Genomic DNA, 55,702 nt, shown 5'->3' on the forward strand with positions numbered 1-55,702 from the left:
CGCTTCGAGGACGCTGAGCGTAGCTATCAACGTTGTCTGGAACTCGATCCGTCGTACGCGGATGCCCACCACAATCTGGCAATGCTGCTCGAAAAACGCGGCGATCCACAGGGCCTCGTTCGTCATCTAAGCGCGTATCGTCGCCTCACGAGCTGACAGGCCCCGGTATTCAATGTGGAGTTGGAAGCGACTTCAGTCCATCAAGCCAGTCGTTTAACATTTTGGATGCCTGAATAGCCAATGTCGCCGCATATCCGGCCGTTCCTCGTCTGAGATCGGCGACGTTTTGTTCCGGCGTCATACCAATCTCGACTGCGTGCCCTATGAGCCAGCGGTCGAATCCATGCTCCTTTACCTCTGGGTGAAACTGCACGCCAAGCACGTTTGAGCCAATCGAAAAAGCCTGGTGAGGATAGACATGGCTCGATGCGAGCAGCCTCGCGCCTTCTGGCAGGTCAAATGTGTCTCCATGCCAGTGGAGCACGTGACATGCCGCTTCACGCAAATGCCTTAGTGGCGAGTTCATCCCTTCCTGCGTGATAGAAATGGTTCCCCATCCGAGTTCGCGTTTTCCGCCCGGATAAACCTTCGCGCCGGCCGACGCAGCGATCAACTGCGCGCCGAGGCAGATGCCAAGCGTCGGAAGATCTCGGGCAATCCGTTTCGCCAGCACGGCTTTCAGATTGCCTAGCCACGGATACCGGTCTTCCTCGTAAGCGCCGATCGGCCCTCCGAGTATGACGAGCAGATCCGGACCGTCGGGCGTGATTGCCGAGAGGTCGTCAAGACCTGCGTCGAGATACTGAATCTCAGCGCCCCGAGACCTAAGCACCTCCTCGAATGTTCCGAGGTCTTCGAAGTGGACGTGTCGCACTGCGACTACACGAAGCGGCGGGACTGGAGTGATTGACATACGGACGAAGATATCGATGAAAGCAGGGGGCGACGGCCCGCAGCCATCCAGCCGCTGCGGGCGCTCATGAGGCAAGCAAACTGGCGACGTTCCTTACTCGAAGAAGGAGTCTTCGAGCAGCATGTCCTCGAAGAACGCGCCGTAGTTCAACTTCGGATGCCGAATGTGTATCTCCAGCACCCAAAGCAGTCGCGACGGGCAAAAATCCACGTCAGCCATCGGGCCTTCGTACGTTGCTGCGTGGGGAAAGTCCGAAACCCGGTGGCCGGAGAGGTCGAGATTCAATTCCCACCCCATCGCCTGCGCTTGCGAGACGGCGAACTCATAGAGGACCTTCCCGGTGCTTGCGTCGCTGAGCCACTTTTGGCGAACGATATGAAAAAGCTTGCGCGCATCTTCGGCGCAGCGCGCCATGTCGGCATCGTTGCCGAAGACGAACGTGTCGCCGCCGTCTCCCTCCCATTTCTCGAATACGGGGCCGATGTCGACGAACATGATGTCGTTTTCCTTGAGCACGACGCCCGGCTCGGAAGCGGCGCCGAACGTTTTGGTCGTGTTCGAGCCGAAGCGGACATAGACATCGTGCCAGCCGCGCAGCATCTTGTTGGCGGCGAGAATCTCCTTCGCGATTTCCACCGCATCTTCCTCGACCATGCCGGGCTGACAACGCGCCGCGATCTCGTGGATGATCTTGCGCGTCTTGTCGCGCACCATGAGCATCGGCGCTTCGGAGAATTCGGCACCGACCTGTTCGAGTTGCACTTGTTCGAGCACTGCGTTCATACGGACGACTCCTTTTTTGTGGGGTTGATCGACGGCAGGCGCATGGCGAGGCCATCGAGTTCAGGGGTGATGCGTAGCTGGCAGCCGAGCCGGCTTGACGGACCGGCTTCCGGAAGGCAGGCGAGAAGATTGCGCTCGGTTCGGGAGCACGGGGCGGCGCGCTCGATCCATGCGGGTTCGAGTTCCACCAGACAGGTCCCGCACGACGCCTTGCCGCCGCAGACCGACATGACGGGCAGCCCGGCAGACTTCAGCGCACTCAGGACCGACTCGCCGACCCTGGCAACAACGAACTGGCCGTCGACGCTCAGCCGAACGGAATCCAGCGCGCACGGATCGTTCGCGACGGGCGTCACGTCCGACGCTGCTTCGAACGCATCCGAGGCAAACGTGGCGAACGGAACAGTGGATTCCGCCACGAAAATTGCGTAGGCATCCTCAATCATTCGCGGGTTGCCGCAGGCGAGCACATGCGTATGCACGGGCTCGCTCAGGGCGCGAGCCGCCACGTGCTGCACATAGCCCGCCTGGCTGCCGGACAGAACCGGCACGAACCGGAAGCCCGCGTGCGTCGCCTGCCAGGCATTGAGCACGTCGCTTGCGTAGAAGTCACCTTGCGCGCGTGCCCCCCAATAGAGCGTGACGCGACGACGCGGGTTCGTTGGCAGGAACGCTTCGAGCATGGCGAGGAACGGGGCCACGCCGGTTCCCGTGGCCAGCATCACGACAGGACCGTCGCCCTCCGGGAACGCGAAAGCCCCGAGCGGACCCGTGATGTCGAACTCGTCTCCAACACGCGTGCGGCTGACGACCCGGTCCGAGAACGCGCCACCGGGCCAGCGGCGCACGTGCAGCGCAATCCGGTTGTCCGCCGAGGGCGCGCACGCCATGGAGTAGCAGCGGCTCGGGCCGCTGGATCGGCCAATTCCCACGTACTGGCCGGGGCGGAAGCAAAAGCTGCCCTGTGGCTTGAGAACCAGTTCCCGAACGTCGTCCGAGAGCCAGCGGCTCGAATGCAAGGTTGCCCGCATGGTCATTGCTCGCCGAGTTGAAACTGCGCATGCATGCGCTCCAGATCCTCGCGGATCGAAATCGACACGTGCGGCTTGCGCTTGTGGAACGACCCCACCCAGAGCGCACCGGCGGCGAGATAGGCGAGGTAGGCGTACGGGAAGTACTTGATCGGCGCAGGCGGGATCGGGTAGACCGACCCGACGGCGGGAATGAGCAGAAGCAGCAGCGAGCAGGCGCACAGGAACCAGTCACGGCCGCGTAGCTCACCCAGGCGCTGGAGATAGAACGGTGCGCTGAGCGTGATGAGCACGTAAGGCACGAGGAACCCGAACGCGGCCATGGTGCCGGCCCAGTTGAAGATATCGAGCGCCGCCTGATGACACAGCACGAGCACGGTCGGGACAGCGAACGCGATGACCGCCATGATCGCGACGGCGACGTGCGGCGTCGCATTCTTGTGGTGAGTCCCGGCAATCGCGCCGTGGAAGATGCCGTGGCGGCCCATCGCAAAGATAACCCGCGAACCCGCGTTGATGCACGACAGGCACAAGGCGAAGAAGCTCACCATCGCGCCGACCGACAGCGGAATTTGCAGCAGCCCGACGTGAGCCATCTGGGCCATCACATTCAACGGTGCGTCGATCTGGTCTAGCGGCTGGTGATAGCCGCGCGTGCCGATGATCATCGCGTAGGTCACGAAGACGAAGAACGCGCCCGAGATGATCAGGCTCCAGATAACCGCACGCGGAATGTTGCGCAGCGGATTCTGCGCTTCGTCGCCGAACGCCGTGGCGCACTCGAAGCCGACCAGACTGAAGATCGCGACGACGACGCCCAGCCCGACATTGGACCAGGGAAGCTTCGAGACCGTGAACTGCGCGGTGTCGACGACGAAATGGTGTTCGGCGAGCACGATGACCGACAACACCAGAATGAGCAGCATCGAAACGCCCTCGAGCACCAGCATCAGCATGGCCGAAAGCTGCACGTTCCTGTAAGCGAGGTAGAACGCCACGCCGCCGCAAATCGCGAACAGCACGACCGAGGGCACACTGAGACCGACCATGTCGAGCAGCTTGCCCGCGAAGATCGAAAAGCCGGTGATGCCGGCCATCGAGATGCCGAGATAGGCCCAGATCAGCGACCAACCGCCAATGCCGCCTGACGTGAGTCCGAGGCCGCGGCAGATATAGCTGTACATGGAGCCGGACGAGGTCGAGCGCTTGGCGAACTGGTTCAGGTTCAGCGCGACGAACAGCAGCATGACGGTGCCGAGCACGTAGGAAAGCCAGCTCCACTCGCCGGTGTTGCCATACATGACGGGGATGATCAGCGCCGCCGTCATCGTGGGAGAGATCAAGGCGATGCCTTGAGCCAGAAGCTCGACAAAGCTTAGGCAGTTCGAGCGTAGTTGCGTGTGACTCATGTTCAGCCCCTTTCGATGCACAGCCTGTGTTGTGGGTAGAAAACGTCGCAATTGGCAAATAGGCATTTCGATGAGGGGATGGTATGGTCGCTACTGGGCCAGATAAAACCTCCAGTTTTTTTATTTCCATGGGTCCAGTTGGAGCGGACGATGCTGAGAACGTGGGATCTGAAAATCGTGATCCAGCGCGAGGGCGGGCCGGTGGCGCGCCAGATCGTGCAGGCCATCATTCAGGAGATACGGCGTGGGCGCCTCACGCCCGGCGCGCCGTTGCCGGGCTCCCGGGAACTGGCAAAGGCGCTGGATGTGAACCGCAAGACCGTGGTGCTCGCGTATGAAGAACTCACCGCGCAAGGCTGGCTGACCTCGGAAAAGACGCGCGGCACGTTCGTGTCCTCGGCGCTGCCGGAAAAAGGCATCGAGGCCGTGAAGCCGGCCGACTCGGGCATCGCACGCGATCTGGGTGTGAGGCTGGCGGGCAGCGGCCCGGACGTTCAATGCCTTTACGGCGAGGACGGCTATCTCACGTTCGACGACGGCGCGCCGGACACCCGCCTCGTGCCGGTGGCCGAACTGGCGGCGGCCTGGCGCAAGGCGCTGCTCGCGGCGTCACAGCGCAACCGGCTTGGCTATGGCGACCCTCGCGGCACGCTGCGCCTGCGGCGCGAAATTCTCGGCATGCTGAGCAGCGAGCGGGGGATCACGGCGAACGAAGACAACATCTGTATCGTGCGCGGCAGTCAGATGGGCATCTATGTCGCCGCGCGCGTGCTGATTCGTCCGGGAGATTGCGTCGTGGTCGAGGAGCTGACCTATCCGCCGGCGCGCGAAGCGTTCCGCGCCGCGGGCGCCGAGATCGTCACGGTGGGGTTGGACGAAGACGGCCTGAAGGTCGATGAGCTGGAAAAGCTCTGCTACCGCAAGCGCGTGCGCGCTGTCTACGTGACGCCGCATCACCAGTTTCCGACCACGGTCCTGCTGCCCGCTGCCCGGCGCATGCGGATGCTGGCGCTCGCCGAGCAGTTCGACTTCGCGATCATCGAAGACGACTACAGCCACGAATTCCACTTCACGCATCGGCCGATGCTGCCGCTCGCGAGCTTCGACCGCAGAGGAAAGGTTGTCTACGTCGGATCGATGTCGAAGCTGCTTACGCCGTCGCTGCGCATTGGCTACCTGATCGCGCCGCAGCCGTTCATCGACCGCGCGGCGGGGGAAGTCACCATCATCGACCGGCAAGGCGACCCCGCGACGGAGGCGGCGGTCTCGGATCTGCTGGCGAGCGGCGTCATCCACAGCCATACGAAAAAGGTGATGAAGATTTACGCCGAGCGACGCGACCTTCTCGCGCGCCTGCTCGCGACGCATCTCGACGAATGGCTCTCCTTCGAGCTTCCCATTGGAGGCCTTGCCCTCTGGACGGTCTGCAAGCAGGACATCGACATGGCCGCGCTGCAGGATGCTGCGGCTCGCGAGGGCGTGCGGTTTTTGGCCGCCGGTCAGTTTTCCGCAAAGCATCGCGCCTTGCCTGCTCTGCGGCTTGGTTTTGGCAGTTTGAACGCCGAAGAGCTGACGGATGGCGTGCAACGGTTGCAGCGGGCGTTTCTGGCGGCTTAGCGCTTTCGTGCGCGCCGCAACGAAACGCCTTGATGACGCGATTGGATAGCAGATTGGCACGGCTCGCGAGTGCCTGGCGCGATCCGCAGTCCTATGATGACGTCAATCGAAGCACCACCGACTGAGGCATTCATGACCCGGCAATCCAACACCGCGCTGATCACCGGCGCATCCAGCGGCATCGGCCAGGAACTGGCCAGGATTCACGCAAAGAACCAAGGCGACCTCGTGCTGGTAGCGCGCTCGCGCGACAAGCTCGACGCGTTCAAGCGCGAACTGGAGGTGCAGCACGGCATCGCCGCGACCGTGATCGCCGAGGATCTGTCGAAGCCGGGCGCCGCGCAACGTATCTTCGAGCAGACGCAGGCACTTGGCATCACGATCGACGTGCTGATCAACAACGCCGGCTTTGGCGGGCATGGGCTCTTTCACGAGCAAAACCTGATAGCCGCTCAGGCGATGATGCAGGTCAATATGGTCGCACTGACCGAACTTACGCACCTGTATCTCAAGGGCATGGTGCAGCGCAATCGCGGTCGCATCCTGAATGTGTCGTCGACTGCGTCGTTCATGCCCGGCCCGCTGCAGGCGGTGTATTACGCGACCAAAGCCTATGTGACTTCATTCACGCAGGCGATTGCCGAAGAGGTGGCGGTCTCTGGCATTACGGCGACCGCGCTGTGCCCCGGGGCGGTGGCCACCGGATTCGTCGCGGCAGGCAACCTGGAAGGCGTCGATATCTGGAAGCAGGCGAAGTCGGCGCAGTCGGTGGCGCAGTGCGGCTACGCTGCCATGCAGCGCGGCGAACTCGTCGCGTTCAATGAGGGCAAGCTCAAATTCCTGCTGAACTGGGTCGTGCCGCTGCTGCCGCGCAAGACCATGCTGAAGATGTCGCGCCAGGCCATGGAAAAGGCCTGATCACCGGGTTGCATCAGGCAATACACGATGAAACGAGCCAACCGATTCGTGATCGCCAGCAACTGGAGGGCGATGCTGAGCGACATGCAGATCGACCCTGCCGTCGTGCTGGCCCATGCGGGGCTGCCCGCCGATCTGTTCCAGCGTGGCGACATCGCGCTGTCTGCGCCTGACTACTTCCGGCTGTGGCGCGGCATGGAACTGGCCGCGGGCGAGCGGGAAGTGCCGCTGCTCTTTGCCGGGCACTTCAAGGCCGAAGCCTTCGATGCCCCTATCTTCGCGAGCCTGTGCAGCCCGAACTTCAACATCGCTGCCGCGCGGCTGCGCCACTACAAGCCGTTGATTGGTCCGATGCTGCTGGACGTGGATCAGGGCCCGGAATCGACGCGCCTGAGCTTGAGCGTTTATGGCGCACAGGGCCCGCTCCCGCGTTCGCTCTGCCTGGCCGAGCTGGTGTTCTTCTGCCAGTTGATCCGGGTCGGCACGCGCGAGCACATCGTGCCGCAGGGGGCATGGCTACCCGAACTGCCGCGAAACCTCGCGGCTTATGAAGCGTACTTCGGGTGCCCACTGCGTCAGGGTGATCGAACCGAGGTTCGTTTCTCAGCCGCCGATGCAGCGAGGCCGTTCCTGACCTCGAATGCCGCCATGTGGGACTTCTTCGAAAACAAGCTGAACCAGAAGCTGGCCGACATGGACGCTCGCGCCAGCACGACCGAGCGGGTTCGGGCGGTGCTCGTCGAGGCGCTGCCGAGCGGCGAGACGAGCGTCGAAGCGGTCGCCGACAGGCTGGCCATGAGCAAGCGCACGTTGCAGCGTAAGCTGAGTGCCGAAGCCGAAAATTTTCAACACATCCTGACGTCGACCCGGGCCGAACTGGCCGACCATTACCTGAAGCAGTCGGCGCTGTCGTTGGCCGAGATCTCTTTTCTGCTGGGGTTTCAGGAACCCAATTCGTTCATCCGCGCGTATCAAGGCTGGAAAGGGATGTCGCCGGGGTCTTATCGATTGCAGGTCCATTGATCTACAGTCTGCGCCAGCCTTTTCACGACTCGTCGGCAGGTTGATTGCCGAGCGTCCACAGTACCGTTGTTTCTCTCCATAGGTGCCGGACTGAAGAGGGTGGCGATCTGGTGCTGCATTAAAAAACCGCCGGGCAGCCTCAAGAACCCTTCAGGCTTGCCGATAAGACACGAGTACGGCGTTATTCGGCGACGCGTAACGTCTCAACTTACGGCGAGCAAGAGCACATGCAGATTCAACCCATTAGTGCGACGACGACCGCTTACGGCAGCGGCACGAACGGCAGCGCCGCGTCGAGTGCGAACACCGGCGCGCAGACGTCGACGAGCGGCGCAGGCAACGGCGCGTCCTCGGGCACGGCATCGTCGAACTCGAACGCCGACAGCACGACGGGCCCGTCGGCGAGCGCTTCGAGCGCGTCCAGCAGCGGCAATGCATCGACTTCCACGCAAAGCACGTCGGCCGGCACGCGGGCAGGCGGGGGCGGTGGCGGAGGCGGCGCTTCGTCCTCCAGCAGTTCTTCATCGAGCGAACTCGATGCACTGAATACGCTCATCGCGTCGCTTCAGGCGCAGCTCGCGCAGGTGTCGTCGCAAACGTCGGGCGCGGCTGCGCAAGGTTCGAACTCGGGCGAGATCAGCCAGCTCAAGGCGCAGATCCAGAGTGCGCAAAGCGCGCTGAGTTCGGCGTCGCAATCGGATGCGAGCCAGGTCAGCCGGATCGCGTCGCAACTGGAGAGCGTGCAGAGTTCGCTGGCCCAGTTGATGGTCGCCAGCGGCAAGACTACGGGGCTGGTTTCGAGCACGGCGTGAGCGGCACGGGCGGGGGAGATTAGCAGGACGGCGGGCGCGCTTGCTACTATCTTCGGCGCTAACCACGGAGCCCACAGTGACCCATCCAACTCTCCACCTCTACGCCGACGCTCAATACGCCAGTCCGTATGCGATGTCCGTGTTCGTCGCGCTGCACGAGAAGGCGCTTGCGTTCGAGCTTTCCACGGTCGATCTCGGCAAAAGCGAGCACCAGCAGCCCGATTTCGCGGCGAAGTCGCTCACGCGGCGCGTGCCGACCCTGATCCACGACGGCTTCGCGCTCTCGGAGTCCTCGGCGATTACGGAGTATCTGGACGAAACGTTTCCCGGCGTTGCGCTCTATCCGGTGGATCGACAACAGCGCGCCCGCGCGCGTCAGGTTCAGGCGTGGCTGCGCAGCGATCTCATGCCAATTCGCCAGGAGCGCTCGACCGAGGTCGTGTTCTACGGCCCGACTGCGACGCCACTTTCCGGCGCGGCGCAACTCGCGGCAGACAAGCTCATTGCGATGGCGGAAGCGCTGCTCGCGCAAGGCGACAAGCATCTCTTCGGTGAATGGTCGATTGCCGACGTGGACCTGGCGTTGATGCTGAACCGTCTGGTTCTGAACGGCGATCCGGTGCCGCAGCGGCTGGCGCAGTACGCCTTGAATCAGTGGCAGCGGCCTTCGGTTCAGCGCTGGCTCAGGCTCGAGAGGCCGCCGCTTTAAGGCGCGCGTCAGCCCGTCTCGAACGCCGTGTGATAGTGCACATTCGCGGCGGGCACTTCGCCGCACAACGCGATCGCCTGAAAGTATTCAGCGGGGACGCCCGGCAGCACGAGCGTGGCTTCAGGCACGAACCCGAAGCGTGCGTAGTACGCCGGGTCCCCAAGCACGACGCAGCCCGCCGCGCCTCGTGCCCGCAGCGCATCCAGGGCGAGTTTCATCAGCATCGCGCCAATGCCCTGCTTTTGACGCGCAGGTGCGACCGAAATCGGCCCGAGCCCGAACCAGCCGGTCGATCCATCCGAAAGCGCGACGGGCGAAACCGCCACGTGCCCGACGATCTCACCGCCGTCTTCGGCAACCAGTGAAATCGCAAGCGCCCTCGCTTCTCGCAACGCATCGACGATCCGCTGCTCGGTGTGGCTCGTATGCGGCGCATGCCGGAACGCAGTCTCGGTCAGCGCGTGAATGGCGGCGTGATCGGCAGGCGTTTCTTCGCGGATATGGAGTGGCATGGCGTTCACCGAAGATTCAGAAAATCGAGCGTCCGGTGCGCGTCGTCAACCACTCGAGCGCCAGCGAACCCACCAGCGAATTGCCCGTCGCGTCGAGCCCCGGCGACCACACGCACACCGCGAATTCGCCGGGCAGCACCGCGATAATCCCGCCGCCCACGCCGCTCTTCGCAGGCAAGCCCACGCGGTAGACGAAATCGCCCGCCGCGTCGTAGGTGCCGCAGGTCAGCATCAGCGCCGAAAGCCGCTTGGCCGAGCTCGCGTCGAGCACAGGTTCGCCGCTTGCGGGCGAGACGCCGCCGTTAGCCAGAAAGAGCGCCGAGCGCGCCAGTTCCACGCAGCTCATCGAGATCGCGCATTGGCGGCAATAGGCGTCGATCACGGCGTCGGCGGGCATTTCCAGGTTGCCGAAGCTCGCAATGAAATGCGCCATCGCGCGATTGCGCTCGGCGTGCGCGAGTTCCGACTGCGCGACGCGCAGGTCGTAGCCGATGCCGGGCTCGCCCGCGAGCCGCCGCATGAAATCGACGAGCGCGGTTTCCGCCTGCACGAAACGGCGGCACAGCACGTCGGTCACGACGAGCGCGCCCGCGTTGATGAACGGATTGCGCGGCTTGCCCCCCTCGAATTCCAGCTGCACGAGCGAGTTGAACGCCGTGCCCGAAGGCTCGCGGCCCACGCGCTGCCAGAGCGCGTCGCTGAGCAGCTGGAACGCGAGCGTGCACGCGAACAGCTTCGAAATGCTCTGGATGGAAAAGCGCACGTCGGCGTCGCCGGTGCGGTACACCTGGCCGTCCACGGTCACGATGGCCATGCCGAAGTGATCGGCGCGCACCGTCGCGAGTTCGGGAATGTAGTCGGCAACGCGCCCCGTGCCGATATACGGCTGCAGGTCGCGATGGATCGCGTCGAGGATGGGCGTGTAGTCGAACGTGTGATTCATGGGCGGCGCAGGGCAGTCGCGGCGGAGCGTCCGCCGCGGTCCCCGCGATTGTAGCGGCTCGCGTTGACCGCCACGGCATCGTTGTGCGCTACTCGCCGTCTGCTTTCATTTCGCGCAGATGCTTGTAGACCGTCGCCCGCCCCATGCCCAGCACCTTCGCCACGTAGTTGGCCGAACTCTTGCCCTTGAACGCGCCTTCGGCATACAGCGCCTCAACGAGTTCACGCCGGTGCTCGCGCGTGAGCGAATTGAGCGCGATCTGCCGCTCGCGCAGCCAGCCGTGCAAAAAGGTGTTGATGCGCTCCTGCCAGTCGTCCTTGAAGAGTTCGTCGGGCTGCGCGATCACGCCCGCGCCGCGCAGGAACAGGTCGAGTGTGGCCTGCACGTCCTGGAAAGCGGCGATGTTGAAGTTGATGCACATGATGCCCGCCGCGCGCCCTTCGTCGTCGAACAGCGCCGTGCTCACGCAGCGCATGCGCCGGCCGTCCCAGTTCACCTTCTCGTAGGGGCCGATCAGCTTGTTGCGCGTGGTTTCCTCGACGTCTTCGAGTGCCGAGTCGTCGCCGATCTCGCGCTTCGAAAGATTGTTCGAGAGGTAGGCCACGGTCTGGTCCGCGAGGTCGTGAATCACGACTTCCGCGAACGGGAAGAACAGCGTCGTGATGCTGTCCGCCACGTGCGCGTAGCGCGCGAGCAGCAGGTCGCGCGACGTTTGCGGGCTGGCGGTTTTTCTCACACGGATGGTGTCGCTTTCTCGTTTCGGCATCGGGCGGGGACCGGGTTGCGGCAGGAAGGACGTCGATGATACTGCCATCGCTCGACGCCGCGTATCAACGGACGTTGCGCAGATGCTCGTACAGCGCGTGCGCGACGGCCATGTCTTCGAGACCGAGGCCGATCGAGCGGAAAAACGCATGCCGTGCGTACGCGGGTCGCGGGCATGCGTCGTTGGCGAGTTCCGCGAGATCGCCCACGATCGATTCCGGCGACCAGCCGTGCTCGCGCGCGGCCAGCACCATTTCGCCCGCGCTTTGCGGCGTGGTGTGGCGATAGTCGCAGTAGACGTCGAGCGAGGGCAGTGCTGCCGGATCGATCTCGTGGGCCTGCGCGACGTTCGTGCTGATCGAGGTGATGAGCGCGGGCTTCGTGAGGGCGTCCAGCGCGAGAACCGGCTTGCCCGACGAGGTGCACAGCATCACCACGTCGGCGTCTTGCACGCACGCTTCGGTCGTCTGGGCCACGCTTGCGCGTGGGTCGAGCGCACGCAGTTCGGCCTGGCGCGCAGCGTCGCCCGCGAGCTTTGGCGAATACACGCGAATGCTCTCCCACGCGCGCAGCGGCGCAACATGGCGAATATGCGCGAGCGCGACGGCGCCCGAGCCGATCACGGCGAGGCGCTTTGCCTCGCGCGGCGCGAGCTGGTCGACGGCGAGCGCCGTGGTGCCCGCGGTGCGTTCCGTGGTGAGCAGCGCCGAGTCGCACCACATGAGCGGCTGGCCCGTCTTCATCGACATCAGCGCGGTCCAGGCGGTGATGACGGGCGGCTGGCCTTCGGCGCCCGCGATGTACGGCGAGAGCTTGGCGCCGAACACGCCGGCTTGCGCCAGCACGCCGAGATAGGTGATGAAGTCGCCAGCCTGCTTCGGAAACTGCGTCAGGGTTTGCGGCGGCTGCACGGCGTCGCCGCGGCCCAGCGAGGCGAACAGGCGGCCGAGTTCGCCGCGCACGTCGAGGCTGGGCAGGGCGGCGCGCACCTGGGCGGCATCGACGACGAGCGGCGCGGCGGTAGGTTGGGACGTCATGGTCATGCTGGGGCTCCGGAATCACGGTGTAGACATTTTTGTCCATTCTAGACTTTCTTTTTATTTTTCGTCTATATTCCTCCTGCGGCCGCGGCCCTCGTGAAAGGGCGCCACACGAAAGCGCACCGCGCTTGAACAGACACTTATTACGATTTGGGTGACGACGATGAACAGGAAGACGATTCGCTTCGCGGCTGCGGCCAGCCTTGCGTGCTTTGCGGGTTTGACGGCGGGCGCGGCGCACGCGCAGGACCCGAAAACGCTGCGCTTCGGCGTGGAGGCGTCCTATCCGCCGTTCGAGAGCAAGACGCCCTCGGGCGATCTGCAAGGCTTCGACATCGACATCGGCAATGCCGTGTGCCAGAAGCTGCAGGTGAAGTGCGTGTGGGTGGAGAACAGCTTCGACGGCCTGATCGCCGCGCTCGAGGCGCGCAAGTTCGACGTCATCAATTCGGCGATGAATATCACCGACAAGCGTCGTCAGCAGATTGCGTTCACGCCCGCCATTTACGTCATGCCGATCCAGATGGTCGCGAAACGCGGCTCGGGTCTGGAACCCACGCCCGCGAGCCTGAAGGGCAAGTCGGTGGGCGTGCTGCAGGGCTCGACGCAGGAAGACTACGTGCGCAAGCACTGGGGCACGCAAGGCGTGAACGTGGTCACGTATGAGAACCAGGACCAGATTTTCGCGGACCTCGCGGCCGGCCGTCTGGACGCTGCGGTCCAGGAAGTGCAGACCGCCACCGACGGCTTCCTCTCGAAGCCCCAGGGCAAGGGCTTCGACTTTGCGGGTGCGCCGCTCAAGGACCCGTCCACGCTCGGCGAAGGCACCGGCTTCGGCATGCGCAAGGACGACGCGGCGCTCAAGGCCAAGGTGGTCGCGGCCATCGACTCGCTGCGCCAGGACGGCACGCTCACGAAGCTGTCGATGAAGTACTTCGGCCGCGATATCGTCGCGAAGTGATCGTCATGACTTCGGTGTTCAGGGCAGATTCATGACCAGGAGCGCGATCGTTCTCGGCGCGGGCATCGCGGGCGTGAGCGTCGCGCTGCATTTGCAGGCGCGCGGCGTGCAGGTCACGCTCGTCGACCGCCGCGAGCCCGGCGAGGAAACGAGCCACGGCAACGCGGGGTTGATCGAGTCGTCGTCGGTGGTGCCCTACGGGTTCCCGCGCGACTGGCGCACGCTGCTGCGCCTCGTGCGCAACGATTCGACGGTGCTGCGCTATGACGTGCGCTCGCTGCCCGCCTACGCGCGCTGGCTCGCATCGTTCTGGCGCGAGTCGTCGCCTGCGCGGCTCGCGCAGGCCGCGCGGGACATGCTGCCGCTCATCGAGCGCAGCGTGGCCGAGCACGACGCGCTCGTCGCCCGTGCGGGCCTGCGCGACATCGTGCGGCCCGTCGGCTGGCTCGAAGCATGGCGCTCGCCCGCTGGCTTCGAGCGTGAAACGCATGCGGCGCAAGGCGTGGCCGACGCACACGGCCTGCATGTGCAGATGTTCGACGCGCAGCGCTTGCGCGCGCTTGAGCCTTCGCTTGCTGACGGCTATGCGGGCGCGATCCACTGGATCGATCCCGCGAGCGTGGCGGACCCGGGTGCGTTGACGAAGGGTTACGCACAACTGTTTCTGCGCGACGGCGGCACGTTTGCACGCGGCGATGCGCGCACGCTCGCAGCCGACGGCAAGGGCTGGCGCGTGCAGACCGCCGACGGCCCGGTGAGCGCCGAGCTTGCCGTCGTCGCGCTCGGTCCGTGGTCGGACCTCGTGACGCAGCCACTCGGTTACCGCGTGCCGCTCATGGTCAAGCGCGGTTACCACATGCACTACGCGAGCGAGGCGCGCGCGCCGCTCGTGCGTCCGGTGGTGGATATCGAAGGCGGCTATGTGGTCGCGCCGATGCGCCGCGGCCTGCGGCTCACGACGGGCGTGGAGCTTGCTACGCGCGAGCGTCCGCCGAACTACGCACAGCTCGACGCGGCGGAGCGCGAGGCGCGCCCCGTGTTCGGCCTGGGCGCGCGGCTCGACGAAACGCCGTGGATGGGTTTGCGCCCGTGCACGCCCGACATGCGTCCGGTGCTTGGGCCCGCGCCGCGCCATAACGGGTTGTGGTTCGCGTTTGGCCACAACCACCATGGCCTCACGCTCGGGCCGGTCACGGCGCGCCTCCTTGCCGAGCAGATCGTCGGCGAAACGCCGTTTACCGATCCCGCGCCGTATTTGCCCGCGCGCTTCGGCTAAACCCGGCGGGTCAGTGCGCCCCCGCCGCGCCGCCGCCTCCGCCGCCCCTCGTCGACTTCGTGATCCAGATAAGCGGAATGATCACGAGAAAGATGACCGCCGAGATATAGAAAATGTCGTTGAGCCCCATCATGGCGGCCTGCGAAGTGAGCTGGAAGTCGAACAGCGCGCGCGCGGACGGCTCGCTCAGATTCAGCACCTTCTGGGTCTGTTCGATTGCCTGGACGAAAATCGGGTTGTTGACCGAAGCCTGCTCGGTGAGCCGCGCGTGATGCAGGATCGTGCGGTTATTCCAGGCATTCGTCGCGATCGACGTGCCCACCGCGCCGCAGAACACACGCACGAAGTTCGAGAGGCCCGCCGCCGCCGGCACGCGGCTCGGCGGCTGTCCCGAGAGAATGATGGCCGTGAGCGGCACGAAGAAGAGCGCCATGGGGATGCCTTGCAGCAGCGTGGGCAGCACGAGATGGAAGGTGTCGATTTCGAGCACGTACCGCGAGCGCATATAGAACACCCCGGCGAACAGCACGAACGCGATCGTCGCGATGATGCGCGCGTCGGAGCGCGGCAGGAGCCGCCCCACCACGGGCGAGAGCAGCAGCGCGAAGATGCCCAGCGGCGCGGTGACGAGGCCCGCATCCACCGAGCGGTAATTCAGGTACTCCTGCATCCATTGCGGCAATAACACGAGATTGCCGAAGAACACGCCATAGGCCACGGAAATCGCGATCGTGCCGCCCAGAAAATTCCGTTGTCCGAACAAACGCAAATCGACGATCGGGTGGTCCTCGGTCAGCTCCCACACGAGAAAAAACGCGAAGCTGATGAGCGCGACGAGGCCGAGCGTGACGATCACGGGCGAGTTGAACCAGTCCAGGTCCTTGCCTTTGTCCAGCATGATCTGGAGCGAGGCGACCCACGCGATCAAGAGGCCGAGGCCCACCACGTCGATGGGCGGCTTGCGCGTGGCCGATTCGCGGTTGCGGTAGATCGACCACGTCACGAAGGCCGCGAAAATGCCCACCGGAATGTTGATATAGAAGATCCACGCCCAGTTGTAGCTATCGGTGATCCAGCCGCCTAGTGCCGGACCCGCGATCGGGCCGACGGTCGTCGTCATGGCCCAGAACGCGAGCGCGCTCGCCGATTTGTCCTTCGGCCAGGACCCGAGCAGGATGGCTTGCGAGAGCGGAATGAGCGGGCCGGCCACGGCGCCTTGCAGCACGCGCGCGACGAGCAGGAAGGGCAGGGTCGGCGCGATGCCGCACAGCCACGACGCCAGCACGAACGAGAGGATCGAGGTGATGAACAGGCGCACCTGGCCAAAGCGCTGCGTGAGCCAGCCGGTGAGCGGAATGGAAACGGCGTTGGCCGCCGCGAACACGGTGATGACCCACGTGCCTTCGTCCACGGAAACGCCCATGTCGCCGGAGATGGTCGGAATGGCGACGTTGGCGATCGACGTGTCGAGCACGTTCATGAAGGTCGCCAGCGACACCGCGATGGTGCCGAGGAGCAGCCTGCCTCCCTGGAGCGGCGGCGGTGGCGCGGGCGGCGGCGATGCAGCGGCGGGTGAGTTCAAGCGTGTTCTCCGCGTGTTCGGTTTGCGGCACAGGATACCTGCAATCGTCCTGGCTCATCGCCGGCCGCGGAGCATCCCCATGCGGTGCAGGGTGATCGCGCTTGCGAACGGCTTTCGCGCGCGATGGCGCGGCTCTTTATGTAATGCCAGGAAATGGAGTCTTTCATACACGCGGCGCGTGGCGAGCGTATCCTTGCGCCTGCCGCGCGCCGCGCAAAAAGCGTGCACTGGACACACAATACGTTTGTAAGCACAGGGGAGGACCGACCATGAGCTGGGAAGCATTTGAAGGGGGCTGGCGTCTCGCGCCGGCCGATGGCGCCGCGCGCGCGCTCGTCGTGCTGCTGCACGGCGTAGGGAGCAACGCACAGGACCTCACGCCGCTCGCCGACGTGTGGCGCGATGCGCTGCCGGGCGTCGCGTTCGTGTCGCTCGACGGCAGCGAACCGTTCGACGGCGGCTTTGGCGGACGCCAGTGGTTCAGCCTGCGCGACATCAGCGAGAGCAATCGCGAGGCGCGCGTCGTGGCGGCTTCGCAGGTGTTCGAGCGCCGGCTCGAGGCCGAACTCGCCCACTGGGGGCTCGGCCACGACGCGCTCGCGCTGGTGGGCTTCTCGCAAGGCTCGATCATGTCGCTCTACCACGTGGCCACGCAGGCGGCCGGCGCGGCGGCCGTGGTCGCCTATGCGGGCCGGCTCGTCACGCCCGTGGTCGCGAAAAGCCGCACGGTGCTCACGCTCGTGCACGGCGAGGACGACGAGGTGATTCCGGCGAGCGAACTGGAGCGCGCCGCCGTCGCCTTCAGCGACGCGGGCTTTGCCGTCACCGCTTTCGCGCTGCCGGGCGTGGGCCACACGATCACGCCGCAGGGCGTCATGCTCGGGCGCGACGCGCTGGTGCGCGCGCTCGCGCATGCCTGATTGCCCCGTCTACCGGATGGCTGGCGGGGTACGAGGTCGGACCCCGTTAAGCCGCGAAAATATGCCTTAATGCAGGGAAATCGGTATAAAAGGGCAGCCGTATAAGCCCGCAGTGTCGTATTTCGGCCATATTTTCCGGATAACCTATGCAGTTATTTCTGGACCGGCTAAAGTTCGCGCCGGTCGCGGCCGTTAATACGGGGAGTCGCCGCGACCTTATCGGCCGCGTAGGCCCGTTCCGCCCGGCGCGCGGCTAGTTCGCGCTGCCTGGATGAGGCTGCCATCGGGAATGCCATCCGTCGGCGCATCGTCTGCCGGGTCGCCAAAGAAACCGAACATCAGACCAATATGGCCCGAGCCAAGCCGCATTCTCTCTTTTCCAAAAGGCTGTTCCGCCAGGACGTGGCGCTCGATCTCGGTACGGCCAACACGCTGATCTATACCGCCGACAAAGGCATCGTGCTGAACCAGCCCTCCGTGGTCTGCTTCGAGCGGCGCGCGGGCGCGAGCGAGACGACGGTGGCCGCGGTGGGCCGCGAGGCGAAGGATCTGCTCGGTCGCGCGCCGGCCAATCTGGAAACGGTGCGGCCGCTTTCGCACGGCGTGATCGCCAATTTTTCCGCTGCCGAACACATGATGCGCCGCTTCGTGGCGATGGCGCAGCCGCGCCGTCTGCTCGGACGCCGTGCCGCATTCACGGTGTGCGTGCCGGCGGGGGCGACGCGCGTCGAGCGCCGCGCCATTCGCGAGGCGGCCTTCGCGGCGGGCGCCGCGAGTGTGAACCTGATTGGCGAGTCGCTCGCTTCGGCGCTCGGTGCGGGGCTGCCGGTGCATGCGGCAACGGGCTCGATGGTCGTGGACATCGGCGGCGGCACCACGGAAGTGGGCATCGTCGCGCTGGGCGGCGTGGCGTGCAGCGGGTCGGTGCGCGTGGGCGGCGACCAGTTCGACCGCGCGATCGTCGACCATGTGCGCACGCTCTATGGCGTCGTGCTGGGCGACCAGACCGCCGAACACCTGAAAAAGTCGATTGGCTGCGCGCTCTACGGCGAACCCGTCGAACGCATGCGCGCGACCGGGCGCAGCATGGAAGACGGCCTGCCGCGCACGGTCGAGATCACGAGCCACGACGTGGCGGACGCGCTGGCCGCGCCGTTGCGTCTCGTGATCAACGCGGTGCGGCAGGTGCTCGAGACGGCGCCCGCCGAACTCGTCACCGATATCGCCGATAGCGGCATCGTGCTCACGGGCGGCGGCTCGCTGCTCCAGCGGCTCGATCAGTGTCTCGCCGCCGAGCTCGGCGTGACCGTGCGCGTGGCCGACGAGCCGCTTACCTGCGCGGTGCGCGGCGCGGGCGCGGCGGCCTCGCTCATGAACGAGCACGTGTTCGAATTCGTCGAATAACGGCGCCAGCCGACTGGCGACGAAGCGGCGCTGCGGGAGCGCGCCGCCGCGCCAGGCGCACGCGGCGCGGGCGTGGGACAATACGCCACTTTGCCGGCGTGCGCCGCGATGGGCTGCCCGCGAGCCTTCGCGGTGCGCCGCTGTCCCGCTGTCCCGTTGCCTCCACATCGTCCAGCCGTGAATCCAGCCGTTTTTCCGGCCCCCGGTACGTTCATCGAACTGCCTGGCGGCCTGCCTATGCCCTATATCGAACGGGGCGAGGGCGAACTCCTTCTCTTCGTGCACGGCTCGCTGTGCGACTACCGTTACTGGCAGCCGCAGCTGGCCGGCCTCGCGCCGCACTATCGCTGTGTTTCGGTGAGTCTCACGCATTACTGGCCCGCCGGGGACGCCGCACGCGCTCAGCCCTTCAGCTGGCGGCAGCACGCGGATGACCTTGCCGCGTTCGTCGAGGCTATGGGTGCTGGCCCGGCACACGTGATCGGGCATTCGCGCGGCGGCCTCGTGTCGTTCCAGTTCGCGCGGCGTCATCCGCAGCACGTGCGCACGCTCACGCTCGCCGACCCGGGCGGCCCGGTGCAGCAGCCGGGCCAGACGCTCGCCACGCTGCCCGAGACCGTCAATGCGCTGCGCGCCCGCGCGGTGGCGCTGATCGAGTCGGGCCAGGTGGACTCGGGGCTGGAGCTGTTCGTCGATTCGGTGAGCCGGCCCGGCTTCTGGGCGAAGAGTACGCACGCGTTTCGCCGCATGGCCACCGACAACGCCCACACGCTTGGGCCGCAGTTTCAGGATCCGCTGCCCGCGTACACGCGCGAGCACGCCGCCGAAGTGCAATGCCCCGTGCTGCTGATCGATGGCGAGCTGAGTCCCGAAGTGTTTCACCGGGCCGTGGCCGCGCTCGAAGCGTGGCTGCCCGATGCGCGCCGTGCGACGGTGGCGGGCGCATCGCATGGAATGAATCTGGCGCGGCCCGCGGCGTTCAACGAAATGATCGATCGATTCGTGAGCGGGCACGGACGCTGAGGCACGCTAAGGCACACTGAGCCAGGCAGACGCGCGCTGATGCAAAAATGGCGGCCCCGCAATGGGGCCGCCATTTTTTAACTGCGGTAAATATCGCAGTCCGAACGACCTGTGCTTAGTCGCGGCCGTGCGCGTGTGCGTCCAGCTTGTGCTCGGCAGCCTCGCCCACGAGGCCCGCATAGTAGAGGTGCACGCCGATCGCGAGCGAATCGTTGCGGATTTCGTGGAAGGCCTTCCATGCCTTCGCGGGATCCTTGAACACGAGGTAGTGCGCTTCCTGCGAAACGAGGCGGGCGACCTGGTGCAGGCCGTGGCCGTTGAGCGCGTTCACGAGGTGATCGAGGCTGCGGTGCGTGCGCGCGTCGGTGCGCGGATACAGCATGTGCAGCACGGCAACGCGTTCGTTGGCGAGCGCCGCCGAGAGTGCGACCACGATGTCCTGATGATTGAGTGCCGTGACGACGGCGCCCTCTGCTTGTTCGTCTTCTGCGAACAGGGTATCGACCGAGATGTTCATCTGTTGCTTCCTTACGTTTTGCTTTAAGCGCGTGTGGCGGTGAAAAGCCCGCGAGTGGTACCGGGCTAGATTACAAAATGCAAGTAATGGAAAACCCTTGCATGTCAAGCAGTATCGCAAAGATAGGGTGCGACATGTTGCGCTGCAAGAGAAAAATATTGTTGCAGGAATCGGCGTTAAGGAAGCCGCAAGCTTGGCAGTGTTGCGGTCTTGAGGAGGGATTGTTGCTGGCTGCGCTATCAATCGATGCTGCGCCGCGCCGTAGAATGCGGCATGCGGTCGCAGCACTGCCGGCCCGGACGAATGGGTACCCGGCGGCTGCGTCCTGTTGCGCGAAGTTTTGCGAAGTTTTTGCGAAGTGACAGCAATTCAAGGACACACAATGATCGACTCGAAGACACACGCCACGCTCACGATCCCCGGCCAGGCTGAAGGCGTTCAGCTGCCGGTCTACAAGGGCACCATCGGCCCGGACGTGATCGACATCCGCAAGCTGTATGGCCAGACCGGCATGTTCACGTACGACCCGGGCTTCATGTCCACGGCGGCGTGCAACTCGGCGATCACCTATATCGACGGCGACAAGGGCGAGCTGCTGTACCGCGGCTACCCGATCGACAACCTCGCGCAAAACGCCGACTTCCTCGAAAGCTGCTACCTCCTGCTCAAGGGCGAGCTGCCCACGCAGCAGCAGAAAGACGAATTCGTCTCGATGGTCACGAACCACACGATGGTTCATGAGCAAATGCACTTCTTTTTCCGGGGGTTCCGCCGTGACGCACATCCGATGGCGATTCTGGTGGCGGCGGTCGGCGCACTGTCCGCGTTCTATCACGACTCGCTCGACATCAACGACCCGACGCATCGCGAGGTGTCTGCGATCCGCATGATCGCCAAGCTGCCGACGCTCGTGGCCATGGCGTACAAGTACACCATCGGCCAACCGTTCGTGTATCCGCAGAACGATCTGTCGTACAGCGCGAACTTCATGCGCATGATGTTCTCCGCGCCGAGCGAAGAGTACAAGGTCAACGACGTGCTCGTGCGCGCGCTCGACCGTATCCTGATCCTGCACGCCGACCACGAGCAGAACGCTTCGACCTCGACGGTGCGTCTGGCTGGCTCGTCGGGCGCGAACCCGTTCGCGTGTATCGCGGCCGGTATCGCCTGTCTGTGGGGACCGGCGCACGGTGGTGCGAACGAAGCCGCACTGAACATGCTCGAAGAAATCGGCTCGGTCGATAACATCCCGAAGTTCATCGAGCAGGTGAAGGACAAGAACTCGGGCGTGAAGCTGATGGGCTTCGGCCACCGCGTGTACAAGAACTACGACCCGCGTGCGAAGCTCATGCGCGAGACGTGCTACGAAGTGCTGAACGAACTGGGCCTGCACGACGATCCGCTCTTCAAGCTCGCCATGCAGCTCGAAAAGATCGCGCTCGAAGACGAATACTTCGTGTCGCGCAAGCTGTACCCGAACGTCGACTTCTACTCGGGCATCGTGCAGCGCGCGCTGGGCATTCCGACCGCGATGTTCACGTGCATCTTCGCGATGGCGCGCACGGTGGGCTGGATCGCGCAGTGGAACGAGATGATCGCCGACCCCGAGCAGAAGATCGGCCGTCCGCGTCAGCTGTTCATCGGCGAAACGCTGCGTGAGGCCAAGCCGATTTCGCAACGCTGATGCGCTGAGCGCGCCGCTTACGGCGTGCTCCATGCTGTGCCTCCTCGGGCGCCCGCACGTTACGTCGTGCCGGCGCCCGCAATTTTTTCCGCGCACGTTCCTTGCTCGCGTGGGGATTTGCCACCGATTTCGTGCGTATCCTTCGCATATTCTTCACGCATTGGCTGCCAACGCGTGCGCCGAAGCCACTACAATCATCCGCAAGCGAACCGTACCGTAACCATTTGCATGGGACCCAGGAGGCACGCAATGCAGGATCCTGAAACACTCGGGGGCGTCACGCGCTCAAGCGGCGTGGATCATCCCGCTCAAGAAACCGACGGCGCGTTCATCGCGCCCGAAACGCCCGAGGTCGCCAGCGCGGACCAGCATGTGCTGAAGTCGGGTGGCACCTTCATCGTCAACGATCCGCTTGGCGATATCACCGGCATCGACGACGGCCTCTTCGTCAACGACACGCGCGTGCTCTCGTCGCTGCGTCTCACTTTCGGCGGGCGCGTGCCCTCGCTGCTTTCGGGCAGCGTAAGCAGCGACAACGCCGTGTTCACGGCCCACCTCACCAATCGTCCGCTGCCGCCGCTTGGCGGCACCACCACGCCCGAAGGCGTGATTCACGTGCAGCGCGAGCGCGTGCTCTCCGGCACGATGATGACCGAGGCCATCGAACTCACGAACTACGGCACCGAAGACGCCGTGGTGCCGCTCTCCATCTCGTTCGCGAGCGACTTCCGCGACATGTTCGAAGTGCGTGGCCTGAAGCGGGAAAAACGCGGCACGCTCATGCCGCCGCGCGTGGAAGACGGCGAGGTGCGGCTCGAATACATCGGGCTCGACCACGTGGCGCGGCGCGTGCGTATCGAGTTCTCGCCTACGCCGAGCAAGCTCCTCGCCGACCGCGCGGACTTCACGGTCGATCTGCCCGCGCAGGCCTGCGTCTCGATCTATCTCACGGTGGCGATCGAAGTCGAGGCGCTGCCCGACGCCGCGCCCGGCACGCAGAGCGCGGGCATCTTCCAGCCGCCGCATTGCCTCGCGAACTCGCAGGAGCAGCGCGTGGGCCGCGCGGCCGTGCGCGCCGCGCTGGTCGACTCGCATATCGTGATGCGCGAACGCCGCCGCGCGGCGGCGCGCCTGCGCTCGAGCAATCCGCTCTTCAATGCGTGGATCAACCGCTCGATTGCCGATCTGGGGCTGCTCACCACCGACCTGCCGACCGGCCCGTATCCGTATGCGGGCATCCCGTGGTTCTCCACGCCGTTCGGCCGCGACGCGGTCATTACGTCGCTGCAAACGCTGTGGCTCACGCCCGCGCTCGCGCGCGGCGTGCTGCGTTTTCTCGCCGAGCATCAGGCGCGCGAGAACTCCGCGTTCCGCGACGCGGCGGTCGGCAAGATCATGCACGAAATGCGCAAGAGCGAAATGGCCGCCACGGGCGAAGTGCCGTTCGCGCTCTACTACGGCGGGGTCGACACCACGCCGCTCTTCGTCGTGCTGGCGGGCGCGTACGTCGAACGCACCGGCGACGTCTCGCTGATCGACGAGTTGTGGCCGGCGCTCGAGCGCGCAGCGGCCTGGGTCGCAGGTGTGTGCGACCGCAACAAACTCGGTTTGCTCGACTACCGGCGCGAATCGGAAGGCGGGCTCGCGAACCAGGGCTGGAAAGACAGCCACGACTCGGTGTTCCATGCGGACGGCCGTTTCCCCGATGGCCCGATCGCGCTCGTCGAAGTGCAGGCGTACGCGAGCGCGGCGTTCGAGACGATGTCGCGCTTCGCCACGCATCGCGGCCAGGTGGAAGACGCGGCGCGCTACGCCGCGCGCGCCGCGAAAATCCGCCGCTGCGTGGAAGAGAAGTTCTGGATGCCGGAGTCGGAGTTCTACGGCATTGCGCTCGACGGTCACGGCGAGCTGTGCCGCGTGCTCGCTTCGAATGCGGGGCATCTGCTTGCGTTTGGGCTGCCGCAGGAGGAGCGCGGCCGCGCGGTGGCGGAAGTGCTCGAATCGGCGCTGTTCCACACGGGCTGGGGCGTGCGTACGCTCGCGGCGGGGCAGGCGCGTTTCAACCCCATGGCGTACCACAACGGTTCGGTCTGGCCGCACGACAACGCGCTGTGCGCGCGCGGCCTTGCGCGCTATGGCCGCAAGGCGGCGGCAGTGCGTTTGCTGCAGGCGCTGTTCGAGGCCGCGGTGACGTTCGACATGCGTTTGCCTGAGCTTTTCTGCGGGTTCCCGCGCCGACGCGGCGAGCCGCCCACGGCGTATCCGGTGGCCTGCCTGCCGCAAGCGTGGGCCGCGGGTTCGCCGTTCATGATGCTCGAAGCGTGTCTTGGCGTGACGATCGACGCGGCGCGCAACGAGGTGCGTGTCGAGCAGCCCATGCTGCCCGAAGGCATCGACTGGCTCGAAGTGGGCGACCTGCGGGTGGGCAAGAATACGGTGACGCTCATGTTCCGCCGCGTGGACGGCAAGGTCGTGGCGTCGGCCGATCGTAGCGATGTGAAGGTCGTGGCGTTGCTGTGAGTGAGTTTGGCGCGGGTTTTCAAGGCCCGCGCCTTCCTCATTTTCTTACTTGCCGAATGGGCGATCGCAGCGCTCCAGCGTGAACTGCGGCGCGACGTAGCCCGTTTCGACACCCATCGTGTTGACGATGTGCGGGGCGTCGAATTTGCTTAGTTGTGCAATCTGTTCCGCTGTGCCGATGCCCAGTTGCCTCAACACTTCCACGACGGTGGCATGGAGCGCGGTCAGATCGCCGTCCTCGATCTTCACCGCGATACCCAATGCCGGGCCGCCCGTGTGCGCCGCAGTCGCCGCATTTGCGCGCACGCCAATCGCATAACTGCCCGCTGCACCCAGCTTGCCGACGAGCGCGCCTTCGAACGCGTTCATGAGCGCCGTGCAGAAGCGGCCTTCGCCCGCCACGAGTTCCGGATACGACGTCATCGCGCGATAGATGTGGGCGAGCGCTTGTGAGCGCGAGTCGGTCGCGATAGTGACGTGATCCTGCGCGTCTGCGAGCTTGACAAAGAGCCGCGCGAGCCGGTCGAGCGGGAAGGCCGGCGTAGGCAGATTGCAGCCGTCGATGCCCCACTCGACGCCCGTCTCGGGGAGATCGCAAACCTCGGCCACGACGCGTTTCACATGCTGCTGCAAGGGATGCGAAGGCAGATGGTAGTCGGCCAGCGCCGCGCCGATGGAGCGCGCGCCCGCAAGCATGCCTGCGTGCTTGCCCGAGCAGTTGCTGCACACCGCGCCCGGCGTGAAGTCGCGCTTGATCCACGCCTTGTACACGGCGTCGGACAACGGCGGATGGCCGCCGCAACGCAGGTCCGACTCCGAAGCGGACACCTTGGCGAGCATCGCGCGCGTACGCTCGATATGGCGGTCTTCGCTGCTGTGCGAGGCGCACATGAGCGCGAGATCGGCGTCGTCGAAGCCGAAGCGCGCAAGCGCCCCCGTCTCGGCCACGGCGAGCGCCTGCGCGGGCTTGGCCGCCGAGCGCACGAGCGTCATGCGATGCGGGTCGCCGAATGTGTAGAGCAGGCGGCCCTGGGCGTCGACCACGGCAATGTGGGCGACATGCGTGGTTTCGATGACCCCGCCGCGCAGGACTTTTACGGCGGGTTGGGGAGCGCTCGTCGTCATGGTTCGTCTGCCTTGTGCCTCGGATAGGATCGCGCTGCGCGACCGATGTGCGATTCTAATCCGGGCATCCGGCTGGCGGTCTAACGCTTGTCGCGCGCCACTCGACACGCTGCGAGATCCCACGCGCCGCTGCCGACCGTTTTGAACAGCACGGGCGTGCCGTCCTGCTTCGCGCCGTCCGCCACAGCGGAACCGATCGTGCGCACGTCCGCCCAGTCGATGCCGGCCTGCAGCAGGTCGCCGGCTTCTTCGCGCGCGGCTGCCAGATCGTCCACGAACACGCGGCTTGCGCGCACCGTTTCCTGCGCGATTTCGGCGGCGTCGGGCGTGAAGGCGCCAACGCCGATCACGAGCCGGTCGTTGCGGGCCTCGGCGTCATACACGGGCGTCTTGCTCGTGGTCGCGGCGATCACCACATCGACTGCTTCGGGCACGGCGCCGTGCGCGGGCGTTGCGTGCACGCCGGATTGCGCGAGGTGTGCGCGGAATGCCTCTTCGGACGCCTCGGTGCGGCCCTTCACGTAGAGCGTTGCCGCCGGATACAGCTGACCGATTGCCTCGGCATGAAAACGCGCTTGCTGGCCGGTGCCGATCAGCAGAAACGCACGCGGCGCGCCCGGGTGAAAGACGCGCACGCCCAGCATCGAGAGCGCCGCGGTGCGCCGCCCGGTCACGGTCGGGCCGTCGAGAATGAACTCGGGCTGGCCCGTCGCGCCGTTGCACACCGTCACCGCGCCGAAGATGGTCGGCAGGCCGAGCGCCGTGTTGGCGGGGCACACGCTCACGAGCTTGTGGATGGCGATGTCGTCGGCGCTGGCGGGCATCGAGAGCATGACGCCGTTGCCCTTGAGCGGCACACCCGTGCGCACGGGTGCGTGAATGCGGCCCGCGTCATGGTCTTGCGCGGCGGTGGCGAGGGCGTCGAGCAGCGCGCCGAAGTCGAGCAGGCGCGCCGTGGCGGTTGCGTCGTAAATCGCGATGGGCTCCATCGAAGAGTCTCTCCTGACAAATGATGCGTGGGTGGGGCGGCGTGAATGGCAGCCGCGGCCTCAAAAGCGGTCGATGCGAAACGGCGCGAGATCGACGGCGGGCGCCTCGCGCGCCATCAATTGTGCGACGAGTTCGCCGGTGAGCGGCCCGAGCGTGAGGCCAAGATGCTGATGGCCGGTCGCGACGAAGGCATTGCGCGCGCCGGAGACCTCTCCGATCATCGGCAGATAATCGGGCAGCGTGGGGCGCTCGCCATACCAGCGGCTCGCGACCTGCGGGGCTGGCTCGCCGGGAAAGAGCGTGTGGAATTGCGTGGCGAGCAGATCGGCGCGACGCCAGTCGGGCGCGCCGCGCGCGCCGAGCTCGACGGTGCCGGCAAGCCGGATGCCTTGCGCCATCGGATTGCACGTGAAGCCGCGCTCGACGAAGCTCACGGGCACGCGCAGCGTGTCTTGCGAGGGTGCGGCGAGCTGGACGTGATAGCCGCGCTCGTTGGTCAGCGGAATCCTCGCGCCGAGTTGCTGTGCGAGTTCGGCGCTACGCGAGCCGGCTGCGATCAACACCTTCGCCGCTGAGTGCGTCTCGCCGTTCAGCGTGACGCCGACGCGGCCGTCGGGCAGGACACGCAATGCGTCGACGGCGGCGCAAGTGAAACTCGCACCCGCTGCGAGCGCGGCCTCGACAATGCGCACGACGATCTGCTGCGGATTCGTGACCGAAGCCATGCCGGGAAAGTAGCGCGCATGGCTGATATGCGGTGTGAGCGAAGGCAGATAGTCGCGCCGAACCTGCTCAGCCGAGAGCGTCTCGTAGCGCACGCCGTGCCGGTCGAGCAGATCGAGTTGCGCACGTTCCGTTGCGTGCGCAACGGGTTGCTCGAACACGTAGAGCGAGCCGATGTCGCGAAAGAGTTCGGTGGCGATATGCCGATCCAGCAGACGACGCCAGGCTCGCGCCGCGCCCGTTACGAGACTGGCGAGCGCGCGCGTGTTGCGCCGAAAGCGCGGGCGCTGCGCCTGGGCGGCGAACTCCAGCATCCACGGCGCCATGCGCGGCAAGCTGCGCTTGTGCAGACGCAGTGGGCTGTCGCGGCGCAGCAGCATGCGCGAGAGGCCGGCCATCGTCTCGGGGCTCGCGAGCGGCGCGACATGGTCGACCGCGATCAGCCCGGCGTTGCCGAATGAGCAGCCCGAACCGGGCGGCGCGCTGTCGACGATACGCACGCGCAGGCCGCGCTGCGCCAGGTTGAGCGCGGCGCAGGCCCCGACGATGCCCGCACCGATGACGACGACGTCTTCCATGTCAGTCTCGCGACGAAGAAGTGATTTCTTCCGATGCTAACCCAACTATTTCCTATAGGAAACTTTTTTCTGATCGTATATCGTGCGCGCTGCGATTTGCAGGTCAGTCGCGGCCTTGCGAGGCGCTGTAGGCGCTTGCCTGCTCGAGCAGCCACGCGCGGAACAGTTCCAGCGGCTTGCCGTGGCTGAGTTCGGTGGGGTAGACGAAGTAGTAGCCGCCATCGGCAATAGCCGGCGCCTCGAACGGAATGACGACGCCAAACCGTTCGAGCTGACCTTCCACGAAGAATTTCGGCACCAGCGCCACGCCGAGCCCGGCGGCGGCGGCTGCGATCAGCATCGTGTGCAGTTCGTAGCGCACGCCGTGCATGGTGGCGTTGTCTTCCACGCCGAGGTCCGAGAACCAGCGCGTCCAGCCGTCCGGGCGCGTGGTGGAGTGCAGCAGCGGGTAGGCGAGCAGTTCATGCGCTTTCTTGATGGGCCGGGCAAGCAGCGACGGCGAACACACCGGCACCACTTCCTCGCCGAACAGAAAATCGGACGACGTGCCGGGCCAGGTCGGCTTGCCGTAGTGGATGGCGGCCTCGAAATGCGATTCCTCGAACGAAAAGGTCTCGGTGCGCACACCCATGTTCACGCGCACGTCGGGCGTGCGGTCGTAGAAGTCCTTGAGGCGCGGAATCAGCCATTCGGAGGCGAAGGTCGGCAGCACCGCGAGTTCCAGATAACCGCCGCCGCTGCCGTGCGCGATGATGGAGAGCGTGTCCCGGTCCAGATTTTCAAGCGCACGGCGCACCTGGGTGCTGTAGAGCCGGCCCGCGCGCGTGAGCACGACCCGTTGCTTGGCGCGCACGAAAAGGCGCACGCCGAGATTCGATTCGAGCGTGGCGATCTGGCGCGACACCGCGCTTTCGGTGAGGAACAGCTCTTTGGCGGCGTGCGTGAAGCTCTCGTGCCGCGCCGCGGCTTCGAACGCCGTGAGCGCGCCGATGTTCGGGATCTTGAACTTGCGCATGTTGATTCCGGAAACTCATCAAGTGACAATTTAATCTCGCTTTACGCGGCGCGCAACCATTCGAATAATGCGTTTCACGTATAGCTGGCCGAAGCCGATGGCCAGCGGCCCCGTTTGATGACCGCTGCCGGTTGGCAGGCGGTCGCTTCCTGTGAGATTGGTGATGCGCAATTCGAACGTAGAACGCTTGTTGTCCGCGCTGCTTGGCCGCGAGAAAACCGAAACCCTCTTTGCCACGCTGAACTTTCCTTCGATGCTCGAAGACTGGGAAAGCGGCACCGTCACGCGCGCCGAACTCGCCCAGGCCATGAACATGGCGCTGTTTGAAGACCTGCTGGAGCGTTCGCCCAACGGGCGCACGTACACCAACGATACGGTGGCGCAGGGCGGCGCGGTGTACTTCGACCATGGCGCGCTGCGCACGGTGCGCTGGGCGCACAACGGCGCGCTGCCGCCCGGCGAAGCGGCGTTCACGCGCATTCTGCGCCCGCTCGGCTTTCGCCTGAACGGCCGCTATCCGCTCGACAAGCTCGGCATGACAGGGCGCGCCTATGCCCACGAAGACGCGCCCGACGAGATCGCGCAGTTCTTCGTGAGCGAACTGCACCCCGAGCGCTTTTCGGCAGCGTTCCAGCAAGCCGTGACGAACGTGGTGGGCGCGTCGAAGGACCCGCTCACGCCGCTGGCTATTGCGCAGCTTTCCGAGCTCGAACGCGACGGCTCGCTGCCGATCGATGCGGCACTGCAGCTGCTGCCCTTGATCGTCGGGGCATTCGCGCGACAGCACGATGTGCCATCTGTTTCGGACTACGAGACGTTGTTGCAGGAATCGGCGGAAATGGCGTGGATCGCAACGGAGGGCAACGCCTTCAATCACGCGACCGACCGCGTGGAAGACGTCTTCAAGCTCTCGGACGACGAGAAGTCCAAGGGGCGCCCGATGAAGCCCAGCGTCGAGACTTCGCGCTCGGGCCGCGTGTTTCAAACCGCGTATCGCGCCGATACTGTGGCGCGCGAGTTCCGAACCGCCGACGGCCAGCGCGTGACGCGCGAGGTGCCGGGTTCGTTCTACGAGTTCATCACGCGCAAGCGCACGTTCGATCAGGCCACGCGCCGCTGGCAGACCGACTTGCGCTTCGACGCGGGCAATGCCACCGGCATTTTCAAAATGACTGCGAACGCCGCGTAAAGCGGGTGTTTCAAACGCCCGGCGCGCCGTCTTGCGTGTCCGGGTGTGGCTCGTTGATGAGCCAGAGGACTTCCGCGTCTTCTTCGCTCGTGGAGACGGCCGCATGACCCGTGCGGCTGTCGAAATAAATACTGTCGCCGGCTTCGAGATGTGTCGGTGCGTAAAGCTCGGAGTAAAGGCAAACCGAGCCGCTCAATACGAAGAGAAATTCTTCGCCTTCATGCCGGCCCCATTCGGTGAACTCGTCCAGCGAGTGCGCCGTCACGCGAATGCGAAACGGATGCATCGCCTTGTGCGCGAGTTCCGTTGCCAACAACTCCATTTGATAGCAGCCCGCTGCATGCTGCTGCCCGCCGCCCTTGCGCGTGAGCGCGCGGCGTCCGCTCGCGCGCGGCCTGGGCGCCGAGCCGAACAGTTCGCCGAGGTCGATCTTCAGGCCGTGAACGATCTTCTGCAGCACGTCGAACGTCGGCGACATCACGCCGTTTTCCACCTTCGAGAGCGTGGAGCGCGACACGCCGCACACGCGGCTGGCGGCCTCGAGCGTGTAATCGTGCTTCAGCCGGGCCGCCTTGACGCGCTTGCCCAGCTCCGCCGAAGCAGGCTCGGCGGGCTTGAGGGACGAGGTTTCCATTCGGGGACTCGGGTGTTCGCTAGTTGTTCGTATCGTACTCTATGTTTCCGATCATAACATTTGCGTATTGTGTGGCGTCGACTGTGTCATGCCGCCTATCAGTATGCATGACTAAGTAATCCGGTCATCTGCAAGTTGATGATTTCTGACGTAAACCCAGTTCGCGCAAGGCAGGGCGCCCGCACAATCTGCTTTTTGATCACGTCCACGCACAAGCAGGCGTATCGGCGCTATCGGGTATCTCCCAATGTCTGCAGAGCGTGCGCCACGCGTTGCCGGATTCCCCGCGTGAGCGGGCTTGATGAGAAAAGCGCATTACGTGGTGATTAGATTTCGTTTGATGCACGCGTAAGCGCTGCAGACAATCCGTTCACGTCCCGCCGCCCGGCATCGTGCGGCGCGAGACGAATCCTGTGCGCCGAAGGTCCGCGCGACTATTCGGACGCATCACGTGCCGGCTTCAGATACCGAAGGAATATCGCATGCACTCTCGTTTCCTCGCTTCTCGTCGTAGCTGCGCGATCGCAGCGTCGTTGATGTTGGTTGCCGGCGCGGTGAGCGCGCAGGAAATGGTCGTCAAGATCGGCGTGGCCAGCCCGCTCACGGGCGGCGGCGCGGCGTATGGCAAGGACATCGAGAACGGTGTGCGCTTGGCCGTGGACGAAGCGAACGCCGCGCATCCCACCATCGGCGGCAAGCCGGTCAAGTTCGTGATCGACTCGCAGGATGACCAGAGCGATCCGCGCATTGGCGTGCAGGTCGCGCAGCAACTCGTGGACGACAACGTGGCCGTCGTGATCGGCCACTTCAATTCGGGCACGACGCTGCCGGCCTCGAAGATCTACGCGAAGGCGGGCATTCCCATGATCACGCCGGCGGCGACCAATCCGGCCATCACGCAGGGCGGTTTCCCGACCATCTACCGCGTGATCGCAACCGACTCGCAAAACGCCGGCAACGCGGGCAACTATGCGGCGACGGTGACGAAGGCCAAGCGCATTGCCATCATCGACGACCGTACGGCCTTCGGCCAGGGCGAGGCCGACGAGTTCGAGAAAGCTGTGAAGGCGAGCGGCGGCACGATCGTCGCGCGCGAGTTCACGAACGACAAGGCCGTGGATTTCAGCGCCCAGCTCACGAGCATCAAGCGCGCGAACCCGGATCTCGTGTTCTTCGGCGGACTCGACGCGCAGGCGGCCATGATCGTCAAACGCATGCGTCAGCTTGGCCTGAAGGCGCAATTCCTTGCCGGCGGCGGCGTCATGGACGCGAACTTCATCAAGCTCGCCGGCGATTCCGCCGATGGCGCTTCGGTATGGGAATACGGCCAGCCGCTCGGCACGCTGCCCAAGGGCAAGGGTTTCGAGGCGAAGTTCAAGCAGAAGTACGGCATCGACATGCTCGCCTACGCGCCGTTTGCCTACGACGCGGCGTGGGTCGCCATCTCGGCAATGGAGAAGGCGGGCTCCGCAACGCCGGCGCAGTTCAACGCCGCGCTGAAGGCTACGAACTACGATGGCATTACGGGCAAGATCGCGTTCAATGCCCAGGGCGACCTGAAGAGCCCGAGTTCGACGCTGTATCAGGTCAAGAACGTGGCGTGGGTGCCGGTCACGACGCGAACCACCGACTGACCTGAACCGCTGTTGCTTCTTCGAAGGGCGCCGCTTTTGTCGGCGCCCAATGCATTGTTTCCAATAGGAAATCAAGCACGCACCGGCGGGGCGGCCCCATGCGATCTTCGTGGCGGAAGGCCCTGCGGATGCGATGCACGCGGCATGGCGAAAATCCCTTGGTTTTTGTGTTGTCGCCAGAAAAATGCGCGTGTATAGTTTCCTAAAGTATCAATGTTTCGTATCGGAAATTTTTAAGGGATTCTACCTATGAAAGCCTCCTCCATCCTCTCGGATCTCGGTATTTCCCATCTCGCGGAAGCGGGCGACATCGCCGTGCATTCGCCGATCAACGGCGAGCTGATCGGCCGCGTCGCGAGCCAGTCGGCAGCGGACGTCGACGCCGTGCTCGCGAAGGCACAGGAGGCGTTCAAGACCTGGCGCAACGTGCCCGCGCCGCGCCGCGGCGAACTCGTGCGCCTGCTCGGCAACAAGCTGCGCGAACAGAAGCGCGCGCTCGGCAGCCTCGTGTCGCTGGAAACCGGCAAGATTTTCCAGGAAGGCTTGGGCGAAGTGCAGGAAATGATCGACATCTGCGACTTCGCGGTCGGCCTCTCGCGTCAGCTTTATGGTCTGACGATTGCTTCGGAGCGTCCGGGCCATCGCATGGCGGAAACATGGCATCCGATGGGCGTGTGCACCGTGATTTCCGCGTTCAACTTCCCGGTCGCCGTGTGGTCGTGGAACGCCGCGCTCGCGCTCGTGTGCGGTAACGCCGTGGTCTGGAAGCCTTCGGAAAAAACGCCGCTCACGGCAGTTGCCGTCAACAAGATCATGCAGGACGTGCTGAAAGAGTTTGGCGACGCGCCCGAAGGCCTCACGAGCCTGGTCGTTGGCGGCCGCGACGTGGGCGCAAAGCTCGTGGCCGACCCGCGTTCGAACATCGTGAGCGCAACGGGCAGCACCGAAATGGGCCGCACGGTCGGCGTGGAAGTCGCGCGCCGCTTCGGCCGCTCGCTGCTCGAACTGGGCGGCAACAACGCAGGCATCGTTTCCGCTACCGCCGATCTGGAACTCGCGCTGCGCGGCATTCTGTTCTCGGCAGTCGGCACCGCGGGTCAGCGCTGCACGTCGCTGCGCCGTCTCTTCGTGCACGAAAGCGTGTACGACAAGGCCGTCGAGCGCCTGAAGACGCTGTACGGCAAGGTCGTGATCGGCAATCCGCTCGAACAGGGCACGCTGATGGGGCCGCTCATCGACGAGCAGTCGTTCGCGCGCATGCAGTCGGCGCTCGAGCAGGCAAAGCGCGAGGGCGGCAAGGTGTTCGGCGGCGAGCGCCACACCGTGGCGGGCAACGAAAAGGGCTTCTACGTGCGCCCGGCGATCGTCGAAATGCCGTCGCAAACCGAAGTGGTCCTGAAGGAAACCTTCGCGCCGATTCTTTACGTGCTCAAGTACAGCGACTTCGGCGACGCCATCGAAGCGAACAACGCCGCCCACCACGGCCTCTCGTCGTGCGTGTTCACGACGGACCTGCGCGAGAGCGAGCGCTTCACGTCGGCCTCGGGCAGCGATTGCGGCATCGCGAACGTGAACATCGGGCCGAGCGGCGCGGAGATCGGCGGCGCGTTCGGCGGCGAGAAGGAAACGGGCGGCGGCCGCGAATCGGGCTCGGACGCGTGGAAGGCCTATATGCGCCGCGCGACCAACACGGTCAATTATTCGTCGGCGCTGCCGCTCGCACAGGGCATCGACTTCAACGTCGAGTAAGCGCGTTTCGCTGAGCTGAGCAGGCAAGACCGGGCGCATTGCGCGTCCGGTCGATGGATCGATTCGCGCAAAACAAATCAATGCGCGCCGCAGTTATCCGCAATCTGGAGCAAGTCGTGAGTTCTCAAGTCGTTATCGTTGGCGGCGGGGTAATCGGTAGTTCTATTGCTTATTTTCTGCGCGCGGCGGACCCCACGGTTGCCGTGACCGTGTTCGAGCGCGACCCGAGTTATGCGCGCTCGTCGTCGGCGCTTTCGGCCGCGTCGATCCGGCAGCAGTTTTCCACGCCGTTGTCGATCCAGATGTCGCTCTTCGGCATCGAGTTTCTGCGCGGCATTGGTGAGCGGCTCGAAGTGAACGGCAGCCGCCCGTCGATCGATTTGCACGAGGGCGGCTATCTTTTCCTCGCCACGGAAGCGGGCGACGCGACGCTGCGCGAAAATCACGCGCTGCAAACGAGCCTTGGCGCGGACATCGAACTGATGGCGCGCGACGCGTTGCAAGCGAAGTTTCCGTGGCTCAACGTCGAGGATCTGACAAGCGGCGCGTACGGCCGCAGCGGCGAGGGCTGGTTCGACGGTTACGGCCTCGTGCAGGCGCTGCGCAAGAAGGCGCAGTCGCTCGGCGCACGCTATGTGGCGGCCGATGTGACCGGCGTCGTGCGCAGCGGCCGCAAGGTCACGCACGTGATCGCGAGCGACGGCGAACGCCATGCGTGCGACACGGTCGTGAACGCGGCCGGTGCGTGGGCGCGCAAGCTTGCGGAAATGATGGACATCGACATTCCGGTTTATGCGCGCCGCCGCAGCATTTTCAACGTGTCGTCGCCGGCGCGGCTCACTGCGTGTCCGCTGTTGATCGATCCGTCGGGCGTGTATTTCCGCCCCGAAGGCAATACGTATATCACCGGCACGTCGCCGAGCGCGGACAACGATCCCAACGATCTGCCGCTCGACGAAGTCGATCACGCGATTTTCGACGATGTGATCTGGCCCACGCTCGCGCATCGCGTGCCGGGGTTCGAGGCGCTGCGCGTGGAGAACTGCTGGTCCGGTTACTACGAGTACAACGTGCTCGACCAGAACGCCATCATCGGTTATCACCCGGCCATCGACAATTGCATATTCGCCAATGGGTTTAGCGGGCACGGTCTGCAACAGGGGCCGGCAACCGGGCGTGGCGTGAGCGAGCTGATTCTGAATGGCAGATACAGCACGCTCGATCTTTCTTCGCTCGACTGGTCGCGCGTGCTGGAAAACCGGCCGATCGTCGAAAAGAATGTCGTGTGATGGCAGGCCTTAAGGCCGTGCAAACGAAGCCCGTGATTTCACGGGCTTTTTTATTGCGCGAAGGCTTAATGAGCAAACCGCATGATGTCGTGATTAGATTTCGTTTGATACGCCCGTAAGGGCTGACCACAATCGAAGCTTGTGCGTTGCCGCGCTTAACCGTCATCGACTCCATTACGCCATGTACGATTTCACCGCGCCTTTTCAGCAGCCCGCCGGTTCACCCATTCGCGAGCTTTTCAAGTACCTGGGAGAGCCAGGCATGATTTCCTTCGCGGGCGGTTATCCGGCCAGCGATCTGTTCGACGCCGACGGACTGCAGGCGGCATCGGCAAAAGCCTGGCAGGCGTCCACGCGCTGCCTTCAGTACGGCCCGACCGACGGCTTGCCCGAGTTGAAGACGCAACTGCTCGCGCTGATGGCGCGCCGCGGCGTAACTTGCGCGCCTGAGGAGATGCTCGTGACGACCGGCTCGCAGCAAGGCCTCGACCTCTTGCTACGCGTGCTGCTCAATCCGGGCGACACGGCCTTGACCGAGCAGCCCGCCTATCCGGCCACGCTGCAGGCGCTCAGGCTGCAGCAGGCGCATGTCGTGACGGTGCCGGTAGACGGCGACGGTATCGACGTGGACAGCCTCGCCGCGCGGCTCGCTTCGGGCGCGGTTGTCCGGCCGAAGCTGCTCTACACGGTGCCGACCTTCGCGAACCCTACCGGAGCCACACTCACGCGCGAGCGGCGCCTGGCGCTCTTGCGTCTCGCCGTTCAATACCGCTTCGTGATCGTCGAGGACGATCCGTACGGCGATCTGCGCTTCGCAGGCAACGCGGTGCCGTCGATGCTGGCGCTGGCAAGCGAAGTGCAGGGCGCACGTGACTGGATCGTGCATTTCTCGAGTCTTTCGAAGGTCGTCGCGCCTGGCTTGCGCGTAGGCTGGGCCATCGCGCCCGCCGAAATCACGCGCCGCTGCGTGATCGCCAAGCAGACCGTCGACCTGTGCAGTACGCCGTGGACCCAGGCGATCGCCGCGCACTATCTGGAGGCGGGTTCGCTCGAACGGCATCTTCCGCACATCACGCGAGCGTATCAGCGTAAATGCGCAGCGCTTTGCGATGGATTGCGCGCGCAACTCGGTGATGCGATCGCGTTTCATCAGCCCGAAGGCGGCATGTTCGTGTGGGCGCGTATTCCCGGCGTGGCAATCGACGCGCTCTTGCCGAACGCGATAGCGAACAAGGTAATTTTCGTTCCGGGCAAGGCTTTCTTCGCCGATGATCCGGACACCGCTTCGCTGCGCCTTTCGTTCGCCGCGCCGAACGTGGATGAGATTCGCGAAGGCGTGGCGCGCTTGGAGCGGGCCACGCATGCCACGCGAACGGCGAGCGCGGCGTCGGCACCTGTTTGAAAAGCGCGCGGCTCAAGAACGGATCAAGCGCCGCGCGTTTCCCGTTGCGAAACCGACTGCGCAAGCTCGACAAAGCGCTCGACACATGTCGATGTGAACGGCTCGATCCACGAGACAGCCTGTTCGAGCACCGGTGCGCCGTTCAACGGCACATAGGCCACGCCTGAGCGTTGCAGCGCCATAGTGAAGGCCGGCACGATGGCGACGCCGCGCTCGGCCGCCACGAGCGATACGAGCGTCGCAGTCTGCGAAGCGGTGGGGCCGATACGCGGCTCCACACCTACTTGCGCGCACAACGAATCGAGCGCCGCAGTCAACGCCGATCCATACCCCGGCGGAAAAATCAGAAACGTCTCGTCGCGAAGCTCGGCGAAGTCGAGCGAGGGCTTGTGCGCATGCACGCTGCCGCTCGGCACCGCGGCGACGAGCGGCTCGCGCGCGATCACGAGCGAACGCAAGCCGTCTTCGAGCGCGTTCGCTGCCGACCAGCCAAAGCCGATATCGAGTGCGCCCTCAACGATCTGCCGATGCTGACTCGCGGTTGCGACCTCGCAAAATGTGAGCTCCACCTCGGGCAGTTCGCGGCCTGCATTGCGCACGATTTCGGCGAACGCATCGGACATCGGAATCGAACTCGTGTAACCGATCGCAATACGGCCTGTCACGCCCTGTGCGAGCTTGCGCGCGGTGGCCTGCGCCTCGCCAACGGCGTGGAGCACGCTGCGCGCCCGTTCGAGGAACAACACGCCTTCGGGCGTGAGTTTGACCGCGCGTGTCGAACGCTCGAAAAGCCGAATGCCGAGTTCGGCTTCGAGCGCCGCGATATGGCGCGTGAGTGGCGGCTGCGCGATGTTCAGGCGCACGGCTGCGCGCCCGAAGTGCAATTCTTCGGCAACGGTGACGAAATAGCGGAGGCGGCGCAGGTCGAGCATTCTTGTTCTGGCGGTATCAATGGCGACGAAAACGGTATTGGCGCACGCGTTGGCCGATCCTCAGACTGTCGGTTGGACCAGACAGGGCGTCAAGCGTGAAAGACCCATCCATTCGAGCCGCGTTCTTCCTGTGCGGCTTCGCGGCCTTCATCAATCTCTACGCCACGCAAGGCATTCTGCGCGAACTCGCCGTTGCGTTCGGTGTGAGTGCGGAACGCGCCGGGCAGGGTGTGAGCGCAACCACGCTGGCCGTCGCCATTATCGCGCCGTTTGTCGGCGCCCTGGCGGCGCGTTTCGACCGGCGCACCGTGATTGTCGCCGCCGCGCTCGCATCGGCGCTGCCGGTGGTCTGGTCCGCGCATGCGTCGGGTTTTGCGTCATTCCTCGCGGCTCGCTTCGCCGCCGGCGTGCTGATGCCGTTCATTTTCGCCATGTCGATCTCGTATATCGGCGAACGCTATCACCATGAGCGCGCCACCGAAGTGAGCGCGATCTTCGTGGCGGGCACGACGCTGGGCGGCTTCGCGGGGCGTTTTGTCACCAACCTGCTCACGTCGATGCTCGGGTGGCGCCACGCGCTCGACATCGTGGCGCTGCTGAGCTTCACCACCGGTCTCGCGATCTACGCGAGCTTGCCCGCATCGGGGGCCGTGCGTGTGGAGGGCGGTTGCGCGACGAGGACGCAATGGAAGCCCGTGATGCGCGGCCCGGTGCTCGCCTCGTTCGCCGTGGGCGCATGCGTGCTTGCCTCTCAGGTCGCGACGTTCTCCTTCGTCGGTCTGCGGCTCACGCGCGCGCCGTTCGATTTCTCGACGGCGGGCATCGGCGCGATTTATGCGGTTTTTCTCGTGGCGGTGGTCGTCACGCCCATTTCGGGCCGTATGGCGAGACACCGCGGGCCGCGCGACCTTGCGCTCGCGGCGGTTGGCCTCGCCATCGCGGGGAGCTTGCTCACGCTCTCCGAGAGCGTTGGCGCGATTCTCGCCGGGCTCGCGCTCGGTTCGACGGCGGTGTTTGTCGAGCAGGCTTGCGCCAATGCGTTCATTTCCCATGCCGCCGCCGGGGCCAGGACGACGGCGATCGGCATCTATCTCTCCTGCTATTACTTCGGCGGCAGCCTCGGCGCCGTGCTGCCCATTCCGGCCTGGCATCGCTGGGGCTGGGCGGGGTGCGTGGCGTTCGTCGTGGCCGCTCAGGCGCTGGTTGGAGTGCTTGTATTCGCGTTCTGGCGGCCGGAGCGTGCCGGGTCGGAATCGATCGCTACTGTTTGATTCATGATGTCGAAGCGGCCTATACACTGTGATCTTCGTCCGGCACTTCCGAGAGGAGTGAGTAACCGTGGAATTGACTGACTTCGACACACTGACTTTTGACTGCTACGGCACGCTGATCGATTGGGAAAGCGGCATTTTCGAGGGCCTTAAACCGCTGCTCGAGCGGGCTGGCACGGCGCTCACGAAGGACCAGGTTCTGGAAGCCCACGCGCGTCACGAGTCCTCGCAGCAGCGCTACACGCCGGCCAGGCGATACCAGGAACTGCTGCCCATCGTCTACAAGCGGCTGGCCGAGGAGTGGGGACTGCCGTTCACGCACGAGGAGTGCGTGGAATACGGGCGGTCGGTGCGGAACTGGCCGGCATTCGAGGACACCGTTGCCGCGCTGCAGTACCTCAAGAAGCACTATAAGCTGGTGATTCTGTCGAACGTCGACAATGAGACGTTCACCTATAGCAACGCAAGGCTACAGGTTAAGTTCGACGCTATTTTCACTGCGGAAGACGTGGGCTCGTATAAACCCTCGTTGCGAAACTTCGACTACATGCTCGAAAAACTCGGCGAGCGTGGCATCGAGAAGGCGAAAATCCTTCACACTGCCGAAAGTCTCTTTCACGACCACAAGCCTGCCAATGAATGCGGGTTGGCGTCGTGCTGGATCTACCGCCGTTATGCGCAGCCCGGCTTTGGCGCGACAATGAATCCCGGCTCGCAACCGAAAGTCGATTTCCGCTTCAACAGCATGGCCGACTTCGTAAAGGCGCATCAGGAAGTGCTGGCAAAAAAATAAACCAGCGATGCTTCATTCCCATTCGCGATCACGCGACCATGCCCACGCCTTCCGACCATGAGTTGTTGAAAGCCCGTCTCGCGCAGGCTCGCCGGCTATTGGCGCTTGCGCAATCGGGTTTGCACTACGCGACGAGCGCCTTCGACACGGAAAGGTATGCTGAAATCGCCGGCATCGCGCATCAGCAACTCGCGGAAATGGCATCCCTGCAATCGGGCGAAGTTGCTGCGCTCTTTGCTTCCGAAACGGGATACGCCAATCCTAAACTCGATGTGCGATGTGCCGTATTCAATCCGGCTGGCCAAATTCTTCTCGTGCGAGAAGCTGTGGACGGTTTGTGGTCTTTACCCGGCGGCTGGGCCGACGTAGGTGTCTCACCGGCTGAAAACGCGGCAAAAGAGGTGCTTGAAGAAAGCGGGTACACGGTCAACGTCGTTCGGCTGCTGGCAGTGTGGGACATGCTCAAGCACGGCCATCCGCCTTCCGTGTTTCACATCTGGAAGCTGGTTTTTCTTGGGGAGATCGTTCGAGCGGGCGAGATATCCGGAGCCGAAACTAATGCGGCTCACTTCTTCGATGTCGACGACCTTCCTGCCTTGTCGCAAGGCCGAATTCTGCCGGAACAAATTCGACGACTGGATGAACTACGCAATAACGGTGACGTCGAATTCGATTGAAAGGCTTCAAGCCGCGCCGCTATGCTCTGTCCTTACAGTTGCCAAACGGCTGCCGGCAAACGGGTCCTGCCGCCAGTCCACCTTCGGGGGTTGGGCCGGCTGCTGTTCGGCCGTCTCGCCGATAGCAAAATGCTCGAGCGACTGCCCCGCGCTTGTCGCCTGCACCACCCACCGCGGGGCGTCGCCTTTGCCGTCCCACGTGTGGCCAGCCGCATCCCGGTAACGGGCGGCTCGCAATTGCGCGGCATCCGCAGCAATTGAGGCAGCAATATCGTCCGGTTCGATTCCATATTCGGCCATCCGACGCTGCAGATAGGCCACGATGCTTTCGCGTTTTCGTTCGTCCATTTCTAGTTGTGCTTCGCTCTGAATGCAACTCTTGAGCAGAATATAGCGCAAGTCGCGTGCCGCCACGATATCACAGCTTGAAAGGGCGGCTCTGGCGGCGGTAGCGAAAGGCCCAGCCCGGAATCAGGTAGTGAGTTTCTGGGAGCGGGCCGCTTCATGTTGTGCGGCTCGTTCTTCCGCATTCTTCTTCGCAATGTGATGCCCCACGATACACCCGCCGACGGCGCCAACCACGGCGTGGTGACCTGCATAATGTCCCGCTACGCCACCCACGACAGCGCCCTTGAGGCAGCCTGCGGCTTGTGCGGTTCCGGCTGCCGCCAGTCCTAAAGTGGCCGCCGCGGCAAACATCCTGATTCGGTTATTGACGTTCATGATAATCGCTTGCGGGAAATTTTAGCTTGAAAATTGACTCAATATCATGCGTTTCTGGTGAGCGCGGTTCGGAGTGTAGGCGGCGGGGCCGGACACAGGTGCAACGGCGGTGCGAGTTTCGTAACGGCGCGTTATCGGGGGAAACGCTTACCGGACGAGGAAGCCGTAAGTCAGCGGGTCGCGTTCGTCCACGATCCAGGTTGCGAAGCCGCAGACAAACGCGTTGCCTTCGACTTCCGGAATCACTGCCTTGAAGTCGCCGACTGTCGTTTCGCTGAGCACGCGTCCTTTGAAAACCGTGCCGATGATGGACTCATTCACAAGGGTCTCGTCTTTGCCAAGTTCGCCACGCAGGTACAACTGAGCGACGCGGCCGCCGGTGCCGGAGCCGGTCGGCGAGCGGTCCACTTCGCGGTCCGCGAACACGCAGCAATTGGCTTGCGTCGAACCTTCGTGCCGCGGTGCGTTGGCAATGATGGTTCCGTAAATGTGATTGATTTCAGGGATCTCGGGGTGCTCGACGGGGTACGCCTTGTTCGCGGCTTCCTTCACCTCGGCGCCGAACCGGATGAGTTCCTCGACCGACGACTCGCGCACGGCGAGTCCATGCGGCTGACCGTCGGTATAGAAGTAGAAGGCGCCGCCAAAAGCGATATCGCCCTTCACCGTACCAAAGGACGGCGTTTGAACAATCACGTCGCGCTTCCAGATGAACGACGGGACATTCACGAATCGCACGTTGCCGGCGTGTTCGCCATCCCACTGAACGAATGCTTCGATAAAGCCACAGGGAGCGTCGATGCCAACACGCGTTTCCGGGACCTGGCGCTGAACCCAGCCAAGTTCGACTGCCGCGGTAGACAGCGCGATCACGCCGTGTCCGCAGTGGTCGCTATAGCCCTCGTTGTGAAGAAAGATAATACCAAAGTCGGCGGTTGGGCTAATCGGCTCGGTCAGATAGCCGCCGTACATATCGGCGTGACCACGCGGTTCGAACATCAAGGCGGTGCGGATTTCGTCGGCGTTCTCTTTTAGCCACGCGCGACGCTTCACAATCGTGTCGCCCGGCAGGCGCGGCAATCCGCTCGTGACGATACGGAAGGCTTCGCCGCCGGTATGGACCTCGACGGTCGAAATGGTACGAACAGGTTTCATGATGTTTTACGCTGTAGACTCACTGACCTTGGGCTGCGTCATTGAAACGACATCTACGTAACATACACCATTCACTGTCTCAACAAACTGCTGGTCGAAACTCCAGATTTTGGCCAACACAGACGAGGTGAACGATGTCGACGAAGATCCGCAGTTATCTTTCCCCCACGTTGGTTTTGCTCGCTTTCGACTGGCCAGAAGGTGCCACACGCGCCGACTTCCTGGGTTTCGCCATCGAGCGAGCCCCCGGTTTCACGAATCCGGACGGGAAATCTCATGCGGCAAGCAACTGGCTCCCCAATCGAATCACGTTCAAAGGGCCCGTGCCGGATGGGAAGCCCGATGCGCCTTCGAACACCGCGCCGATTCAAAAATTTATGTGGTGGGACGCGCGCATCGAGGAGGCCGACAGGGGCAAGCAGTTCACGTACACCGTTTATCCGGTAGTCGGTACGCCGGACAATCCGAATCTGCTGAACGCAGAGGCGAGTTCGTGTGAGGTTACGCTTCCGGCGCATATCGAAGACGGCGTGGGTACGTGGTTCAACCGCGCGGTGGTCAGCTCGCAGGCCTTTGCGCGGCAGGTCAAGGCCATGGGAATCGATCCACATAGCGCGCCGCCGGCCGCAGAGGCCCTTCAACTTCGAACATGGCTTGCTAACGATATGCAGCTTGTGTTCAAGGAAATATTCCTGGACTCGTCCCACGCTGCAGCAGCTGTCTATCACTTGACGGACCCGCTTTGGGCGATACCGGCGTTCAAGGATTTTGGAACGGCCCACGGAAAAGGGAATGTTGCCGTTGTCTACGACTCGCACCTGGTTCGCGAAAAAGGCAAATCTCCCGCGCCGTCACCCAATCAACCCACGGTCGATGCACTGAACAGCGTTGTGACTTTCTGCCCCCGTGACAAGACTCATATCATGCACGACAAGCTTATCGTGACGGATAGGGGCGATAGACAAGGTAATCCGGCATTCGTCCTTGCGGGTTCCGCGAATTTCACAACGGAAGGCATCACGGAACAGGCCAACGTGCTCCACCTGTTCGATTCGGCCAATCTCGCGAAACGATATGACGACAGAACGAAGGCCATAGCCAGCAATCCGCCCATCAATCAAACCGCTGAACTCGCGGATGGTTGGTCGGACGCCGTGACGGTGGGAAGCGCAGCCGTGCGCGTTTGCTTTTCTCCGGAGGCGAAAAGCAAACGTACCCAGATCGACACGATCGTAGAAGCGATAGGCAAGGCGCGGCATTCCGTTTTGTTTTGCCTCTTCATGCCGACTGACGAGCCGCTTCGCGACGCCTGCTTTGCGGCTGGCGACAAGGGGCGAATGATGTTCGGCCTCGTCAACAATATCAGTGAAAAGTCCGCTCAGAATGCGCAAGAGGCGCAAAAAGCGGGAGAAGTGGTGAGTACCACGGCTCTGGCCAACCTTGCGCTCTATCATCGAAGCAAGGAAAACCGCGATGTCATCGACGCGTCGTACTTCTCCCCGGCGACCGTGCCCGAAGGATTCGAGCCTGAGCTTCGGCTTTTTCCCGGCGAAGTCGCGCCTGGTTACGCTCCGGTCATCATCCACCATAAATTCATTGTCATCGATGCCGAGGGAGACAATCCTATTGTTTACACAGGCTCGGCAAACATGAGCAACAACTCGGAGCATTTCAATGACGAGAACCTGCTCGAAATAAAGGACACGCGAATTGCCGCCATTTACCTCGCCGAGTTCATGCGGCTATACGAGCACTATCGGGCTCGCGCCATTGGCATCGAGGCGCAGCAGCGTAGAACCGTTCAACGGCTGATGCTGCAACCCGACCGCAAGTGGGCGGACAAATACTATAAGGCGAATAGTCCGGAGGAGAAGGCGCGGATTGCATTGGCAGCAAGCCCGGCCAACTGAAGTCAATGACGCATTCGCACGACGGCGCTCGCCCGCGTTTCGCGGTCGATGAATTCTGCATGGGCTCGCGCGTGATATCTGGCGTTGCTGGGCGCATCCCTGGGGCTGCTAATCACCAGCACGGTGTCGCCGGCAGCGCTCGCTTCGTGGGGCTGGCGCATCCCGTTCCTGATCGGTCTTCTGATTGCACCAGTTGACCTCTATGTTCGCCTGCGGCTTCGCGACGAACCGATTTTCACCAACAGCGCCAGACATGCCGGCACACCGCTTGCCCAACTGTGTCGCGAACATGGGAGGACGATCCTGCTGGCGACGCTGATGATCATGGGGCAAACCATACCGGTGTACGCGATTGTCTACCTCATGCCGAGCTATGCGGCACGTGGGATGCACATGCCCGCCATCATTGGATTCATGGCTTCCGCGTTGTCTGCTTTACTGCTGGTATGCGTTGAGTGTTGCTCTATTAGGCAGCACCGCTCAATTCATTGTGACCGGTTTGGTCAAATGGAGCGGCAATCCCTGTCTGCGGCATGGTATGTTGCGCCCGCGTGTTGCGTGAGCTTTTGCGTGCTGACGTTTTTCAAGGAGCGGCGCGTCGGACGATGAACCTGGCGCACAGGCATCGACGCCTGTCAGCGCGACTGCAGCCGCCTGCTAGCGAGCGCCCGAAAATCCTGCGGCGCCATGTCGTACGCGCGCCGGAAGGCGCGTGTGAAATCGGAGGCGCTTTTGAAGCCGAGTCCGTAGGCAATCTCGATCACCGTGACGTGCGAATACCGGACCAGTTCATCGGCTGCGCGACGTAGCCTAAGGTTTCGGATATAAGCGCCAAGGCCGCCTTCGTGCTGAAACAGGCGATAGAGGGTTGGGCGAGGAAGTGCAAGCGCATTGAGCACACTTTCAGGGGAGAGGTCGCTTTCAGTCAGGTGCGCCTGAATATAGCGCCGTACCTGAGCGAACATCGCCGCCCGGGCTGCCGCACGAGTGTCGCCGTTCAGGCCCGCTTGCCGTCCAAACGCTGCGACAAGCAGCTCCGCCGCCTCGCGTATGGCGCCGTCCGCCTCCGCGGCGCTCAGGCTTGCGATTCTCCCACTGAGCGCCGCAACGTGTTCGGTAATCAGTGTCACAAGTGGCATCGACGCGTGAAGCATACGGCCGTGGATGGCTTCCGGATCAGGAAACACCTTTTGCACCAACTCGCCCGGCACGAAAAACGTGACCACCCTGCATGCCTGGCGCTGCATTCGAATCGCCTGGTTCAGATCGAGCGCAAGAATGCTGGCGGGCGCGGGAGTGCTGTCGCGCTGCGAGGTGCGCGTGACCACGTTCTCAACGCCACCCTCCAGAAACACATGGAAGACGAAGTCGCGTACCCGGTCTGTCGAAATCCGTGCCTGAGAGCGTTCGAGCACAAGCAGGTCCGACCGGCAATCCGTAAATACAAGGTTATTCACCGCATAGCGGTCAATTGAGGCCTGAAACGGCTTCTCCAGGGCGGATAGCGAGGGCACCACGTCAATGAGATGGCCCACTCGATCCCGCCAGGCGAGCAAGCGACGTTCTGGCGGTTCGCCCTGCACACTGAAATGATTGTGGGCAATGCCATGTTCAAATGGACGGAAGACGTCGACCGTGGGTACGCGCGAGCTCATGCGAAGAAGTCTTTGCTGAAATGTGCCTGAAAGTCTTCTGGAATAGACGCTTTGAGAATCTAACCGAAATTCTGCCCGTAGTGAATTGTTCGAAAAAGGCCTGTTTCGGATCGATCGAACGCCGGCGATCGAGCGTCAGCAATCGAAAGGCAACTCGCCCTGCGTCGGCACGGCGGCGGATGCAGTACCCGTGGCGCGCTCGAGAGAGCCAATGCGTACACCGATGAGGCGGATCCTCCGATCCAGCGACACGCGCTTCAGGCATTCGCCGACAGCTCGCCGGATAGCCACGACATCTGCCACCGGTTCGGTGAGCGAGAGGTCGCGAGTGACGATCTTGAAGTCGGCGAACTTGATTTTCAGGCCTACCGTTCGGCCACGGTACCCTTTGCGCTGAAGATCCTCGGTAACCCGTTCGCAAAGGCGTGTCAACGCCGGCGTCAGGACCGCACGATCGCGCACGACATGCATGTCACGCTCGAACGTCGTTTCCCGGCTCATGGACTTTGGCTCGGAGGAAACCACGACGGCGCGATCGTCGAGGCCTCGGGCGATTCTGGCCAGCCACGCGGCGTACGTGCGCCCGAAGTGCTCCTGCAATAGTCCGAGGTCAGCCGAGGCCAACTCACCGACCGTTCCGATCCCGAGGCTCGCCAGGCGTTCACTTGCACGCGGGCCGATGCCATTCACTTTCTTTGCCGGAAGCGGCCAGATGCGCGACTCGAGGTCGTCCATCGTGAGTATGGTGAGACCATTCGGCTTATCGAGCTCCGAGCCGATTTTTGCGAGCAGCTTGTTCGGTGCGATGGCGATAGAGCAAGTGAGGCGGGTCGCTTCGTGCACGGCCGTCTTGATCCGGTTTCCAAGTTCGCTCGATTCGCCCTCGATGCCCGTGAGGTCAATGTAGATCTCGTCGATTCCCCGGTCTTCGATCTGGTCCGTGAACGTGCGCACCACGTCTTTGAACTGGCGCGAATAGCGCCGGTACGAATCAAAGTCCGTAGGCAGCAGGATGGCATCGGGCGCGAGTTGTGCGGCCTTCATCATGCCCATCGCGGAGAAAACGCCGAGGGCGCGCGCTTCGTAGGTCGAAGTCGTGACCACGCCGCGGCCCACATAGTCGCGCAGTCGCGCAAAGCGGCGCGTGCCGTCGGGCAGGACTTCTGGTGCCGCATTGCGCCCGCCGCCGATTACGACCGGTTTGCCGCGCAATTCGGGGTAGCGCAGCAGTTCGACGGATGCATAAAAAGCGTCCATGTCGAGATGCGCAATGCGGCGTGTGCGGTGGCTTGTCACGTTGCAACTACTGTGGAATTGTCCGGGCGGTCCTTGAGTGTTTGCGCCGGAACGCAGTGCCCGCACGATTGTTCATCTTTTTTCCCAGTCGAAGTTCACGGTCGGAAGCTCGGCAAGCCGCGCACTCACTGCGCCATAGTACTGTATGTTTGCACAGTATTCTACCGCATGCTTCCGGCTGTACCGCTAACTTCTTTCAGTGGGAAAAAATCCTGGTTGTGTCGCGCAAAGGGGCTTCGATGATCAATTCGCGCACGCCGCCGATTCTGAATAACGCGTAAGAACGGGATGGATTGAAGTGGAGGGGCGAAGTACGCCGGGCAGGCGTGGGTTTTTATCGTTGCGCAACGATTGGCGCTATCCGTTGGTATCCACCCAGGCACGTGCCCATGCGAGTCCTGCCTCCTGCGCAGCATCCTCAGAATTAAACAAATCCAGAACGCCTGAAGCGTTGATGAGTTTGTTGTCCCGGGTCACCGTGCCGCTCCCCGCATAGCGTTCAGGCGTGAGGATCTCCGATTGTTGCGCGATAGCGTGGCCCCACAAAACATATCCCTTGTATATTTCTCTTTCCATATCTTGTCCAAACGTCGGTGTCGCACCCAATTCACTCACCAGCCTGATTCGGACGCGGCGTTGCGAGCGGGTCAGAAATAGACAGTAATGTTTCTCACTGCTGAACGCAAAGTAATTCGGTACCAAATGTTGTATTCGTCGTCCGATGTGGCATAGTGGGAAAAACTATCTCATCAAAGGAAAAACCACGAATGGCCACACTCCAATCAATTCAGGCACGAATCGCAAAGTTGCAGGCTCAGGCAGAATCGTTGGCGACAACGAAATCGACGGCAGTACTCGAAAAGATTCGCGGTTTGATGGACAAGCATGCCGTGACGCTTGCCGAAATTGAGGCATTCGTCGGCAAGCGTCGCGGCCGCAAACCGGGAAAAGCGGTTACGGCGAAGCAGGGTTCGTCCGCTGCGAAGTATCTCGATCCCAAAACTGGCGCGACGTGGACTGGCCATGGTCGTGCTCCCGCGTGGATTGCAAAGGCAAAGGACCGAAGCAAGTTCCTGGTTGCCGATGCAGCACCGAAATCGGCTGCCGCTGTGAAAGCGCCTAAGGCGGGTAACTACGTGCGTGGACCGCAGCCGCCGAAATATCGTGACCCGAAAACCGGCGCGACGTGGTCTGGTCGTGGCACCGCACCGGCATGGCTCGCCGGCGCGAAGGACCGGTCGAAGTTCCTGATTGAAAAGGCTGAGCCTGTGGCGAAGCCGGCCAAGGCGCCGACAGCGAAGAAGGCTGCTGCAAAGACGAGCACGGCAACCAGGAAGGTATCTGCGAAGAAGGCAGCGCCGGCACGCAAGGCTGCTGCGAGGAACGGCGCAGCAGCGAAGTCACCCGTCGCGCGAAAAGTGCGAGCGCCGAAGCTCGTAGTGGCGGCGCCTGTCGAAGTTACCGCGCCTCAGGCGGCTGCTGAAGGTGCGGGCACGGCCGCCGCAGCCTAAGTGACACACCGGGCTGCAAGCATGCTTACAGCCCGGTTCAACGCTTGTTACGCGTGGCGGGGACCGCTTGAACACATGCACGGTCGCTGGCATCGATGTGGGCGGAGACAAAAAGGGCTGCCATCTAGTCATTCTGGATGGCAGTCGAGCGTTCCGGCCTCCGGATGCGAAAACTCCTCAGCAGATGCTGCAGGCGTGTCTTGAGTACGACGTTCAGGCCGTTGGAATAGACGCTCCTTGCCGGTGGGGCGTTGAAGGCGAAGGGCGGCGTGCGGAAAGGGAACTCGCGCGCCAACATATCTTTTCCTTTGCCACGCCAACTCGAAGGCGGGCAGATGAGAACTCGAGTCGCTTCTACCGGTGGATGTTCAACGGAGAGCAGATTTACGAAGTCTTCTCTTCCACCTGGCCGCTGCTGACATCTCGCAAATTCGAAGGCGGGCGTGTGAGCTTCGAAACGTTTCCCCATGCCGTGACCTGTGCGCTCCGGGGCAAGGAGGGAACGTCCGCGAGGCAAAAGAGCTGGCAACGACCCAAAGTACTGGAAAGCGCGAAAATCGACGCCTCACGATTGAAGTCTATCGACGACTTCGATGCCGCACTGTGTGCACTGTGCGCGAGATACCTGATCGAAGGGCAGACGTACGCGTACGGCGACACGGAAGGCGGTTATATTCATGTCCCGGTTGCGCTTGCCTTAAATAAGCGCCACCAATGAGTCTGGCGTGTACATCTTTGCACCGTGCTGCGAACTCATTTCGGAAGCAGAAGGGTCGGTTTGAGCTACATGGGCACCGTGTTCTTCTTGCTGAGCTGCAATTGTCACGAGGGCAATCACAGCAATGAACTCGAGCAACGAATTTTCTTATTTCGCTTACGGCTCCAATATGTCGGTACGACGCCTCGCTGCGAGGTTGCCGTCAGCGAAGGTGGTCACCACGGGGTTCGTGACGGGCTACAAACTCGCGTTCGACAAATTGAGCAAAAAAGACGGCTCTGGCAAATGCGATTGTGAGCACACAGGAAACGCTGGTGACAGAGTCTATGGCGTCATTTTCTCGGTGGTGCATAGCGAACGAGAGGCGCTCGACACATTCGAGGGAGCGGGGAAGGGCTACGAACCATTAAGTATTCGGGTGGAGACCGCGATTGGCGGAGTGTATGCACTGACCTACGTCGCCACGAAAAAGCAACCGGGTCTGCTGCCATACCACTGGTACAAGCATCATGTATTGGTAGGCGCAAAGGAGGCGAACCTGCCTGAAGATTATGTGCGGGCAATCGAGGCGGTTGTCTCCATCGACGACCCCGACTTGGTTCGAACTGAGACGGAGCTTCGGACTTACTCGGCGAGTTAATTAAGCAGCGGCCGATTCGGCAAAATTCCTTTGCCGCTCACCAATCTGTCCCGACTTGCAACAACTGGCAACACGAGTGGTAACATTTGTTGTCACCCACTGCCCGAGCGACGCATGCCAGACAGTTTCGACCAGCTCGCCGCGCTGATTCGCGCGCGTTTCTCCGACTTGAGCCCGCAGTTCCAGACCGGCGCTGCCTTTCTGCTCGACCACCCCGACGAGGTGGCCGTCTCGTCCATGCGCAAGGTGGCCGAGCGCGCCAACGTGCAGCCCGCTTCGCTCGTGCGGCTTTCCCAGCAACTGGGTTTTCCGGGCTGGAACGAGCTGCGGGACCTGTTCGTCGCGCGGGTGCGAACGCGGCCGGAGCCGCTTTCCTCGCGGGCGCGCTCACTCGTGGCGGGCAGCGCCAAGGACGGTCTCGCGCGCGACCTGCTCGTGGCGCAGCAGCACAATCTGGAGGCGAGCGCTGCTCACAACACACGCTCGATGGTCGAGGCGGCGCGTGTATTGCGCCGCGCGAAACACGTGCATGTGGCGGGTTTCCGCTCGTGCTATGCGGTGGCGTTCGGGCTCGTCTACGGTTACCGCCTGTTCCGGCCTTCCGTCTCCTTGCTCGGCGGCGAGGCGGGAACACTGGAGATGCAGTTGCTCGGCATCGAGCGCGACAGCGCAACGATTGTTGTCAGCTTCGCACCGTACTCGGTCGAGGCGGTGCGCGTGGCCGAGGCCGCGCTTGCCAAAGGCAGCCGCCTGATCGCGATTACCGATAGTGCCGTCTCGCCTATTGCGCTGAACGCCGACAAGGCGCTGATCTTCACGCACGCAAGCCCGTCGTTTTTCCCTTCGCTCGTGGCGGCGACGGCGCTGGCCGAGTCGCTTGTCGCCCATCTGCTGGCACTCGAAGGCTCGGGTGCGATCGCGCAGCTCGAGCAGGTCGAGCGTACGTTGAACGCCCGCGGCGCTTACGTGCCCTGAGCGCGCCGCTCCGGCATTTCCGCACCCTTTCACACTCGCTTTTCCGCAGGAGGATGCCGTCGCAAAACGGCATCCGGCCTTGTTTTATCCGTTTTCATCGCATTTGTTGTTATTTATATTTAAATTGACAACATATGTTGTTGAGGCGTATAAAGCACACTATCCGAAGACCCATCGCGGTAGCGAAGCGAGAAAACCGATGCAGGAACTAAACACCCTCCGGGGGCCGGCCATTCGGGCGGCCGGCTCGCCCGAGGCGATCGGGCGGCAGCTCGGCGCACACGTGAAGCCTATCTTTGCCGACTATATGGCGCAAAGCAGCGCCTGGCAGGCGGTGAGCCGTTGGCGCGGCAGTGCGTTCGCGCAGCAACTGCGCGCCGCAGCCACACAGCATTTCCCGGCCTATGTCGCGGAAATCGACGCCATGGCACAGGCGCTGGACTGGTCCGCAGACGACCTGTTCCTCTGGAATTGCCGCGGCGAGCTGATCCACAACGCGCCGGACGGCTGCACGACGCTTGCAGCGCGCACGCCTGCCGCGGGCCTCATTGCGCACAACGAAGACGGCGACCCCTGGCTGCGCGGCCGCTGCAGTGTGGTCGAGGTCGAGCCGGAAGGAAAGCCCGGTTTCGTGAGCTTTTACTATCCGGGCTCGCTGCCGGGACATACCTTTGCGGCCACGCGTGCGGGGCTTGCTCAAGCGATCAACAATGTGCGCCTTCGCGAGCCGCGCGTGGGTGTGCCGCGCATGATCCTCGCGCGCGCCGTGCTCGATTGCGCGACGCTGGCAGACGCGCTCGCGCTGCTGCGCGACACGCCGCGAGCGAGCGGCTTCCACCACACGATCGGCGGGACAGACGACGCGGGCGAGGTGCGTGTGTATAGCGTCGAAGCCACCGCGCAGCGCGCTTCGGTGCACGAAGTGAGCACGCCCTCGGGCCATGCGAATCACTTGATCCACGCGGGCTGCGAGCGTGAGTCGCAGATCGTCACCGAATCGTCGCACGATCGCCAGGTCCGTCTCGCCCAGTTGTTGCCCGCGCTTGGCACGCAGCCCGACAGCGCGGCGTTCGTGCAGGCACTGCAAGACCGCGCGGGCGCTGGCCTGCCGATTTTCCGCGACGACCCGCACGACCCGGACGACGAAAACACGCTCGCCACTGCCTGCATGCGCGTCGAACCGCGCGGCGTGGCGCTCGGCGTCTGGCAGGGCGGCGAGCGCGTGCTCGACGTCTTTATCGATTCGAACGCGCGCCATGCAGACGGCGCGACCCGTTAATCATTCACGGACTTCATCGAGGACGCATATGACCAAGGTGTTTCATCGAATGCCGAAGCAAACCCTACCCGTCGCGGTGGCGGGCGAGGGCATCGAAATCATCGATTCCACTGGCAAGCGCTACATCGACGCGAGCGGCGGCGCCGCCGTCTCGTGCCTGGGCCACAGCAACCAGCGCGTGATCGAGGCGATCAAGCGGCAAGCGCAACAACTGCCGTACGCGCACACCTCGTTCTTCACGACCGAAGCCTCGGAACAGCTGGCCGAACATCTCATTGCCGCCGCGCCCAAGGGGCTCGACCATGTGTACTTCGTGTCGGGCGGGTCGGAGGCGATCGAGGCCGCGCTCAAGCTCGCGCGCCAGTACTTCGTGGAAAGGGGAGAGCTTGCGCGCCGCCACTTCATCGCGCGCCGCCAGAGCTACCACGGCAACACACTCGGCGCGCTCGCGATCGGCGGCAATGCGTGGCGCCGCGAGCCGTTCCTGCCAATCCTGATCGAATCGCATCACGTGAGCCCGTGCTACGCGTACCGCGAACGCCACGAGGGCGAAGCCGACGAGGCCTACGCGCAGCGCCTTGCCGACGAACTCGAACAGAAGATTCTCGAGCTTGGCCCGGACACGGTCGCGGCCTTCGTTGCGGAGACCGTGGTGGGTGCAACGGCCGGCGCAGTGCCGCCCGTGCGCGAATACTTCCGCAAGATCCGCGCAGTGTGCGACCGCTACGGCGTGCTGCTGATCCTCGACGAGATCATGTCGGGCATGGGTCGCACCGGACATCTGTTCGCCTGCGAAGAAGACGGCGTCTCGCCGGATCTGCTGACGATCGCGAAGGGCCTGGGCGCGGGCTACCAGCCGATCGGCGCGACGCTCGTGAGCCAGCGGATCTACGAAACGATCGTGGGCGGCAGCGGCTACTTCCAGCACGGCCACACCTATCTTGGCCACGCCACGGCATGCGCGGCGGCGCTCGAAGTGCAGCGCGTGATCGCCGAGGAAAAGCTGCTCGACAATGTCCTCGCCCGCGGCGAGCAACTGCGCGCAGGATTGCGCGAGCGTTTTGCAGACCATCCGTATGTGGGCGACGTGCGCGGCCGCGGCCTGTTCGTGGGCGTCGAGCTGGTGAAGGACCGCGCCACGAAAGCGAGCTTCGACCCGGCGCTCAAGCTGCACGCCGCGATCAAGCGCGATGCGTTCGCGCGCGGCCTGATGGTCTACCCGATGGGCGGCACCGTGGACGGCCGCAACGGCGATCATGTGCTGCTGGCGCCCCCGTTTATTTGCACCGAACAGAACATCGACACGATCGTCGAGCGGCTTGCCGCCGCGGTCGATGGTGCGCTCGACGCGCCGGGTGCGGCGCGCCCGGCGTAAGCTTTGCCGTCACTGATTGATGTGCAACTAACTGTCCGCCGCTCACGCCCACCGCAAGCGCTGCGACCGCAAGCGGTCGCGCGCGGCAGGCCATGACCTCCAACGGAGTCCATCGATGACGCAAAACCCGCTTTCACGGCTTCCCGCCTTCGACGCTGCACAGGCATCGCCAGAGCAGAAGGCCGTGCTGGACGAGATCCTTTCCGGTCCGCGCGGCAACCTGAACGGCCCGTTCCTCGGCTGGATCCACAGCCCGGAACTGGCGCAGCATGCGCAACGCCTGGGTGCGTTCTGCCGCTATCAGACGGGCCTCTCGCTACGCCTCTCGGAACTGGCGATTCTCGTCACGGCCGCACGCTGGCAGGCGCAGGCCGAGTGGTACATCCACTATCCCATCGCGCTGAAGGCGGGCGTGCCCGAGGCGCTGGCCGAGCAAATCCGCACGGGCGCGACACCGCAGTTCGACGAGCCCGATGACGCGCTGATCCACGCCTTCACGACCGAGCTGTACGACGCGAAGCGCGTTTCCGAGGCAACGTACGCGCGCGCGGTGGAGCGCTTTGGCCACGAAACCACGATTAACCTGGTCGGGCTGCTTGGCTACTACGCGCTCGTCGCGATGACGCTCAACGTCTTCGGCATGCGCGCCGAGGGCCAGACTACACTGCCGTTCGCGGAATAAGCGCGGCCCGACCGCGCACTGCACACGCGCCGCCCCATCCGGTTTCTCGGATGGGGCTTTTTTTTGCACTGCACTGCAATTCCAGTTAAGTGACAGCCGTATTTCAGCCGCATAATTTTCGGTATCCATCGGCTAAAACATGAGGATTCACTCTCGAGCGCCAAGGTTCGCTGGCACAGCAGGGGGATTAATCGAACGGACGGTTTATTGATACAGAAAACGTTTCCACTCGTGCCACCCGGGCGTTCATTTTTTGGACGTAATCGTTAATCCAGTTGCTGGCTTGCCATATTTATTGCAGTTGCGACGCGGCATTTTCCAGTCGCGAATGCGAAATAATATGACTGTTTGAAGGGGAAGCCCTGCCCGGTAGCTTTTGCCAGACATGGCCGGCTTTCCGTGTAAATTGTGCGAAGCAGGATTGGGCGGTGTTTTGCCATGCAGCGAATAACAGGGTTTTCAGCAGGTGTTATGAAAATCGCTTGCACGCATTAATTCGAGTTGTTAGTCTTGCGAAACTCATTAATGACCGCCCCATACTCATTATCGAAAGGGCGGTAGGGAGCCGGGGGCGCTAACCCACCGGTTTTTTTCTCTGTGCGACTTTTTTAACGGGGAACATCATGCTTGATACGACCATCGACGTAGCCGAAAAGCCGCTCGCTGCCATGGCCGGAATTGGCGACGTTGTCACCCTGAAATCGGGCGGTCCGCGCATGACCGTCATGTATGCCGGTCCGGTTGGCTTTGCCAGCGGTCACTGGCTGATCTGCCAGTGGTTCGACGAGCATGGCGAACTGCGCCAGGATATGTTCGCCCAGGACATGGTGCAAATCGAACCCCGCTCGATTCCCGCGGCATTCGTCAAAATGCGCAGCCCGGCCGGCGGAAGGGCCCTCGGCGGGATTTGAAGCGCCAGACCCAGGCTGACCTGCAGGCGCGCAAACGCGCTGCAGACGTGCCAGACACGTACGAAATTGCGGCCGGGCCAGAGGCGCCCGGCCGTTTGCTTTATCGCTGGCCTTCGGCGGCGATACGCACGGCGAGCCCGGCCAGCACCGTGCCCATGAGCCAGCGCTGAAGCTTGAGCCAGCCCGGTCGGTCGCCGAGAAACGTTGCAATCGTTCCAGCCGTCATGGCAACGGCTGCGTTCACGCTGATCGAAAGCGCGATCTGCACGCTGCCGAGCACGATGGACTGCGCGAGTACGCTGCCGTGATGCGGGTCGATGAACTGCGGCAGCAGCGACAAATAGAGAATGGCAATTTTCGGGTTCAGCAGATTCGTGACGAAGCCCATCAGAAAGAGCTTGCGTGGGCGGTCGGCGGGCAGCTCGCGCACCTGGAACGGCGAGCGGCCACCCGGTTTGAGCGCCTGCCATGCGAGCCAGAACAGATAGAGCGCGCCGCCCAGGCGCAGG

At 63.6% G+C, this 55,702-nt stretch carries 55 protein-coding genes (2 of these 55 running past the window's edge); 31 read left to right on the plus strand and 24 right to left on the minus strand.

Annotated elements, in window-relative coordinates; translation table 11 throughout:
* Positions 1-156: the final stretch of a tetratricopeptide repeat protein gene (locus tag U5A57_RS26385; protein ID WP_321914571.1), read on the plus strand. 651 nt of this gene lie to the left of the window's left edge; 156 of the gene's 807 nt are visible here — the last part of the coding sequence; its start codon lies beyond the left edge, outside the window; its stop codon occupies positions 154-156.
* Positions 157-169: 13 nt separating this feature from the next.
* Here U5A57_RS26385 and U5A57_RS26390 read toward each other — a convergent pair whose 3' ends face one another.
* The 4 genes from U5A57_RS26390 to U5A57_RS26405 all read right to left on the minus strand — a co-directional run bounded on the left by U5A57_RS26390 (position 170) and on the right by U5A57_RS26405 (position 4,136).
* Positions 170-913, minus strand: coding sequence for a glutamine amidotransferase (locus U5A57_RS26390; RefSeq protein WP_321914572.1), 744 nt, complete (start codon positions 911-913; stop codon positions 170-172).
* A 93-nt stretch (positions 914-1,006) separates the two neighbouring features.
* Complete coding sequence (locus tag U5A57_RS26395) at positions 1,007-1,696, minus strand: M24 family metallopeptidase (protein ID WP_321914573.1); 690 nt, start codon at positions 1,694-1,696, stop codon at positions 1,007-1,009.
* Positions 1,693-2,727 carry a flavin reductase family protein gene (locus U5A57_RS26400; protein ID WP_321914574.1) on the minus strand — a complete coding sequence of 345 codons (1,035 nt, stop codon included), beginning with the start codon at positions 2,725-2,727 and terminating at the stop codon, positions 1,693-1,695. Before U5A57_RS26400 ends, U5A57_RS26395 begins: the two co-directional genes overlap by 4 nt.
* Positions 2,728-2,729: 2 nt before the next feature.
* Positions 2,730-4,136: an APC family permease gene (locus tag U5A57_RS26405; RefSeq protein WP_321914575.1), complete on the minus strand. Its 1,407-nt coding sequence runs from the start codon at positions 4,134-4,136 to the stop codon at positions 2,730-2,732.
* 150 nt (positions 4,137-4,286) lie between these two features.
* Here U5A57_RS26405 and U5A57_RS26410 point away from each other — a divergent pair, with 150 nt between their 5' ends.
* The 3 genes from U5A57_RS26410 (at position 4,287) to U5A57_RS26420 (ending at position 7,694) form a co-directional block, all read left to right on the plus strand.
* Entirely contained in the window at positions 4,287-5,753 is a 1,467-nt protein-coding gene (locus tag U5A57_RS26410) for a PLP-dependent aminotransferase family protein (protein ID WP_321914576.1), read from the plus strand.
* A 132-nt stretch (positions 5,754-5,885) separates the two neighbouring features.
* The gene (locus U5A57_RS26415) at positions 5,886-6,671 is read left to right on the plus strand and encodes an SDR family oxidoreductase (RefSeq protein ID WP_321914577.1); all 786 of its coding nucleotides are present in this window, start codon (positions 5,886-5,888) and stop codon (positions 6,669-6,671) included.
* Between the two features lie 27 nt (positions 6,672-6,698).
* A complete protein-coding gene (locus U5A57_RS26420) occupies positions 6,699-7,694 on the plus strand; it encodes an AraC family transcriptional regulator (RefSeq protein ID WP_321914578.1) in 996 nt (331 codons plus the stop codon).
* A gap of 262 nt (positions 7,695-7,956) precedes the next feature.
* Here U5A57_RS26420 and U5A57_RS26425 read toward each other — a convergent pair whose 3' ends face one another.
* A complete protein-coding gene (locus U5A57_RS26425) occupies positions 7,957-8,250 on the minus strand; it encodes a hypothetical protein (RefSeq protein ID WP_321914579.1) in 294 nt (97 codons plus the stop codon).
* Positions 8,251-8,278: 28 nt separating this feature from the next.
* Here U5A57_RS26425 and U5A57_RS26430 point away from each other — a divergent pair, with 28 nt between their 5' ends.
* A complete protein-coding gene (locus U5A57_RS26430) occupies positions 8,279-8,506 on the plus strand; it encodes a hypothetical protein (RefSeq protein WP_321914580.1) in 228 nt (75 codons plus the stop codon).
* Positions 8,507-8,582: 76 nt separating this feature from the next.
* Complete coding sequence (gene yfcF, locus U5A57_RS26435) at positions 8,583-9,215, plus strand: glutathione transferase (RefSeq protein ID WP_321914581.1); 633 nt, start codon at positions 8,583-8,585, stop codon at positions 9,213-9,215.
* An 8-nt stretch (positions 9,216-9,223) separates the two neighbouring features.
* Here yfcF and U5A57_RS26440 read toward each other — a convergent pair whose 3' ends face one another.
* From U5A57_RS26440 to U5A57_RS26455, 4 genes are all read right to left on the minus strand, one after another.
* Positions 9,224-9,727 carry an N-acetyltransferase gene (locus U5A57_RS26440; RefSeq protein WP_321914582.1) on the minus strand — a complete coding sequence of 168 codons (504 nt, stop codon included), beginning with the start codon at positions 9,725-9,727 and terminating at the stop codon, positions 9,224-9,226.
* Between the two features lie 16 nt (positions 9,728-9,743).
* Positions 9,744-10,670, minus strand: a complete 927-nt coding sequence (locus U5A57_RS26445; RefSeq protein WP_321914583.1) for a glutaminase — start codon at positions 10,668-10,670, stop codon at positions 9,744-9,746.
* 88 nt (positions 10,671-10,758) lie between these two features.
* Entirely contained in the window at positions 10,759-11,436 is a 678-nt protein-coding gene (locus tag U5A57_RS26450) for a transcriptional regulator (RefSeq protein ID WP_321914584.1), read from the minus strand.
* Between the two features lie 64 nt (positions 11,437-11,500).
* On the minus strand, positions 11,501-12,472 hold the full coding sequence (locus tag U5A57_RS26455) for an ornithine cyclodeaminase family protein (protein ID WP_321914629.1): 972 nt from the start codon (positions 12,470-12,472) through the stop codon (positions 11,501-11,503).
* A 166-nt stretch (positions 12,473-12,638) separates the two neighbouring features.
* Here U5A57_RS26455 and U5A57_RS26460 point away from each other — a divergent pair, with 166 nt between their 5' ends.
* Positions 12,639-13,436: an ABC transporter substrate-binding protein gene (locus U5A57_RS26460; protein WP_321914585.1), complete on the plus strand. Its 798-nt coding sequence runs from the start codon at positions 12,639-12,641 to the stop codon at positions 13,434-13,436.
* Between the two features lie 31 nt (positions 13,437-13,467).
* Positions 13,468-14,712: an FAD-binding oxidoreductase gene (locus tag U5A57_RS26465; RefSeq protein ID WP_321914586.1), complete on the plus strand. Its 1,245-nt coding sequence runs from the start codon at positions 13,468-13,470 to the stop codon at positions 14,710-14,712.
* 10 nt (positions 14,713-14,722) lie between these two features.
* On the opposite strand, the gene U5A57_RS26470 is transcribed toward U5A57_RS26465, so the two are convergent.
* Positions 14,723-16,294, minus strand: a complete 1,572-nt coding sequence (locus tag U5A57_RS26470; RefSeq protein ID WP_321914587.1) for a DHA2 family efflux MFS transporter permease subunit — start codon at positions 16,292-16,294, stop codon at positions 14,723-14,725.
* Between the two features lie 269 nt (positions 16,295-16,563).
* Here U5A57_RS26470 and U5A57_RS26475 point away from each other — a divergent pair, with 269 nt between their 5' ends.
* The 3 genes from U5A57_RS26475 (at position 16,564) to U5A57_RS26485 (ending at position 19,641) form a co-directional block, all read left to right on the plus strand.
* Positions 16,564-17,214, plus strand: coding sequence for an alpha/beta hydrolase (locus U5A57_RS26475; RefSeq protein ID WP_321914588.1), 651 nt, complete (start codon positions 16,564-16,566; stop codon positions 17,212-17,214).
* Between the two features lie 348 nt (positions 17,215-17,562).
* Positions 17,563-18,618, plus strand: coding sequence for a rod shape-determining protein (locus tag U5A57_RS26480; protein ID WP_321914589.1), 1,056 nt, complete (start codon positions 17,563-17,565; stop codon positions 18,616-18,618).
* Positions 18,619-18,855: 237 nt separating this feature from the next.
* Positions 18,856-19,641, plus strand: a complete 786-nt coding sequence (locus tag U5A57_RS26485; RefSeq protein WP_321914631.1) for an alpha/beta hydrolase — start codon at positions 18,856-18,858, stop codon at positions 19,639-19,641.
* Between the two features lie 115 nt (positions 19,642-19,756).
* On the opposite strand, the gene U5A57_RS26490 is transcribed toward U5A57_RS26485, so the two are convergent.
* Entirely contained in the window at positions 19,757-20,158 is a 402-nt protein-coding gene (locus U5A57_RS26490; RefSeq protein WP_321914590.1) for a hypothetical protein, read from the minus strand.
* A 382-nt stretch (positions 20,159-20,540) separates the two neighbouring features.
* Between U5A57_RS26490 and gltA the strand changes: the two genes are divergently transcribed.
* Positions 20,541-21,842, plus strand: a complete 1,302-nt coding sequence (gene gltA, locus U5A57_RS26495; RefSeq protein ID WP_321914591.1) for a citrate synthase — start codon at positions 20,541-20,543, stop codon at positions 21,840-21,842.
* 249 nt (positions 21,843-22,091) lie between these two features.
* Complete coding sequence (locus U5A57_RS26500) at positions 22,092-24,362, plus strand: amylo-alpha-1,6-glucosidase (protein ID WP_321914592.1); 2,271 nt, start codon at positions 22,092-22,094, stop codon at positions 24,360-24,362.
* 45 nt (positions 24,363-24,407) lie between these two features.
* Here U5A57_RS26500 and U5A57_RS26505 read toward each other — a convergent pair whose 3' ends face one another.
* The 4 genes from U5A57_RS26505 to U5A57_RS26520 all read right to left on the minus strand — a co-directional run bounded on the left by U5A57_RS26505 (position 24,408) and on the right by U5A57_RS26520 (position 28,793).
* Positions 24,408-25,487 carry an asparaginase gene (locus U5A57_RS26505; RefSeq protein ID WP_321914593.1) on the minus strand — a complete coding sequence of 360 codons (1,080 nt, stop codon included), beginning with the start codon at positions 25,485-25,487 and terminating at the stop codon, positions 24,408-24,410.
* An 80-nt stretch (positions 25,488-25,567) separates the two neighbouring features.
* Positions 25,568-26,476, minus strand: a complete 909-nt coding sequence (gene lhpI, locus U5A57_RS26510; protein WP_321914594.1) for a bifunctional Delta(1)-pyrroline-2-carboxylate/Delta(1)-piperideine-2-carboxylate reductase — start codon at positions 26,474-26,476, stop codon at positions 25,568-25,570.
* A gap of 60 nt (positions 26,477-26,536) precedes the next feature.
* The gene (locus U5A57_RS26515) at positions 26,537-27,778 is read right to left on the minus strand and encodes an FAD-binding oxidoreductase (RefSeq protein ID WP_321914595.1); all 1,242 of its coding nucleotides are present in this window, start codon (positions 27,776-27,778) and stop codon (positions 26,537-26,539) included.
* A 103-nt stretch (positions 27,779-27,881) separates the two neighbouring features.
* Positions 27,882-28,793: a LysR family transcriptional regulator gene (locus tag U5A57_RS26520; protein ID WP_321914596.1), complete on the minus strand. Its 912-nt coding sequence runs from the start codon at positions 28,791-28,793 to the stop codon at positions 27,882-27,884.
* Between the two features lie 163 nt (positions 28,794-28,956).
* On the opposite strand from U5A57_RS26520, the gene U5A57_RS26525 reads away from it, so the two are divergent.
* The gene (locus tag U5A57_RS26525; protein WP_321914597.1) at positions 28,957-29,982 is read left to right on the plus strand and encodes a DUF1338 domain-containing protein; all 1,026 of its coding nucleotides are present in this window, start codon (positions 28,957-28,959) and stop codon (positions 29,980-29,982) included.
* A 10-nt stretch (positions 29,983-29,992) separates the two neighbouring features.
* Here U5A57_RS26525 and U5A57_RS26530 read toward each other — a convergent pair whose 3' ends face one another.
* A complete protein-coding gene (locus tag U5A57_RS26530) occupies positions 29,993-30,616 on the minus strand; it encodes an XRE family transcriptional regulator (protein ID WP_321914598.1) in 624 nt (207 codons plus the stop codon).
* Positions 30,617-31,152: 536 nt separating this feature from the next.
* On the opposite strand from U5A57_RS26530, the gene U5A57_RS26535 reads away from it, so the two are divergent.
* The 4 genes from U5A57_RS26535 to U5A57_RS26550 all read left to right on the plus strand — a co-directional run bounded on the left by U5A57_RS26535 (position 31,153) and on the right by U5A57_RS26550 (position 36,690).
* Entirely contained in the window at positions 31,153-32,250 is a 1,098-nt protein-coding gene (locus U5A57_RS26535; RefSeq protein WP_321914632.1) for a branched-chain amino acid ABC transporter substrate-binding protein, read from the plus strand.
* A 249-nt stretch (positions 32,251-32,499) separates the two neighbouring features.
* Positions 32,500-33,999 carry an aldehyde dehydrogenase family protein gene (locus U5A57_RS26540; protein ID WP_321914599.1) on the plus strand — a complete coding sequence of 500 codons (1,500 nt, stop codon included), beginning with the start codon at positions 32,500-32,502 and terminating at the stop codon, positions 33,997-33,999.
* 116 nt (positions 34,000-34,115) lie between these two features.
* Positions 34,116-35,288, plus strand: coding sequence for an FAD-binding oxidoreductase (locus U5A57_RS26545; protein WP_321914600.1), 1,173 nt, complete (start codon positions 34,116-34,118; stop codon positions 35,286-35,288).
* A 181-nt stretch (positions 35,289-35,469) separates the two neighbouring features.
* Positions 35,470-36,690, plus strand: a complete 1,221-nt coding sequence (locus U5A57_RS26550) for a PLP-dependent aminotransferase family protein (RefSeq protein WP_321914601.1) — start codon at positions 35,470-35,472, stop codon at positions 36,688-36,690.
* 23 nt (positions 36,691-36,713) lie between these two features.
* Here U5A57_RS26550 and U5A57_RS26555 read toward each other — a convergent pair whose 3' ends face one another.
* Positions 36,714-37,622, minus strand: a complete 909-nt coding sequence (locus U5A57_RS26555) for a LysR substrate-binding domain-containing protein (protein WP_321914602.1) — start codon at positions 37,620-37,622, stop codon at positions 36,714-36,716.
* Between the two features lie 95 nt (positions 37,623-37,717).
* On the opposite strand from U5A57_RS26555, the gene U5A57_RS26560 reads away from it, so the two are divergent.
* From U5A57_RS26560 to U5A57_RS26570, 3 genes are all read left to right on the plus strand, one after another.
* The gene (locus tag U5A57_RS26560) at positions 37,718-38,893 is read left to right on the plus strand and encodes an MFS transporter (RefSeq protein WP_321914603.1); all 1,176 of its coding nucleotides are present in this window, start codon (positions 37,718-37,720) and stop codon (positions 38,891-38,893) included.
* 67 nt (positions 38,894-38,960) lie between these two features.
* Positions 38,961-39,686 carry a haloacid dehalogenase type II gene (locus U5A57_RS26565; protein WP_321914604.1) on the plus strand — a complete coding sequence of 242 codons (726 nt, stop codon included), beginning with the start codon at positions 38,961-38,963 and terminating at the stop codon, positions 39,684-39,686.
* 38 nt (positions 39,687-39,724) lie between these two features.
* A complete protein-coding gene (locus U5A57_RS26570) occupies positions 39,725-40,363 on the plus strand; it encodes an NUDIX hydrolase (RefSeq protein WP_321914605.1) in 639 nt (212 codons plus the stop codon).
* Positions 40,364-40,369: 6 nt separating this feature from the next.
* Here U5A57_RS26570 and U5A57_RS26575 read toward each other — a convergent pair whose 3' ends face one another.
* The 3 genes from U5A57_RS26575 to lhpH all read right to left on the minus strand — a co-directional run bounded on the left by U5A57_RS26575 (position 40,370) and on the right by lhpH (position 42,241).
* Complete coding sequence (locus U5A57_RS26575) at positions 40,370-40,711, minus strand: H-NS family nucleoid-associated regulatory protein (RefSeq protein ID WP_321914633.1); 342 nt, start codon at positions 40,709-40,711, stop codon at positions 40,370-40,372.
* Positions 40,712-40,834: 123 nt separating this feature from the next.
* The gene (locus U5A57_RS26580; RefSeq protein WP_321933353.1) at positions 40,835-41,086 is read right to left on the minus strand and encodes a hypothetical protein; all 252 of its coding nucleotides are present in this window, start codon (positions 41,084-41,086) and stop codon (positions 40,835-40,837) included.
* A 147-nt stretch (positions 41,087-41,233) separates the two neighbouring features.
* Positions 41,234-42,241, minus strand: a complete 1,008-nt coding sequence (gene lhpH, locus U5A57_RS26585) for a trans-3-hydroxy-L-proline dehydratase (protein ID WP_321914606.1) — start codon at positions 42,239-42,241, stop codon at positions 41,234-41,236.
* Between the two features lie 134 nt (positions 42,242-42,375).
* Between lhpH and U5A57_RS26590 the strand changes: the two genes are divergently transcribed.
* Together U5A57_RS26590 and U5A57_RS26595 are read left to right on the plus strand one after the other, a co-directional pair.
* On the plus strand, positions 42,376-44,151 hold the full coding sequence (locus U5A57_RS26590; RefSeq protein WP_321914607.1) for a phospholipase D-like domain-containing protein: 1,776 nt from the start codon (positions 42,376-42,378) through the stop codon (positions 44,149-44,151).
* Between the two features lie 84 nt (positions 44,152-44,235).
* On the plus strand, positions 44,236-44,760 hold the full coding sequence (locus tag U5A57_RS26595; protein ID WP_321914608.1) for an MFS transporter: 525 nt from the start codon (positions 44,236-44,238) through the stop codon (positions 44,758-44,760).
* A 26-nt stretch (positions 44,761-44,786) separates the two neighbouring features.
* Here the strand turns inward: U5A57_RS26595 and U5A57_RS26600 are convergent, their stop codons facing one another.
* From U5A57_RS26600 to U5A57_RS26610, 3 genes are all read right to left on the minus strand, one after another.
* The gene (locus U5A57_RS26600) at positions 44,787-45,806 is read right to left on the minus strand and encodes an AraC family transcriptional regulator (RefSeq protein ID WP_321914609.1); all 1,020 of its coding nucleotides are present in this window, start codon (positions 45,804-45,806) and stop codon (positions 44,787-44,789) included.
* Positions 45,807-45,941: 135 nt separating this feature from the next.
* Positions 45,942-47,102: a DNA polymerase IV gene (dinB, locus tag U5A57_RS26605; protein ID WP_321914635.1), complete on the minus strand. Its 1,161-nt coding sequence runs from the start codon at positions 47,100-47,102 to the stop codon at positions 45,942-45,944.
* Positions 47,103-47,459: 357 nt separating this feature from the next.
* Positions 47,460-47,678, minus strand: a complete 219-nt coding sequence (locus U5A57_RS26610; protein ID WP_321914636.1) for a hypothetical protein — start codon at positions 47,676-47,678, stop codon at positions 47,460-47,462.
* A 191-nt stretch (positions 47,679-47,869) separates the two neighbouring features.
* Here U5A57_RS26610 and U5A57_RS26615 point away from each other — a divergent pair, with 191 nt between their 5' ends.
* The 8 genes from U5A57_RS26615 to U5A57_RS26650 all read left to right on the plus strand — a co-directional run bounded on the left by U5A57_RS26615 (position 47,870) and on the right by U5A57_RS26650 (position 55,193).
* Positions 47,870-48,613, plus strand: coding sequence for an H-NS family nucleoid-associated regulatory protein (locus tag U5A57_RS26615; protein WP_321914610.1), 744 nt, complete (start codon positions 47,870-47,872; stop codon positions 48,611-48,613).
* Positions 48,614-48,680: 67 nt separating this feature from the next.
* Positions 48,681-49,331: a DUF429 domain-containing protein gene (locus tag U5A57_RS26620; protein ID WP_321914611.1), complete on the plus strand. Its 651-nt coding sequence runs from the start codon at positions 48,681-48,683 to the stop codon at positions 49,329-49,331.
* 124 nt (positions 49,332-49,455) lie between these two features.
* Positions 49,456-49,971 carry a gamma-glutamylcyclotransferase family protein gene (locus U5A57_RS26625; RefSeq protein ID WP_321914612.1) on the plus strand — a complete coding sequence of 172 codons (516 nt, stop codon included), beginning with the start codon at positions 49,456-49,458 and terminating at the stop codon, positions 49,969-49,971.
* A gap of 114 nt (positions 49,972-50,085) precedes the next feature.
* Positions 50,086-50,946 (plus strand): MurR/RpiR family transcriptional regulator, encoded by an 861-nt coding sequence (locus U5A57_RS26630; protein WP_321914613.1) that lies wholly within the window; start codon positions 50,086-50,088, stop codon positions 50,944-50,946.
* Between the two features lie 199 nt (positions 50,947-51,145).
* Complete coding sequence (locus U5A57_RS26635; RefSeq protein ID WP_321914614.1) at positions 51,146-52,225, plus strand: C45 family peptidase; 1,080 nt, start codon at positions 51,146-51,148, stop codon at positions 52,223-52,225.
* 28 nt (positions 52,226-52,253) lie between these two features.
* On the plus strand, positions 52,254-53,600 hold the full coding sequence (locus U5A57_RS26640; RefSeq protein ID WP_321914616.1) for an aspartate aminotransferase family protein: 1,347 nt from the start codon (positions 52,254-52,256) through the stop codon (positions 53,598-53,600).
* Positions 53,601-53,715: 115 nt separating this feature from the next.
* The gene (locus tag U5A57_RS26645) at positions 53,716-54,282 is read left to right on the plus strand and encodes a carboxymuconolactone decarboxylase family protein (protein ID WP_321914617.1); all 567 of its coding nucleotides are present in this window, start codon (positions 53,716-53,718) and stop codon (positions 54,280-54,282) included.
* 623 nt (positions 54,283-54,905) lie between these two features.
* Entirely contained in the window at positions 54,906-55,193 is a 288-nt protein-coding gene (locus tag U5A57_RS26650; RefSeq protein ID WP_321914618.1) for a YodC family protein, read from the plus strand.
* Positions 55,194-55,293: 100 nt separating this feature from the next.
* Here the strand turns inward: U5A57_RS26650 and U5A57_RS26655 are convergent, their stop codons facing one another.
* A protein-coding gene (locus U5A57_RS26655; protein ID WP_321914619.1) for a LysE family translocator crosses the window boundary here: on the minus strand, positions 55,294-55,702 show its 3' portion. 224 nt of this gene lie beyond the right edge of the window; 409 of the gene's 633 nt are visible here — the last part of the coding sequence; the start codon falls outside the window, past its right edge — the gene reads right to left on this strand; its stop codon occupies positions 55,294-55,296.

The sequence above is a fragment of the Paraburkholderia sp. J11-2 genome, assembly GCF_905220185.1.
In the GTDB taxonomy this organism is placed as follows: domain Bacteria; phylum Pseudomonadota; class Gammaproteobacteria; order Burkholderiales; family Burkholderiaceae; genus Paraburkholderia.

Coding starts and splice junctions, on each gene's coding strand:
- U5A57_RS26635 (WP_321914614.1), top strand. CDS start 51,146: ATGCAGGAACTAAACACCCTCCGGGGGCCGGCCATTCGGGCGGCCGGC.
- U5A57_RS26600 (WP_321914609.1), bottom strand. CDS start 45,806: ATGAGCTCGCGCGTACCCACGGTCGACGTCTTCCGTCCATTTGAACAT.
- U5A57_RS26610 (WP_321914636.1), bottom strand. CDS start 47,678: ATGGAAAGAGAAATATACAAGGGATATGTTTTGTGGGGCCACGCTATC.
- U5A57_RS26645 (WP_321914617.1), top strand. CDS start 53,716: ATGACGCAAAACCCGCTTTCACGGCTTCCCGCCTTCGACGCTGCACAG.
- U5A57_RS26485 (WP_321914631.1), top strand. CDS start 18,856: ATGCCCTATATCGAACGGGGCGAGGGCGAACTCCTTCTCTTCGTGCAC.
- U5A57_RS26630 (WP_321914613.1), top strand. CDS start 50,086: ATGCCAGACAGTTTCGACCAGCTCGCCGCGCTGATTCGCGCGCGTTTC.
- U5A57_RS26625 (WP_321914612.1), top strand. CDS start 49,456: ATGAACTCGAGCAACGAATTTTCTTATTTCGCTTACGGCTCCAATATG.
- U5A57_RS26455 (WP_321914629.1), bottom strand. CDS start 12,472: ATGACGTCCCAACCTACCGCCGCGCCGCTCGTCGTCGATGCCGCCCAG.
- U5A57_RS26550 (WP_321914601.1), top strand. CDS start 35,470: ATGTACGATTTCACCGCGCCTTTTCAGCAGCCCGCCGGTTCACCCATT.
- U5A57_RS26525 (WP_321914597.1), top strand. CDS start 28,957: ATGCGCAATTCGAACGTAGAACGCTTGTTGTCCGCGCTGCTTGGCCGC.
- U5A57_RS26500 (WP_321914592.1), top strand. CDS start 22,092: ATGCAGGATCCTGAAACACTCGGGGGCGTCACGCGCTCAAGCGGCGTG.
- lhpH (WP_321914606.1), bottom strand. CDS start 42,241: ATGAAACCTGTTCGTACCATTTCGACCGTCGAGGTCCATACCGGCGGC.
- U5A57_RS26405 (WP_321914575.1), bottom strand. CDS start 4,136: ATGAGTCACACGCAACTACGCTCGAACTGCCTAAGCTTTGTCGAGCTT.
- U5A57_RS26490 (WP_321914590.1), bottom strand. CDS start 20,158: ATGAACATCTCGGTCGATACCCTGTTCGCAGAAGACGAACAAGCAGAG.
- U5A57_RS26575 (WP_321914633.1), bottom strand. CDS start 40,711: ATGGACGAACGAAAACGCGAAAGCATCGTGGCCTATCTGCAGCGTCGG.
- gltA (WP_321914591.1), top strand. CDS start 20,541: ATGATCGACTCGAAGACACACGCCACGCTCACGATCCCCGGCCAGGCT.
- U5A57_RS26450 (WP_321914584.1), bottom strand. CDS start 11,436: ATGCCGAAACGAGAAAGCGACACCATCCGTGTGAGAAAAACCGCCAGC.
- U5A57_RS26445 (WP_321914583.1), bottom strand. CDS start 10,670: ATGAATCACACGTTCGACTACACGCCCATCCTCGACGCGATCCATCGC.
- U5A57_RS26420 (WP_321914578.1), top strand. CDS start 6,699: ATGAAACGAGCCAACCGATTCGTGATCGCCAGCAACTGGAGGGCGATG.
- U5A57_RS26460 (WP_321914585.1), top strand. CDS start 12,639: ATGAACAGGAAGACGATTCGCTTCGCGGCTGCGGCCAGCCTTGCGTGC.
- U5A57_RS26535 (WP_321914632.1), top strand. CDS start 31,153: ATGTTGGTTGCCGGCGCGGTGAGCGCGCAGGAAATGGTCGTCAAGATC.
- U5A57_RS26465 (WP_321914586.1), top strand. CDS start 13,468: ATGACCAGGAGCGCGATCGTTCTCGGCGCGGGCATCGCGGGCGTGAGC.
- U5A57_RS26520 (WP_321914596.1), bottom strand. CDS start 28,793: ATGCGCAAGTTCAAGATCCCGAACATCGGCGCGCTCACGGCGTTCGAA.
- U5A57_RS26615 (WP_321914610.1), top strand. CDS start 47,870: ATGGCCACACTCCAATCAATTCAGGCACGAATCGCAAAGTTGCAGGCT.
- U5A57_RS26505 (WP_321914593.1), bottom strand. CDS start 25,487: ATGACGACGAGCGCTCCCCAACCCGCCGTAAAAGTCCTGCGCGGCGGG.
- U5A57_RS26555 (WP_321914602.1), bottom strand. CDS start 37,622: ATGCTCGACCTGCGCCGCCTCCGCTATTTCGTCACCGTTGCCGAAGAA.
- U5A57_RS26395 (WP_321914573.1), bottom strand. CDS start 1,696: ATGAACGCAGTGCTCGAACAAGTGCAACTCGAACAGGTCGGTGCCGAA.
- U5A57_RS26390 (WP_321914572.1), bottom strand. CDS start 913: ATGTCAATCACTCCAGTCCCGCCGCTTCGTGTAGTCGCAGTGCGACAC.
- U5A57_RS26570 (WP_321914605.1), top strand. CDS start 39,725: ATGCCCACGCCTTCCGACCATGAGTTGTTGAAAGCCCGTCTCGCGCAG.
- U5A57_RS26415 (WP_321914577.1), top strand. CDS start 5,886: ATGACCCGGCAATCCAACACCGCGCTGATCACCGGCGCATCCAGCGGC.
- U5A57_RS26475 (WP_321914588.1), top strand. CDS start 16,564: ATGAGCTGGGAAGCATTTGAAGGGGGCTGGCGTCTCGCGCCGGCCGAT.
- U5A57_RS26650 (WP_321914618.1), top strand. CDS start 54,906: ATGCTTGATACGACCATCGACGTAGCCGAAAAGCCGCTCGCTGCCATG.
- U5A57_RS26515 (WP_321914595.1), bottom strand. CDS start 27,778: ATGGAAGACGTCGTCGTCATCGGTGCGGGCATCGTCGGGGCCTGCGCC.
- U5A57_RS26440 (WP_321914582.1), bottom strand. CDS start 9,727: ATGCCACTCCATATCCGCGAAGAAACGCCTGCCGATCACGCCGCCATT.
- U5A57_RS26480 (WP_321914589.1), top strand. CDS start 17,563: ATGGCCCGAGCCAAGCCGCATTCTCTCTTTTCCAAAAGGCTGTTCCGC.
- U5A57_RS26425 (WP_321914579.1), bottom strand. CDS start 8,250: ATGAGCGTATTCAGTGCATCGAGTTCGCTCGATGAAGAACTGCTGGAG.
- lhpI (WP_321914594.1), bottom strand. CDS start 26,476: ATGGAGCCCATCGCGATTTACGACGCAACCGCCACGGCGCGCCTGCTC.
- U5A57_RS26590 (WP_321914607.1), top strand. CDS start 42,376: ATGTCGACGAAGATCCGCAGTTATCTTTCCCCCACGTTGGTTTTGCTC.
- U5A57_RS26400 (WP_321914574.1), bottom strand. CDS start 2,727: ATGCGGGCAACCTTGCATTCGAGCCGCTGGCTCTCGGACGACGTTCGG.
- U5A57_RS26640 (WP_321914616.1), top strand. CDS start 52,254: ATGACCAAGGTGTTTCATCGAATGCCGAAGCAAACCCTACCCGTCGCG.
- U5A57_RS26410 (WP_321914576.1), top strand. CDS start 4,287: ATGCTGAGAACGTGGGATCTGAAAATCGTGATCCAGCGCGAGGGCGGG.
- U5A57_RS26530 (WP_321914598.1), bottom strand. CDS start 30,616: ATGGAAACCTCGTCCCTCAAGCCCGCCGAGCCTGCTTCGGCGGAGCTG.
- U5A57_RS26580 (WP_321933353.1), bottom strand. CDS start 41,086: ATGAACGTCAATAACCGAATCAGGATGTTTGCCGCGGCGGCCACTTTA.
- U5A57_RS26540 (WP_321914599.1), top strand. CDS start 32,500: ATGAAAGCCTCCTCCATCCTCTCGGATCTCGGTATTTCCCATCTCGCG.